We start from the raw sequence: 54,821 nt of genomic DNA on the forward strand, positions 1-54,821 counted from the left end.
AAACCGAGCAAAGCCCCCAGCCGATCACGCGCCTCGCTCAACTCCTCGGCAATGTCCGCCTCGGCGACATACCCGCCTCGACGCGCCTCTGCCGCCTGGTGCCGGGCGATCCGGGCGCGGACCGCACGGCTGGTGCGCCCGCACGCCGCTGTGTCCACGTGCAGGCCCGTCGTCCGCGGCCGCCGCGCGGCCCACGCCCGTCCGAGAGCCGCATCCGGGATTTCCAGCCCCTGGGCCGAGGTCTCACCAGGCATTCGCTCTCCTTCTTGTCGCCAACGCGGCGGTTCGCATCGATTCCGCTCGACCCCTGAAGTGGTTCCGCTCAGCCAAGCCGGGCCAGCTCCGCGGGGCTGAGGGAAATCGCGGCCGCCGCCGCGGACGCGCGAGCCGTCTCGGGACGGCTCGCGCCGGGGATCGGGATCATCCGCGGCGAGCGTTCGAGCAGCCAGGCGAGGCCGATCTGCTGCGGGCTCACCCCGCGAGCCCGTGCGATCTCGTGGAACGCGGCGAACGCCGGATCGGGGGTGGACAGAGGAGACGAGCCGTCGAGTGAGCTGCGGGCCAGCCCGCCGAGCGGGCTCCAGGGCAGGAACGCCAGTCCGAGAGAGGCGCAGAGCCGCAGTTCGGGTTCGGCGTCGCGCACCGCGGGTGAGTACTGGTTCTGAACCGAGACCAGCCGATCCCCCAGCAGCGCGTGCGCCTCCCGGATCCGGTCGCAGTCCACATTGGACACGCCGGCGGCGCGGATCTTGCCGGCCTCGAGCAGCTCGGCCAGTGCGCCGACCGATTCCGCCCACAGCACCCTCGGGTCCGGCTTGTGCAGCTGGTAGAGGTCTATCGCCTCGACATCCAGGCGGCGCAACGACGCGTCGCAGGCCCGTTTCAGGTGCGCGGGCGAGGCGTCGACCGTCCACGAACCGTCCCCCGGGCGGCCGCGGCCGCCCTTGGTGGCGATCACGATCCCGGTTGTGCGGCCGCGCAAGGCCGCCGCGATCAGTTCCTCGTTGTGGCCGATTTCGCCGCGGTGCCAGTGGTAGGAGTCGGCCGTGTCGATCAGCGTGACGCCAGCGTCGACCGCCGCGCGGATCGTGGCGATCGCGCGGTCGCGGTCCGGGCGGTTCTCGATGGACAGGGGCATGGCGCCGAGGCCGACGGCGCCGACCTCGAAGGGGCCCAGCGCGCGGGTGATCACGCCGCCTCCAGGGCTTCGCCGATGGCCGCGGGCAGCCAGTCGCCGGTGTGGGAAAAGGAAAAGCCCAGCGCCTCGGCCCGGTCGTTGGCCATCCCGTAGTAGCGGGCGAACGCGAACGGCGACTCGCCCTCGCCCACCTCGAAAATCGGCGGGGCGCCGGTCTGCGCGCCGATCCGGTCGCACAGCTCGGTGACGTCGAACTCGCCGTGCGAGCGGGCGTTGACTGGGCCGGTGAATGTCGCCTCCGCGGCCCAGCGCAGGAAACGGGCGAGCTCGGCGTGGTGGATGAACGAGGACCGGTGGTTGCGGGACCGGACCGGCACCGGGCGCCGGTGCCGCACGGCGTCGGCGTAGTACCGGAGCCGACCGGTGAAATCGGCACCGCCCAGCACGTGCCCCGCGCGGACCGCCACGAACGCGAATGGCGCCGTCGTCGCGAACACCGCCTCGGCCTGGCGCTTGCCTTCGGCGTAGTGGGCCTCGAGGTAGCCCGGCGTCGCCCACGGCAGCTCCGGCCGCGTCAGCTGGCGCAGCGGGTCGACCGCGGATTCCGGCAGCGGCGCGTCCGCGTCGTGCTCGTCGTAGACCTCGATCGTCGAGGTGAGGACGTACCGGGCGATGTGGCCGCGGAACGCCGCCACCGCCGCCGCGGCCTGGACCGGGGTGTAGCAGACCTGATCCACCACCACGTCGAAGGACTCGTTGCCCAGCGCCCCGGCCAGGCCCGCCCGATCGGTCGCCACCTGCCGGACCCCCGGCGGAGCCGGGACCGATCCCCGGTTCACCACCGTGACCTCCGCACCCGCGTCACGAAGGTCCAGCACCAGCCGACGGCCGAAGTAGCGGTTGCCGCCGATGACACAGATTTTGCGCATGCGGATACGATCGCCGACCTCGGCGGTAAGCAGAAGTGATCACTTGCTTAATGGGCTGTTAGGAACACTGATGATCGACGTCCAGCGCTTGCGCGTGCTTCAGGAGGTCGCACGGCACGGCAGCTTCAGCAAGGCCGCCGCCGCGCTGCGGTTCACCCCGTCCGCGGTGTCGCAGCAGATCGCCGCCTTGGAACGGTCGGTGGGTACCGAAGTCGTCCACCGCGGCCCCCGCGGCGTCCGCCTCACCAAGGCTGGCCTGCTGCTGGCCGAGACCGCCGAAACCGTGCTCGCCGAGCTCCGCGCCACCCGGGCCCGGCTGGCCGAACTCGCCGGGGGCAGCCGGACGCTGACCGTCGCCACGTTCACCACCGGTGGCCGCCGGCTGCTGCCCGCCGCCCTCACTGCGCTGACCGCGGCCCATCCCGACGTCGAGCCGGTCATCCTGGAACGGGAACCCGAGGACAGCATCCCCCTGATCCGGGCAGGCGAGGCCGACCTCGCCCTGGTCTACCGGTTCGACCGGGCCCTGCCGCTGCGCCCCGGCGACCGGGACCGGCTCGACTGGACCCCGCTGCACGCGGACCCGATGTCGCTCGTCGTGCACCGCGACCACCCCTTCGCCGGCCGCGACGGCGTCGATCTGACCGAGGCCGCGGGGGAACGCTGGGTCCTCGGCTGCACCAAGACCACCGAGTTCCTGCACCGCCACGCCGCCGAAGCCGGCTTCGAGCTGCACGTCTCGGGCAGCAGTACCGACTACTACTTCGCCCAGGCCATGGTCCGCGCCCACGTCGGCGTCTCCCTGATCCCCGAGCTCGCGCTCGACCCCGATCCCGACCTGACCGCCATCCCCATCCACCCCCCGCGCCCGACCCGCCACCTCGGCATCGTCACCCGCCACCACCCCAGCCCCGAAGCCGCCGCCCTCCGGACGGCGCTGCTGAAACAGGTGTGACCGGCCGTCGGCAACTCGAGCTCAAGCCCGTCACGGTGGTCTGCTGGCGAGGTGCGCGTCCGGGTCGCCCCGGCTGAGCCAGACGTTGGACCGAGCGGCAAGGAGCATGGATGGGTGCGGAAAACACCCTGTGACCACACTGACCGCGCGGGCAACTTCAGCGTACGAGAGTTAATGTGACGGCATACTCTTGATCGCGACCACAAGAGCGACGACAGATATGACCATTGCGGCCACGGCGACCACCAAAAAGAGTCCTCTGTAGTCGCGTGTTGGAAAGGGCCTGCCGGAGGTTCGCCGAAGCGGAGATGTCCGTTGCTATCGATGCAGTATCGCGCACACCCTGCTCAGCTTGAGCTGCGAGTAGTTCCATCATTTCCTCGACCAGACTTTTCCTGGCAGCCGTCTCGCGACGCTGCTCTGGAATCGCACGCAGGTCTGCATTGAAGTTCGGGACATTTCGTGACCGTAGCCTGCGGTTGCTTGAGCAAGATCAGTCGCGACCGCGCTTGCATCACGTCGATCCCGCATCAGGTACCGATCGAGCACCTTGACCTCTTCGACAGGTTCGCCATGCTTTCGTCACCTCGTAGGTGAGTCTCCATTGTGAATCAGCATCGGCGGAACCATTCCAGTGACTCATGTCGGCGCGACGGAATGCGGCGAGCATCCGATGGCCTCCGCCTGCGCTCTGGGCTGTTGATCCATATCGAGCTTCCACGAGCGAGGACAAGCCGAGCACCGGGAATAGCATTCCCCCGTCGGCGCTGAACCCGCCAGGGAAGTTACGAGTGAACCACCGGAGGCATTTTTTCTCAATCCTTTCGCTAGCACTGAGACGCTTGGCCATGGCGCCCGCTGGGCGTTCTGAGTGCCGCTCGCCCGTCCACACTGGACCGCGGTAGTGGTGTCCCAGACTTATTGTGCGTCGTGTGGTCCGCACCAGGCGGTCATCGGCACCTGACCGATCGCCAATCCCTCGGAGTCGAGAAGACGTCCCATCCGCTTGGCGGTGTGCACGCTCACTTGACGCTCCAGAACGGACCCCGCTGGGTGGCGGCGCGCGAGCCAGCCCTCCAGTGCTTGGAAGTCGTCCAGTGAGCGAGCCCAGACCTGCAACAGCAGGTTGCAGTCGCCGGTGACGGCCGCACACAGCCGGGTTTCCGGCAACGCGGCCAGGTCGCGAGCCACCGTGTCCAGATGGTCGGCCGGAACCCGGATGCGGTATGTGCCGGTGACGTGCCATCCCGCGTGTCGTTGGGCAATGTCGCAGCGGAAGTACAGTTCGCCATTGGCAAGCATGCGTGTCAATCTGCGACGCACCGCTGTCTCGCTGAGGCACTGATCCCGCGCGAGGTCGGCGCAACTGCGTCGGGCGTCGGCTCCCAGCGCCAGGGTGAGCATTCGATCGGTTTCGTGGTTGGTGCGGTGCCTGTGGCGCTTTACCGCTGACGGGCAGGCTCCGAGGCGCGAACGTTGCTCGGCGTCCAGTGCACGGACCAGCCATCCGCTGCCTTCTCGATAGATCCGGGTCCCCACGCTGAGGCGTACAGCGCGCACGCCCGTGAGCGTGCCGAGCCTGCGCGTCGCGAACGAACCCAGGGCCGCCAGATCCCTGGCCGCGACCCCCAGAAAGAGCTGGTGTCCTCCTGTGGTCTGCTCGACGCTGAACACGTAGGGCCAGCGACACAGGCGTTCAGTGAGGTCGTCGAGAGCGTCCGGTCGGACGGACACGTCCAGGTATCCGATGGTCGCCGCCGGGCCTGCCGGGTAAGCGGTCAACCAGGCCAGTCCACGTCCTGCTAGTCGGTGCCACCGCCGTGCCGTCGTGGTCGCATCGAGCCCGACAGCGGCCCCGATCCGTGTCCACGGCGCGCGCGGCTGAAGTTGGAGTGCCTCGACCAGCGCGAGGTCTACCTCGCTGAGATCGGCGGAATCCTGCGCGGCTGCCGGGCGCATGCCGGAATCCGGCGATCGGACTGATTCCCGTGACATAGCGAGCATTGTGACCGGACTGGGTGCCGGTGCGCCATAAGCAGAAGGGAGCGTGTGGTGCGGAAAACGACGCGGATCACCGTGGCACTGCTTTTCGTCGCGTGGACCATCGACTACGTGGACCGGCAGGTCATCAACCTGGCGCTGCCGTCGATCGGCGAGACCTTCGGTCTTTCGCACGGCGAACGCGGCTTGATCATCTCGGCGTTTTTCGCCGCGTATGCGCTTTTTCAGATCCCCGGCGGGATCCTGTCCGACCGGTTCGGGGGCGTCCGGATCGCGTGCCTCGCGGTGATGCTGTGGTCAGGGTTCACCGGCCTGACCGCCGCTGCGTGGTCATTCGGCGCGCTCCTGGCAGTACGCTGCTTCTTCGGTGCCGCGCAAGGCATGTTCCCGGGAGCGGCGCTGAACACGTTGGGCGCGCGGAGCGCGCCGGCCGAGCGCAACACCGCGAATGGCTGGGTGCAGAGTTCCAACGCCGTCGGAACTCTTCTCGCAGGTCTGCTGGCCTCGGCATTGCTGTCGTCGTGGGACTGGCGGGCCATGTTCGCCGCGGTCTCTGTCCTGGGTCTCGTGGCCCTGGTCGCGATCCGGCGCTGGATGCCTCCGCCGCTGCCAGAAGTGCAGACCGGCGCAGTGCGAAAGGCGCGCGGCGCCACGTCGACGCTGTTGCGTTCGCCGGTGATGTGGGGATTTGCGCTGATGTTCTTCGCCTACGACGTCGTTGTCTGGGGACTGAACTCGTGGTCCGCGTCGTACCTGGTGGAGCGCTACCGCGTGCCGATCAGCCAAGCCGGGCTCGCCGCGATCGGCCCGACGGTCGCGGCCGCGGTCTGCGCGATCGTCGGGGGCCGCCTGTCGGACCGGTTCCGAGGCAGGCCGCGTCGTATCATCGTCCCCGCGATGACGGCCGTAGCGGCGCTGCTCTTCCTGCTGCCGAGACTGCCTTCGGCCACGCTGTTCGTCGTCTGCGGCACGGCACTCAGCGCCGCCGCCGGGCTGTGCTACATCCCCTGCTTTTCGGTTCCGCTGCGCAGCCTTCCAGCGAATCTCAACGGCGTGGCCGCGGGGCTGATCCTCTTCGGCGGGCAGCTGTCAGGAATCATCACCCCGGCCGTCGTCGGTTACGTCGTCGACCGTTACTCCTACACTGCCGCGCTCACGATGCTGATAGTCGGCCCGGTGCTGGCCATCCTCGCCGTGTTGTGCGTACCGCAGACGACCAAGTCTTTCCTCGCCCGCTTCAGCACCGTCACGAGACTCCCGGAGCACACCGATGGACATGCAGACGCACCACGGCCTTGAGAAAGATTTGTCCGCGCACCTTCCGCACTGGCAGGAGGTCTACCGGGACATGCACGCCCACCCGGAGGTCGCGTTCAACGAATACCGCACTGCCGGCCTCGTGGCCCGCGAGCTGCGCGCGATGGGCGGCTGGGACGTCGTCGAGGGCGTTGGCGGCACTGGAGTCGTCGGCATTCTGCGCAGCGGCCCCGGCCCAGTAGTCCTGCTTCGAGCCGACATGGACGCGCTTCCGGTACAAGAGCACACCGGCCTCCCCTACGCGTCCACACAGCCCGGGCTCATGCATGCCTGCGGTCACGACATGCATGTGGCCTGCCTGCTCGGCGCCTGCCGACAACTCGCTCGAAACCCCGAGGCTTGGGGCGGCACCGTCGTGGCCGTTTTCCAGCCAGCGGAGGAAACAGGCAAAGGAGCGCGGGCGATGCTCGACGACGGCCTGCTGGACCGCTTCCCACGTCCCGACGTCTGTCTTGGCCAGCACGTCGGCCCGCTTCCCGCCGGAGTGGTCGTATCGCGCGAGGGAACTTTGATGGCCGCCGCCGACAGCTTGCGCGTGACGTTGCACGGCGCGGGCGGACATGCCTCGACACCGCACATGGCTGTGCACCCGGTCGTGCTCGCTGCCGCAGTGGTGATGCGCCTGCAAACCTTCACCGCGCAACAGGCCCCGCTGTCCCCGGCCACGGGACTTACCGTGGGCGCGCTGCGCTCAGGGACGGCCGCCAACATCATCCCCGACGACGCCGAACTGGTGCTGAGCCTCCGCACGTTCAGCGACCGCGCTCGTGCGGAGGCTTTGGCGACCATCGAGCAGATCGTCCATGCCGAGGCCACCGCGTCCAACGCGCCGAAGGCGCCGGAAATCGAGTTGTACGATCCGTTTCCGCTCACGATTAACACGCCTGGCGTGACCGCGCAGGTGCTGGAGGCCATTGCCGCGACCGGCGCTACAACGCATACGCTGCCGATGCCGCTGGCCGCCAGCGAGGACTTTGGCCAGTTCGCGGCCGCCGCCGGCTGCCCGTCCGTCTTCTGGCATTTCGGCGGTACTGATCCAGCGCGATTCAGTCCGGCCGATACCGAACTGCTGAAGCAGGAGAGACTCCCAGCGAACCTTCCGTCCAACCATTCGCCACGCTACGCCCCGTCACCTGAGCTGGCCGTGCCCGCGGGAATTCGCTTCCTCCTGGCGGCCGCCGCAGCGTGGTTCTAACAGCTTGATCTCATGCCGGGGACAGAAGTCGCACGCGACGTCGTGCCGGGATCGCGGACCCGGGGACGCCCCAGGGCCATCTCGCGGGACACGTCGACACGGAACGACAAGCAATCACGGGACCCCCTGAGCCTTGAACTTGGTCTTCGCAAGTGCGGTCCTGCAAGGTCCTGCTGCCCACTCTCCTCGGCTCCGTCGGCCACGCGCCCGGTCACTCAGGACCTCGTACGCCCCTCCGACCCGCCACCGAACGAATCCCCCACCGGCGAATCCCTCTCGAAGTACCGAACCGGAGCCCGGTCACGATGCCAACGAAAACCAGACACCGCCGCTGCCGCCCTTCGGAGACTGGGGAGGCCGCGCGTCCTTGCTGGGCATCAGATTTCGGTGACGGCACGGAGCGCCGTGGTCCGATACCTCACGCTGAGCACGCCGTCGGCGGCCAACGTGCCGAGCGTCCGGCGCACTTCCTCGAGCACGCGGGCGCGGCGGTTCGCGGGCATGGTCAGGACGTAGGACCGCGACGCGAGCTGGTCCACCAAAGACTCGACCGACACCGATCTGTGCTCGCAGAACTCGGCGCGCGCGGTGGGGCCGAACCATTGACGGTCAAGCACGATCTTGTCGTCGAACTCGTCGCCGGTCAGGCCCGCACTGCGCCGGACGTCCGCGAACACCTGCTGGACCGGATCAACGGAGTCGATCGGGTTCCACAGCAGAGTGACGCTGCCGCCCGGTGAGAGGACACGCGCGATCTCCTGATCGGCGTCCGGGCGTGCGAACCAATGAAAGGCCGCGCCGACCACGACGGCATCCACGGACGAGTCGGCCAATCCGGTGTGTTCCGCCGTGCCCACCCGGGTGACCACGCCTGGCAGCTTCGAACGCAGGCGCTCGAGCGAGTCAGCAGACGGATCGACCGCGATGACAGTGCCGGCCCGGCCCACCAGCGCGGCGGTCAGCTTTCCGGTACCCGACCCCAGGTCCAGCACCGTGCCAACCGGCTCGGGCAGTGCGTAGTCGAGCGCGTCACGCGGATATCCGGGCCGCACCCGGTCATAGAGGTCAAGCGCAGCGTTGAACGCTTGGGCCGCCTGCTCAGTCATGACACCTCCACGTCGGTGTTCCCGGACAGACGCCGTCGGCGCCGCTGATGAAGTGCGAGAGCGAACAGCATCGCACCGATCAGAACCCATGGCGTCCACAGCATCAGCCGCCAGCGGACGACCAACCAGTCGTCGGCGTTCAGGCGGGCCGAGGAGATGCCGCCCGCCTCGTACAGAAGATCCTGCCCCAGCGTCGGCACAGCGCGCACGACCAGCAGCACCGCTGCGGTCCATCCCGCCACCCCGCTGCCAACCCCGCCCAACGCGACGCGCCAGTCGAATGCTCCGGCGCGGCCGCACGAAACATCGGCTCTCCACTCATGGCATCGGCCCTTATCGAGGATGGCGTCCGATCTGCCAGCCGCCGAGGTCGACCGCCCCACAGCCGCCCGGACGGTCAGGTCGGGCCGTGCGAGATTGCCGCAGAACCCGCGACACCCGATGCCCATACCCAGGATCACCTTGTCATCGTAGTTGTCGTTCGCGCCTTCCGTGACGCGTTTCAGGGAAAAGTGGACTTGAATTCCCCTGCCGATGACGGGAATGCCGCGTGCCTCGGTGCCGCAGACTCGTCGACGAGGAAACGGGAATCGCCGGATGATTGAGGGTTTTCACCCTGTACTGGCTGGGCGAGAATGCCCGAATCAGCCGAACTGGCTGACACGGTAAGCGTGACCGCAAGGAGGCTGGTCCGGTGCCCGATAACTCGTCGTCGGCGATGACCCGCTTCGATCCCGGTGCGCTTGCACGGACGCAGCCTCCCGGCGGGCTGCACTACCTTGCTCATGCCGTCCAACCGGCAGTCCCGGTTCGCGCGAGGTGCAGATCGCGTTTTCCGGCCGGGTCGCTGGCCCCGCGATCGGCTGGAGGTTCTCACGACCGAGGTCGTAATCGCACTAGCGATGTCGTACGGATGCCGTATACGACATCGTCAGGGAGATTCTCTTTACCCGCAACGGATGATTACCGGATCGGCGTTCGGTCGTTTGCCCACGCGGCCCAGACCTCAACCACGACCGTGCGTGGCCTGACGGAAGATGATCGCGGCTCCGAGCGCGGAGGCGGCGGGCACGAACAGATCGCCGGACCCCGTTCGCTCGAGCGGGAACCCGTTGTTCCGCAAGAGTTCCTCGGTGCGTGCGATATTCCGCACGGCGACCGCGTAGGCGACGAAGGCAGGCAGGGCGGCCGCGTGTTCCCCAGGCAGGAACGTGGCGAGGTCGGATTCGGGCAGGATGACCAACCTGGCGCCGTCGAGGTCGAAGACCCGTGCCGGCCCGTCCGCTCGCGCCGGGCGACCGAGGTAGTCCTGGTACCGGGCTTCGGTTTCGACGAGATCGGCTCCGGCGACGCAAGAAACGACCTCGACCAAGTCGAAGGCGCCGTTGGGGTGGTCGGTCAGCCGTGCCGTCTGGGTCTGCGGGTCCAGGTCCGCGACGACGCCGACTCGTCCCTCCGGCACAGTCGCCGACCTCGCCGCCGGCTCGCCGCTGTCGATCTCCAGGAAACGGATCGGCTCGACCCGAGTCCCACCGCTGGCCTCGATCGGGCGCCCGACGGTGGTCACCCCGCCGTGGCCCACCCCGGCCGCACGCAATCGAGCGGCGACGGCGTCCACATCGGGAGCGGAGAACATGAGAATGTGCAGGCCTTCGAAACGGTCCAGGCGTTCGGCGACCATGTCGCCGGCGTTGACGATCCGGTCCCGGATTTCCGCCAGCGCCTCGGCAGGGGCCTGCAGCGGCACGATCTTGGCGTCACTGGGGATCCGGCTGTCCTCGCCCTCGCGCACGCAGGTCACGAGTTCGACGAAGTTGCGCGGGAACTCGGCATGGGTGTTCGCCGCTCCGACCGGCACGGGCGCGCTCCCGTCGCGCGGGGGCAGCGCGGGGTAGGCCGGGGCAGGCAAGCTGAAGCCGAGCCGTCGGTAGAGCGCGAGCGCCTCGATCATGTCGCTGACGATGTGGCCGACGTGGTGCAGGTGCCCGATGTCGTGGCTCATGCCGAGCACCGTAAGATAGCTCGACCAGCTGGTCAACCTAACTGCGGTCACGTACCGTCAGCCCGGTGAACACCGAGCGCGCTGACGGCAGGAGCCTGCGTTACCAGCACCGACGGCCGGAGTTACTGGACAACGTCGCCGACTACGCCCTGGCGCATGGCGTCAGCGGCCTGTCGATGCGGCCGCTGGCTAATGCGATCGGGGTCAGCCATGGGACGCTGCTGCACCATTTCGGTTCCAAGGAGAACCTGCTCACCGAGGTGATCGAGCTGCTGCGCCAACGACTGGCCGACGCTGCTGCCCTGGCCGGATCACCGCCCGGCCTGGCTAACTTGACCTGCTGGTGGCGGTCGACGACCACCGCGGACAAGCTCGCCTTCTATCGGCTGCTGTTCGAGGTGCACGCGCTGGCCGTGCGGGAGCCCGAGCGCTACGCGCGCTTTCTCCACCAGGTCGTCCACGACTCGCTGACGCTGATGGAAACCATCGTCGCGGCGGAAGGCTGCCCAGCTGAGCAGGTGCCCCTGGTGGCCTCGATGGTCGTCGCGCAGGCCAGGGGTCTGCAACTCGACCTGACCGCTACCGGCGACCGAGAGCGCGTCGACCGCAGTTTCGCGTTGTTCGTCGACATGATCACCCAGCTCAAGCAAAGCTGGCCCCGCCCCCAGCAGCCTTGACCAGCCCCCTGACCCGGTCGTCACCGCTGTCGCGCACGTTTCCGCTGAAGAGGCGACACGACACCGAGACCCGCGGGCGGGTCTGCGCGGCGGCAGGAAAGACGCCCACTGTGCGCCCATGAGTTGCTCTCCCTGCCGTCCACGTTGACCAGCGGGAGCAGCACCCTTCCTCGACGAACGCCCGGAGGACGGCAACCACAGGGCACTGCTTTGCCCGCCGGACCACCATGGCTGCCGGCGTGATCCGTACGCGGTGATAGGCAAGGCCTCATGGTCTGATCACGTCTTCGGTGGTTGTCGTCCCCGGTTCCCCGTCTTAACTTGACCTTTGTTCGAAGGTGAACGGAGACAAGTGCGATGACGCGTCATGCCGAGCGGCTCGGCGTCGGCCGGATCGTCGGCCTCGAGCGGGCCGGCTCGGGCGGCTACCTCGGCCAATGCCACAGCGGCAGGGTGCGCACCCGCGGCTACGGCGGTGCCGTCCTCGCGCACGCGCTGGCTGCCGCGGGGGACACGGCGGAGGCGGGGCGGGGTCCGCACTCGCTCCACGCGTACTTCCTGGCCTCCGTCGATCCGGCGGTTCCGGTCGGGTTCGAGGCGGCATCGCTGCGGGCGGGACGGAACTACTCGGTCGTGCGAGTCGAGGGGACCCAGAACGGACGGCACGTCTTCACCATGACCGCGTCGTTCAAGCAAGCCGAGCGCGATGCGTACCTACGGCACGTGAGCCTCCCTGCCGGTATCGCCGCGCCCGAGGACTCTCCCGACGGATTCGCCGGCCGAGAGTCGGATTGGCCGGTCAGGGGAACGCTCGAATACCGCGAGGCGGGGCCGCTGCCGGGTGCGCTGCCCGGCGAGCTGGCCCGGGCGAGCTGGTTGCGCACCTGCGAGAACCTCGGCTCCGATGCCGTCGCACAGGCATGCGGGCTCGCCTACCTGAGCGACGTCAGCCTCTCCCCGACCGCTTTCGGCTGGCTGGCCGGGCGAGCCCGTCCCGAGGGCGCGGTGCTGGCCTCGCTCGACCACGCCATGTGGTTCCACACCGACCTCCGCGAGCTGCGCAGCCACGAATGGCTGCTCTTCGTTCAGCGCAGCCGGATCGAGTCCGACGGGCGAACCTTCAACCGCGGCCCGTACACCAGACCCGCGAGCACCGGGGCCAGCAGCAGGAACCACGGCCCCAGCGCCGGGAACCACGAATGCGCCGCCCGCCCCGCGTCCGAATAGTCCGCGTGCCCGGAGAACACGTGCGTGAACGTGGTGATCAGCCACCGGAACACCACCGCGCCCAGCCCCGCGCCCGCCCCGATCAGCACCGCCAGCCCGACCAGCCCCGCGCGGCTCTCCCGCACCCACCGGCCCACCGGCGGCCGCACCGGAACCGGCAGCCCGCGTTTCCCCGCACCATCGCCCGTCACCACCGTTGCAGTATGCAACAATTGCGTACGGACAGCGTTGCGGGATTCCTCACATCCCCCGCGCGGCACCGGCCGCCCGGCGCGCCTCCGCGCGCTGCCGGTAAGTCAGGACCGCGCTGGTCAGCCCGAGAATCAGCAGCAGGACACCGCACACGACGTCGTTCGCGAACGCCCGCCCGGGATGCCCGGCCGCCGAGAACACGAACGCGGTCCCGACGAGCCACCGCCCCGTCCGCTGTGACCGGTGCGGCCAGGTGCGAATGCGTCACCGGTCGCGCAGGTATTGCTCGCACACCGCGACCCACACGTCCCAGTCGGACAGCACCGCCGCGACCGCGAGACCGCGCTCGGTCAGCGAGAACTCCGTGTCCCGCCGCGGCTTCGCGTCCCAGCTGCCCGCGTCCGACCCGGCCCAACACGCTCACCGCCATCACCGTCAACGTCGACGACGCCGAAACCCGCGAACTCCAACGGCAATGGGAACAACGCGGCACCAAGATCCCGCTCAAGGTCATCGAATCCCCCTACCGCGAAATCACCCGCCCCGCCGTTGTCTCCTACGTCAAAAACCACGCCCGCACCAGCCCCCGCGACGTCGTCTGCGTCTACATCCCCAAATACGTCGTCGGCCGCTGGTGGGAAAACATCCTCCACAACCAAAGCTCCCTGCGGCTCAAAGGACGACTCCTGTTCGAACCCGGCGTCATGGTCACCAGCGTCCCCTGGCAACTCCGCTCCAGCCGCCACCGCGACCTCCAACGCGTCCGCCCCCTGCCCGGCGACCTCCGCCGCGGCGTCACCACCCGCCGCAGCTCCTGACCCGTCGCGAGGCCTTCCTTCGGGTCAGAGGACGAAGTAGCGCAGCCACAGATACGGCGCGGCGACGAGCACGGTGATAAGGCGATTCCTGGTCTAGCTGTTCCCCGCGGGTTGCGTCTGCTTGCGTAAGCCCGCGGGGCGCTTGTCGTCGAGTCCCACAGCATGCCGCGGCCTACTGACCAGCTCCTCGACCCGACCGTCCAACAGCCAGCTCCAATCGCAACATCACATTCCGGTCGAATACCAGGTGCCTAGACCAGAGAAGCGACAGCCTTGACGCCCTTCGCCTGAAATGCCCAGCAATGCTGGTCGCGCATGCGGTCGACGCCAGAGCGGGTCGTCTCGAGTGGCCGCCGCATCCGGCCGGGGCCGGCGAAACCGTGTCTCTGCCGGGTCAGCGACGACACCGCCCCAGGGCTAAGGACCCCCTGCCCGCACGCGCGACCGTGCCGAACATGCTCTTGCCCGCGATAGCGCTCGGGCAGCATCGGATCGTGCCGGCGCGGCGTCAGCGCACGGCGGGCCCCACCGGCCCGAGGACCCCGGTCTCCGTCCGGGCCCCCTCCTTGAGCTCGATGAACAGGGCATGGCTGTCGGTGTCGCCGATGTTGTGCCCGGCATGCTGCTGCGCGGCCAGCCAGCCGACCTTCCCCGCGGTCAGCTCCAGGTCGTGCGCGCTGTCGTCGGCGGCGTACATCCGACGGCGGAACGAGCTGAGCACGACCAGCACGCTGTCGGGATGCGCGTGGCGAGTGGTGCGGTCGCCCGGCTTGTCGGTGTATTCGAGCACGCGGACCCGCTCGTTCTCGAACACCACCTGGTAATGCTCGGGGTTCGTGACCGCAGGGTCCAGAGCGGCGGCCGAATCACTGGTCATGACTACCTCACCGAACAGGTTCGAGGTCCGCCCGGCGGACGCCGGACGCTCGGCCCCGCCGCCCGGCGCGCGGCTCAACGGGGCCGTCGCACCAGGAGCAGATGCCGCGACCACGAATTTTATTGCACGCATGCCTGCATGTAAATGAGTAGACTGGAACCATGCCGCGCCGCTACTCCATGCACACCCGCCGCCGCGCCAGCGAACAGGCGCGGACCCGCATCTTCGACGCGACCCTGGACGCCCTGGTCGCCTCCGGCGGCCAGCCAGTCACCATGCAGGAAATCGCCGACCGAGCCGACATGGCCCCGCGCACCCTCTACAACCACTTCTCCAGCCGCGACACCCTCCTCACCGCGGCGTTCACCCACCACACCGCCCAGACCCGCGGAGCCATCGAAGCACTCGGCCTGCCCGACGCCCCGCCCGAACACCAGCTGCAGCACATCGTCGAGGCCTACTACACCCGCTACGCACAAATGGGCCCCCGCCTCACCGTCCTGCTCGCCCAACGCGACGCACCAGAACTCGACGAACAGATCCGCGCGATCCGCCGATGGCGACGCACCCTCCTGACCAACGTCATCGAACGCGCCCGCCGAGACGGCAAACTCGCGATCTCCGCCCCGGCAGCCCTGGCCCTGACCTACACCCTCACCAGCCACGCCGGCTGGCAAACCCTGCTCGACACCCTCGACGGCGACACCGCAGCAGCCGCCCGCACCGCAACCGAGACACTGACCTCCGCACTCTTCCACCACAAACCCAACACCCCCCGGCATTGACACCCACCGCCACCCGTCCGACCGGCGCGCACCGCGACTGCCCGACCGGCTCGCCGAATGAGCCCGCGATCGGCCGCCGCGCAAACAGAACCACCGAAAGGGCAACTCTTCTCCGCGCTCGATCGAGAGATCCCGCCGCGCAGCTGCCTCACCCGCTCAAGCCGAGCCAGGCGGGGTCTCCGCGCAACCCGCGCGGCATCGTGATCGGCGGCACGCCCGCTGCCGCCACCCGAGCGTCGCTTAACGCTGGTCGCACCCCTCTCGCACGCCGGGTGATGCCCGTCTCGATCACCTCTGCCTGCTGGGCGTCGCTGTGGTCGGCCAGGGACTGCTGGTGCTGGAACACACGCCGCACCGTTTGGTCAACACCGGCGACGACGCGGCCTTCCTTGTGTTCCACCTCGGTCCCCTCGCGCCGCGGCCCGAACTCGGCCACGTCGGCCTGGAGGGTCCCGTCGCCGGGCAGGAGGTGCAGTCGTGACCGGCAGGAGAGTGGCGGTCACCGGGGTCGGGGTGGTCGCGCCGGGCGGGAATGGGGCCAAGGCGTTGGGGCGCTGCTGGTGGACGGACGCACCGCGACCCGGCGCATCACGCGTTTCGATGCGTCGTCGTTCCCCTCCCAGATCGCGGCCGAGTGCGACTTCGACCCGGGCGAGCGGGGCCCGACGGCCCGCCAGACCGGGCGGATGGACCTCTACGTGCAGTACGCGCTGGTCGCGGCCAGAGAGGCAGTTGCCAGCTCGGTCTGGACACACGCTGTGCCCTGTGCGGACTTCGGCATCAGCCGCGACGCGCGCGTCGTCGGTGAGGAACCTCAAGGCGCCCGCTCGTCGCCGGGGAAAATCGAGGCCGCTGCCCGGGATTTCGCGGGTGGCTGCTTGGTTGTCGTGACGGGCGGGTGTGGTGGTTCGCCGAGGCGGCTGCTTGGCCCGCCGCCTCGGCCGTTTTCGCGGCGTTTTCGTTGTGCAGCAGGGTCAGGCGGCGAGGATTTCGAGCGCGGCGGCATGCACCCCGGGGGCGGCGGCCAGGTAGCTTTCCGAGGTGATCTCCCACGGTTTGCCCTGGAGGTCGGTGACCACTCCGCCGGCCTCCAGCACCAGGAGGACGCCGGCGGCGTGGGCCCGGACGTTGTCGAACTGCCAGTGCACGTCCATCCGGCCCGCTGCGACTTGGGCGAGCTGGTGGCTGACCGGCACCGAGATCCGGACGTAGAGCGCCGCCTTGGACATCGCGGCGAACGCAGCGCCCGTGCGGTCGGCCAAGGTGACGGTCGTGCCGGGCTGAGCCTGGCCGGTGCCGGTCAGCGCGCCGTCGAGGGACTGCTTGTCCGAGACCCGCACGGGCACGCCGTTGAGGAAGGCGCCGCCGCCCTCGGTGGCGGTGAACATCTCGTCCAGCAGCGGGAAGTACAGCACCGCGAGCACCGGACGGCCGTCCCGGACCAGGCTCACCCCGATGTTCCAATCGGTCATCCCGTGCACGGCGTTGAGGTTGCCGCCCACCGGGTCGATCAGCCACCACTCGCCCTCGGGCAGCGGGCCGGAACCGTGCTCGTCGTTGAGCCAGCGCGCCTCGGGAACGATCTCGGCCAGCGCGGGTTCCAGCACGTCGACGACCGTCAGGTCATTGGCGCGCAGATCGGCGAGCAGTTCGGGCAGCCCCGGCTGGCGGGTGGCGGTGGAGTAGCGCTTCAGCAGCCGGGCGCCCGCCTGGCGGACAGCGGCGGTCGTGGCACGCACCAAATCCTGAGTCATGTACAGCTCCTGGAAGTCGATAATCCAAAAAAAAGGGGGGCGACTTACGGCGTCCCCGCCCGCGAGACCGGCTCCCTCAGCGCGGAGTCCTCCCGGGCATCGCCGCAAGCGAGGCGGAGTCAGCGGGCGAGGGAGACCGCGAACGGGGTGAAGCCGTGGCGGCGCAGGATGTGCGGGACGACGAGGATCATCGCTTCGGTGGCACGGGCGGTGCCAACGTCGCCGAGGTCCTCGATCCAGGCGGGCTGCCAGCCGAGGTCGCCGAGGAGGCCGGCGACGGTTTCCTTGGCCTGCTCGTCGTTTCCGGACAGGTAAGCGGTGGGCGGGGTGCTCAGTGCCGCGGGGGCGGTCATGACCATGAACAGCATCGTGTTGAGGGTCTTGACGACCCGGGTGCCAGGCAGTGCTTCCTGGAGCTGTTCCGCGAGGCTGCTGCCGGGGTAGCACAGGTCCCCGGGCAGACCGTCGGCCGCGTCGACGGTGGCGTTGGAGACATCGATGAGGATCTTGTCCTCGAGTTCGTCCCGCAGGGCGGTGAGCCGCTGCAGCGCGCTGTCGCCGGGGGTCGCGTTGATCACGACGTCGGCGGTGCGGGCGGCGGCGGCGTGATCGGCGTAGCGGATCTCGGTTCCCTCCGCGGACGGCGTGCTGGGCGCCTCGTCGTTCTCCCGAACGCCGAGGGTGACCTGGTGGCCTGCCGCGGCGAGGGCGCGGGCGAGGCTGGTGCCGACGCGGCCAGCGCCCAGGATGCCAATGCTGGTCATGACGGAATGCTCCTTGTGCTCTCTTGGTTTTGGATGGTCTCGGTGGTTCTGGTGGGTGACGGTCAGGTCGAGGCCCGGGCGTCGAGCGGCTCGCGCAGGACAGAGAGGACCGTCGCGTCGTTCGCGCGAATCTCGCCGACGACCTCCGCCGGACCCTCACGCAGGGTGAGACCGGTGCTCTCCAGCCCCGCGGACCCGAGCCCGGCGTCGAGGGCGAAAGGCATGGTCGTGCTCATCACGTACTCCCTGGATTCCTTCGCGAGCAGGGCACCTGTGAGTGCTCTTTCCGGCCCCGCACCACCAACGTAAAGACGTCTTCCATTAACAGCAAGTGCATGGTCGACACTTGAATAGTTACCGCCATGCAATTGGATTCTGGTGCCGCTGCGCCTGGCCTTCATGCCCCCAGGCCCATCGGCGACCCGGTCGCAGCCGCCTCGGTGATCTCGACGCGATCTCGCCGGCCTCGGAACTCCACTGCGAAGTTCGCGCCCAGCGCCCCGGCCAGCGCCCCCGCGACCGCCGTGATGGCGGCGAACCGGGATCCGGGACCCGGCGTCGCCCGTGCGAGGTGCGCGCCGATCCCGATCAGCAGCGCCGCGCCCGGCACCACCACGACCGGAGCGGCGACGAACCATCCCGGCGCGAGCGCCCAGGCGAACAGCACGCCCAGGAACCAACCGGCCAGGCCGAGCGGCACCATCGTCCTGGTATAAGCCATGCGCCCATAAAGTTACTGCTATGCAACTGGATTTGAACCTGCTCACCGCGCTCGACGCGCTGCTGGAAGAGGGCAGCGTGGCCGGGGCCGCGGCGCGCCTGCACGTCACCGCGCCCGCGATGAGCCGCTCGCTGGGGCGGATCCGCAAAGTCACCGGCGACGAGATCCTGGTCCGCTCCGGACGCCAGATGATTCCGACCGCGCGCGCGGTGGCCATGCGAGCCGAGGTCCAGACCCTGGTGCGGCAGGCTCACCAGTTGCTGTCGCCTCATGCGGAACTCGACCTGGCCACGCTGGAGCGGGTGTTCACCGTCCGCTGGCACGACGCCCTCACCACCGCCTGCGGCACGGAACTGATCGCCGCGGTGCACCGGCAGGCCCCCGGTGTACGGCTGCGTCTCACCGCCGAACCCGGCGACGACACCCCCGAACTGCGCCGCGGCGAAGTCGACCTGGCGTCCGGCACGGAGCCTCCGTCGCTGCCCGACATCCGCCACCACCTCGTCGGCCACGACCGGCTCGCCGTCGCCGTCCGCCCTGATCACCCGCTGGCAGGACAGCCCGTGACCATCGAGCGATACGCAGCGGCTGATCACCTCACGGTCTCCCGGCGCGGCCGCCTGCGGGACCAGATCGACGACGCGCTGACCGCGCTCGGCCACGAACGCCGCGTCATCGCCTCGGCCCCCACCTCGGCCACCGCGCTGCAACTCGTCACGGAGACCGACGTCGTGGTCACGTTGCCCGATGCGGCCACCCGCGCCGCCCGCGACCAGCTCGGCCTGATCACTCTGCCGCTGCCGCTCGAACTCCCCGAAGTGCCCCTCCATCTGCTCTGGCACCGGCGACACCACAACGACCCCGCCCACCGCTGGCTGCGGGAAACAGCCATTCGCACCCTGCACAGCCTTTTCACCCCGTAATCCGCAACCGACCGGCGGAGCGAGCCGCGGATCATGCACAGAGCTGTAAGCTGACGAACGCGGTCGCACGCTGGAATGCGGGGTCCCCGCAAAGGGATCGCTGATCCGGCTTGCCGAGCCTGCCAGATACGCAAGGCCCCGTCCGAGCTAGCCGCGAAGCCGCCCACGGCAACCAGCTCGGCGGTCCCGCGAAGGCGGCCAAGGCGGTGCTCAAGGTCATCTCTAACCTGAACCCCTGGCCCATCTCCTGTTGGGCTCCGACGCGCAGCGCTTCTCGCGAATGGGCGCAAGGCGGTGGACGACGAGAGCGCCCAGTGAGCCAAGCTGACCCGCTCCACGGACCTCGCCGACGGCGCGCAGATCGCCGGCTGACGCCGGAGGCAGCGACCATCATCGGTCACCACCCTGCCGCACAATGCTGCCTAGCCGGGTGCCGTCCGCATGAGCCCGTCCGTCATCCAGCAGCGAGTACGCACCGAGCGTGATCGCTGGCCCGAGCCGGGTTCAGCGCTCCGGGGCGGCGGGTGGCGCGACAACTGAGGTGAAGGCGGCGGCCAACGACGCACCAAGGGTCGCCGGATCGCCGAGATAGCCGTTCACCATCGCTCCGTCGCGCAGGATCATCAACTGTCTGGCGACCATCTGCGAGTCCTTGATCCCGGCATCCGCGGCGATGTCGGCGAACTCGGCGAGCATCCAGCACCGGTGTGCATCCACGGCGCTTCTGACCGGATCGTCGGGATCGGAGAACTCCGCTGCTGCGTTAATGAACGCACACCCCCGAAAGCCGGGCTTGCAGCTCACCGCCCCGATATCGGTGGCCAATGCGCGCAGTGAGCCGACCGGGTCGTCCTTGCGACGCACTCCCTCCATCCAGGCCCGTTCAGCGGCTGCCTGTTCCTCAAGATAGGCCACCACGAGCACACTCTTGGTGCGGAAGTGACGATAGAACGTCACCTTGGTGATCCCGACCTGCTCGATGATGCGGTCCGCGCTTGTCGCACGGACCCCGTCGGCATAGAACAACTCGCTAGCGACCTCGAGGATGCGCGCCCGCGTCGCAGCTCCGGATCTGCCTCGCGTCGCGGCCCCCCGAGCTGCCGGCGATGCATCCCGCGATCCGGCATCGCTGGCCAGCTTGTTGTCGTTCATGTTCTCCTCCGGTCCGCCAGCTCCGGCTGCCGGTCCCGCTCCGTCAACCTGGGAGCATAAGCTACTTGCGGGAGTCCGGGCTGCAGCCTCACGTCCTCATGTAGACGTACCAGTAACCCTTGTAGCGCCGACGCGATGTTGGCGACGATCGTCTTTACATCGGGTCAGTGCGCGTCGAGCGACCCGCAGAGCTGATTGAACGCCGCCATATGGGCCTCCCCAGCTCGCCGCTTGTGCGCACAAGAGCGCCCAATGCGGCGGCGTATCCGGAGCACGGGGGCGGCCGGACGCAGCCGGCGGGTACGGACCTGCAGGCAGTCGCCGATCACCACGGCGCCGCCGGGCTCGCCCTTGGAGCCGGAGAGGACTTCGGGCGTCCCGCCATACCTTGATCGCGTTCGGCTTGACCGGCACCACCGGATACCCGGCTTCCAGCATGGGACCGACCAGCCGCGCGTCGGAACAACCGATCGCGATGCCTATCGGCATGGGCTCACCCGCCCAACGTCGCGTGATCGCGTTCCGGGAGCACATCGCGCCCACTTGTCTAGGGCTCGTGTCAGCAACCTTCGCCCGACCTATTCCCGTCGGGCCGAACACGATCAAATCACCGGGGGTCCGGCTCACGGACGGACCGACAGCCCACAGCGAGTCTGCCCACAGAACTCGCTTTTGTGGCGGGAACCGCTGTCGACTACGCTAAGGTAGACGTACTAGTAAGTATCGGTCGTTCGCCGACACCGCTCGACGGGATCGCGCGCTGGAATCAACTCCGCCCCGGTCCCTTCGCCACGGCTGCTCACACGGCAGGACGACGCCCTCATGCCAGGAAGGACCAAGAATGGCATCTCCCTCCGGTGTCTCCGAAGAGTTCGCCGCTGCACTCCGCGCGTCGGCTGAAGAGACTGAGAAGCGCAATCGCCTCACCCCCGTAAGCATCGATGCGCTCCGGCGCACTGGCGCCTTCGCACTGCGGACACCGCGCCCTAGCGGCGCAGATGCCACCCCGCTCGAGGTTGCCGAGCGCCTCACGGCGCTCGGACGCTCATGCCCGTCCGCCGCGTGGGTCGCCGGCACCTGTGCGACTACGAAGAGTCTTTTCGCGAAGAACTTCGGCGAGGATGCGCCCGAGGAGGCATTCAGCAACCCTGATGCCTTGGCCTGCGGCTCGGGCGTCCCCAGCGGTACGGCAACCCGAGTCGGCGACAACGTCCACATCAACGGCCGGTGGGCCAACATCTCCGGTTGCGAGGACGCCGACTGGGCCTCGGTCGCAGTGATGGCGGACGGCATCTACAGCTGGGCCTTTCTCCCGCTGGACCGGTTGAGGATCGAGCAGACCTGGGAAATGGCGGGCATGCGCGGGACCGGGAGCCACACTGCGGTCGCCGACGACGTCGTCCTACCGGCCCGTTGGGTCGTGTCCGGACAGGCGCCCGCGCGGGCTGATCAACTCGCCAGCGGACTCACGGTCCTCGCTCCGGTAGTCGGCGCGACGCTCGGCGCACTCGACGTGATCGGGAACATGTTCGCCTCCGACCGCACGCCGTTCATGTCGAACTACAGCCGGATGGCCGACTCCGACGGCGCACGACACTGGCTCGCTGAGGCAGACCGGCTCACCCATCGAGCCGAGAGGACGATGCTTGCGGTGGCGACTGCCATCTCGGGGGACACCGCGGTCGGCGACGCCGCGGCGACCCGAGCCGCCGCCGATCTCGCCGACGCCGCCCGCGACTGCCGCGCCGCCGTGGACCTCATGCTCGATCTGCACGGCGCGTCCGGCTTCCGCACCACCAACGCACTGCAGCGCCTCTGGCGCGACGTCTCCGTCGGCAGCCGACACCCGCTGCTGAACCCCTACCTCGCAGTCGAACGCCTAGGCGTCATGACCACGACAACCAATCACCGGACCGACCACAGCAAGGCACCATGATCCGCATCCCACGCGTGCCCGACGAGCGAAGCGATCCGTACGTACTACACAGTGCGCCCGGACGGTCTCCAGATCTCACCGACGCGGTCCTCCCGCATCCGGCGACGACCGCCCGGCAGGACGCGGCACCTAGCAGGTGTTTGCACGCAGGAACTCGCTGGCCCGAAGACGATCCGCGTCACGGAGAGGCTGGCGTAGCCAGGTGATCCTCGACGTCCGATGCCGACGATAATTCGTCGCCCTCCGAAGCTCTCAACCGGCGCGAACCCTGTCGCCTGCCACGAGTATGGGACCGCCGTTTTCCACGAGTCAGGGACTATCTCGGGCCGACGGTCGCGGGCCGTGTGTTGATGGTGGTCCAGGAGGTGGAAAAGGCCAACTCTGGCTGTCGTCGTCCCGGTCGGGGAGGGTGGCGATGGTGGGCTTCTGTCGTTGCCGTTAGCTCTCGACTTCGATGACGAGCTCGAACGCGGCGGACTGGAACGGGTCGATCGCGGACTGGGCCAGCAGCGGGTCGGCCGTCATGGCGAGGATCTCGGGCGGTTCCCGGTTGGAGGTGATGATGGTGGAGGCTTCCCGGTGACGTTCCACGATCAGCTGGTAGAAGTCGTTGGTCTGCAACGCATCCAGCGGATGCGGGGCAAGGTCGTCGAGGATGAACAGCTCGGCCCGGTGCGACCCCGACCGGCCCCATGACGAGGACGTTGCAGGAGTCGGCGAGGAACCGCAGCGAAGTCAGCTCGGCCCACAGTTGCCGGTCGTAGGTCACCTTCGTCGACTCGTCCCAGACGTCCAGGTGCTTCCCCGGTTCCAGGTGCGCGGTCTTCGCGCGGACCAGCGCTGACTGGCGATCGCGGCGGGCGACCTCGTCGGCGAGCAGCATCTCGAGGAAGTCGTGATGCGGCAGGTGTTCGCCGCGGGCCAGCGCGAGACGTTCGGGCAGGGTGTCGAGCAACCGGCCGAGCTTCAGGCGCCGCAGCAGTGCCTTGAGTTCCGCAGTGACCTCGATGGGTTTGGCGGTCGTGTTCCGGGCCGTGGCGGCGCGGCTGGCTGAGCTCATGAGGGCCTCCTGACGGTGAGGTCCTTGCTGTCACGGCCAAAACGGCTCGCATTGCCCAGCGGAACCGCTGGCGCTGTGACGGGCTGGCCGTCGAGGCCGCGGGTAAGCATGCGGTCGATCGGGCCGACGTTGATCGCCTCGGCCTCCAGGGCGCGCCCGCAGGCTTCGTCGACCGCGTCGGCTCCGTGCCGGCGGACCAGACCGAGCAGTCGATAAACCTGCCGCATTTTGGTCCAGGGCAACGGATTTTCCAGCAGGGCGGTGGCGTAGGCGGCGATGTTCTCACCGTGCGCTGCGGCGCGGCGGTGCAACGCGTCGAGGCCTCGCATGGCGTAGGCGGTCACCTCGCCGGGCAGGTCCGCCGGGTCGGTCCGCCGCCGCCCGGGCTGCTGATGCGGATGCACTTTGACCAACTGGCCGTGCCGGTAGAGCTTGACCGTCGTGCCGCAGGCGCGGGCCAGGATCCGTTGCCCGACAAGGTCACCCGGGCCAGAGCAGAGAGCCGGAGCGACCTCGATGTGCAGATCCGGCGCTACTTTCAGCCGCGTGCAGGACGGGATCACGAACCCGCCGACCGGCACCGGCAGCAACACCGGACGTTCCTCGGCCTCGAATACTTCACCTGGCCGCTGCTGGGTGGTGCCGTGGATGCGTGTCCCGGCGACCTCGGCGCACCAGGCGACCGCACGTTCACGGCAGTCGTCGATGTCGCGGAATTCTTCTCCGGCAAAGAAATTCGATCGGGCATACTAACCGCTCGACAAGTGGCTTGTCCCGCGGATGCCGGACCCTCGCCGGGTCGACCGCGAACCCGCGGTACTGGGCGTACTCGCGGAACGCGTCGTTCAAGCGCGGATCGACCGCGTCGGCCTGATCCACGATCGTCTTCAGGTTGTCCGGCACCACAATCGCGAACACGCCGCCGAAGAACAGCCACGCGGCCTCGAACCCGGCGACGACCTCGTCGAGGGTCTGCCGCAGCGTCGGATAGACGAACATGTGCCGCGAGTAGACCGCGGTGAAGATCAGCCCCTGCACGACCCGCCGCCGGCCGGTCGCCGGGTCCGGGACCAGCCCGAGCCGCCCCCACCGGCGATCATCCGGGCAGGGTCCGCCTCGCGGAACGCCGATCCGCACCCGCTTGCTCCTGAACACGTTGCACCGCAACGCTATCGACGAATATTCCTTAATGGACTTTTCCTGATTCGCGTCCCGTCGACGAATCACCGGGACGTCGTCGATTCCTTTCAGTTCTTCATCAGTGCCGCATTCGGCGCGACGTCGTCATGCTTGAAAACCAACGTAAGGACACTCATGCGTTTTTCTCCGCAACGACGTCGACCTCGGCTACGTGGCCGAGCTGGTTGAGCGCGACCTCGCGCTGCGGGCACCTGTGGATGCCTTGGCGCATATGACGATCGGCGACGACGACCACTGGTACGGTGGCGGAAACGCGCGTGAGCACCTCGACGACGGAGAACCCCGCCACGGCGACGCGTCCAGACTCCCGCCGTTCATCACGCGGGGCCCTGCTCGATGTCCTCGCCTACCCCGGGGTCGACGCGCTGCCGAAGTCCGACCCGGTGGCCGCGGGAGGAGCCACGGGCGATCGCGCCACCAGAGCACCCCGTGCGGCCGGGCGAGATCGTGCTCGTCAGGACCGGTTGCCTCAGCGGGTTGCCGACCCCGAAACGCTCGCCGAGCACGCCACGGCCGGGCCGGACACCAGCTCCGCGCGACGGCTGCTCGAGAACGCGATCTACCGCTGCCAGTCGATCTACCTCGAACAGCTGGCCCGCGACCACGTTACGAGTTCCTGTTCGTGGCACTGCCGGTCAAGGTCGACGGCGCGACCGGATCGATGCTCGACCCGGTGGCCATCGTCTGACCCCGGTCCGCGATGGGCTCAATGCGGGGTGCTCGCGCGGAGTTGGTGCAGCCGCAGTCCGAGTTGCAGTTCCAGATCGTGTTCCTGGCGCCAGTCGAAGCCGAGAACGCTGCTCGCGCGGTCCAGTCTCTTGAGCAACGTGTTGACGTGCACGTGCAGGGCCCGGGCCGTGGCCGCGACGTTCGCGCGGTGCAGGTAGTAGGCGCTGACAGTGTCGACCAATCTGGTGCCGCGCCGCTGGTCGTGGTCCAGCAGCGGACCGACGGTGCCGGCGATGAAACGGTCGAGCTCACCGGCCCGTTCGGCGTCGAACACCATCGCGTACAAGGCATACCGGCCGGTGGTGGCACCGAGATCGGTGTGCCCGAGCGCCCTCATCACCGCACCACAACGGCTGGCCAGCGAGAAGACGCGCGACCAGTCGTGGTCGACCGCCTGCTCACCAACCACCGTGACCGGCCCGCCCAGCCTGCGGCGCAGCTTGCGATGGACCTCCTCAACGGTCTTCTCGCCGGTTTCGCCGCCGCTGGGCAGGATCATCGTCGCTCTGCCGAGATGTTCGCCGGCCAGGCCCGCGCACTCCCGCGCGATGTCGTGCAGCTGACGCGAAAGGTCGGTGGACGACAATGCCGGTGACTCCGCGACGACGACCAGATCCAGGCTGTCCACGTCGATGTTGCGGGCCCGGGCCCTGGCCCGCTGGGCGGGGCTGATCCCGGGGCTGCCCACCATCAGCTCGGTCAGCAGCTCGCCGCTCAACCGTTCGCTGGCCTCGGCGACCGCCCGCTCCTTGAGGATCAGCAAGCCCAGAATGTGCGTGGCTCGTTCCAGCGTGCGCAGGTCCATATCGTCCGGAGCACCGTGGCGGCTCCACGCCAGTGCGCCCAGATAACTGTCGCCCGCCCGGATCGAAGTCACGCTGGAGGCGACCCCGTCGTCGTCGATCGAGGTCGTGCAGCGGCCCGAACGACGAGCTGTCTCAATCGCCTCGTCGCTCGCCGGGCGAGTCCGGCACGGACTGGACGCCGAGTCGGTCCGGGCCACCGCGACGCAAGTCTGGTCGAGAACCGTGACGCTGCCGCCGAGGTGGTCGGCCAGCAGTTGCGCGACGTCCTCCGGGGTCCCGCCTTCGAGCACCGCACCGGTCAGCGCTTCGTGGACCGCCTGCGCGCGCTCCATCACCGCCATGTGTTCTTCGATCTTCCGGTACGCGGTTTGCAGTTCCCGCAAGGCATTCCGGCTCGCCTCGTAGAGACGCGCGTTGTCGATGGCGACCGCGGCGTGATCGGCGAAGGCACTGAGCAACGCGATCTCGTCAGCGTGGAAGGACCGCTCGGAACGGTCCGCCGCGAACAGCGCGCCCACCGCTTCGTCGCGGATCACCAGCGGCACCCCGAGCAACGCGACCAGCTTCTCCGGGCCGGCTATCCGGTCGAAGTTGGGATCGTGGTCGATCAGCGTCGCGGCGGAGTAGTTGCGCACCCAATGCGGACTCCGGGTGGCGAGCACCTTGCCGCCGAGCCCGACGGTGGACGGGATCGAGGCCGCGAGGAAAGCCTCGGAAATGGTGCCCTCTGTCGCCCTCGCCGACAGCCTGCCGTCCGGGCCGACCAGCGAGAGGTAGGTGAAGTCGGTGCCGATCAGATCGTGCGCGTGATGGACGATCGACCGCAGCACCTCGTCCAGGCTGCCCAGCGCGGTGAGTGATTTCGCGGTGGCATACAGGGACGCCAGTTCACGTTGCCGGCGCGTCTGCGACCGCGCCTCGTCGCCCGGGCCGATGGCCACTCTGCCATCCCTCCTGCGTCGACATGGTGGAATCTTCCACCGAATCACGGCCAAATGTGGATGATGCATACCTCAGACACACACTAGCGCCGACATAACATGACCGCCATCACAATTTCCCGTGCTACCAGCGAAGGCGGCATGTATGGCAGCCCAGCTCGCCCAGCCAGAAGGACAATCCGGCCAGCTCAGCGGCGGCCAGCCTATGATCCGGAAGCGAGCGTTCCGCAGGCTGATGGCCGCGGGACTGATCGGAAGCTCCATCGAGTGGTACGACTTCTTCCTCTACGGCACCGCGGCCGCCTTGGTCTTCCCCAAGGTCTTCTTCCCGCACTCCTCGGCGCTGACCGGGACGCTGCTGGCGTTCAGCACGTTCTGGGCAGGGTTCGTGGCACGCCCGGTCGGCGGGGTGCTCGCGGGGCACCTCGGTGACAAATACGGCCGGAAACCGGTGGTGGTCGCCTGCCTGGCCGTCATGGGGGCCTCGACCTTCCTGATCGGCTGTCTGCCGAGCGCGGCCGCCGTCGGCGCGCTGGCGCCGACACTCCTGGTCGTCCTGCGGTTCATCCAGGGACTCGCCACCGGTGGGCAGTGGGGTGGCATCGTCCTGCTGCTCACCGAGTCCACCGGCGCCAAACGACGCGGTTTCGCCGGAACCTTCGGCCAGACCAGCGTTCCGGTCGCGGTGATCATCTCCAATCTGATCTTCGTGGTCGCCAGCGGGCTGATGCCGAACTCCGCCTTCCTCAGCTGGGGCTGGCGAATCCCGTTCCTGGTCAGCATCCTGATGTTCGGCGTGGTCATCTACATCCAGGCCAAGGTGGAGGACACGCCGGAATTCCGTGAGCTGCAACGGGAAGCGGCCCAGCAGCGGACCGCGGTGGTCCGGGCCCCGCTCGCGCAGGTGGTCCGCGACAAGTGGGGCACGATCCTGCTCGGCTGCGGGCTGCTGTCGGCGACCAACAGCCTTTTCTACGTCAGCATCTCCGGTCTTTTGAGCTATGGCACCAGTTCTCTCGGACTCCCGCGCAACCCGCTGCTCGCAGTGGTGCTCGGCGCCTCGGTCGCGATGGTGGCGGTCATCCCGTGGTCGGGCCACATCTCCGACAAGGTGGGGCGGCGTCCGCTGATCCTGATCGGCGGCCTCGGCGTCGCCGCGTGGGCGTTCCCGTACTTCGGACTGGTGGGCACCGGGTCACTGCCGCTGATCTTCGTCGCGGTGGTCGTGGGTTTCGTGTTCCAGTGCCTCACCTACGGCCCGATCGCGAGCTTCCTCGGCGAGCTTTTCGCGCCCGCCGTCCGCTATTCCGGCGCGTCTCTGGCCTACCAGCTGTCCGCGATCATCGTCAGCGGCGGCACGCCGTTCCTGATGACCGCGCTCATCGCGGGCACCGGCAGCACGATGCCCGTCGCGGGTTTCATCCTGCTGATGGGGCTGATCACCTTCGCCAGCGCGTGGTTCCTGCCCGAGACGAATCCGGCCTCCGTTCGCCAGGACCCGAACGTCGTTCCCGGCACCCAGCTCTACTGACTAGCCCGCTCCCGGCACTCCCGGTACTCGCACGACTCGAAGGAGAGACCAGCGTGCGCAGAAAAACGGCTCGACGAATCACCGCGGCGACAGCGATCGTTCTGTTGCCCGCGGCCGGAATCCTCACCACCGCCCCCGCCGGCGCGACCACGGCGCCCGGATGCGCCGGGCTCGATCAGATGAAGATCCCCGCCTCGGTGATGAGCCTGCCCACCAGCGGCGGCCAGGTCACCTCGACTGCTGTCATGACCAGTGTGGTCAGCGGCAAGATCGTCCAGTACTGCCAGGTCGACGCCGACATCTTCCCGGTCGACCACACCGCGCCCGCCATCAAGATGCGGGTCGCGCTTCCGTACGGCTGGAACCGCAGGGCGATGATGTTCGGCGGAGGCGGCTACGACGGCTCCATTCCCGATGTGACGGAAAACGTCCCGTTCGGGCCGACGAACGAGCCTGCGCCGCTAGCCCGCGGATACGCGACGTTCGCGAGCGACTCCGGTCACGAGCAGAGTCCGACCGCGCTGCCGTCGCTGGACGGCTCTTTCGGCATGAACGACGAGGCGTTGACCAATTTCGCCGCCGGCGACGCGCTCAAGAAAACGCGCGATGCGAGCCTGTTCCTGCTCCGCAACGCTTACCAGGAGCAACCGGACGAGGTCTACTTTGCGGGCGGCTCGACCGGCGGCCGGGAAGCCCTCGACGTCGCGCAACGGTGGCCGACCGCCTTCAACGGCGTGATCTCCGCCTATCCGGCGTGGAACAACCTCGCGGAAATACTGGACCTCGGCTACCTCGCGCAGATCCTTTCCCAGCCGGACGCTTTTCCCGGTCCGGACAAGCAAACGCTGCTGTACAACAGCGTCATCAGCGCCTGCGACGGACTGGACGGGGTCAAGGACAACGTGGTCTCGAACCCCGACGCCTGTCATTTCGACCCGCGGGTGTTGCGCTGTCCGGACGGCGCCGACACCGGCCCGGGTTGTCTGTCCGACGCGCAGATCGCCGCGGTGACCGCCATGTCCTCGCCGTTCCGGTGGCCATACCCGGTGGCCAGCGGGGAAACCCAGTATCCGGGCTTCCCGTTCCTTTCCGGGTCGGACATGCGGACACCGTTCCTCGGCTTCGGCACCACCGCGCCTGCGAATCCGATGCCGCAGACCAGCGGCTACGGACTGCAGTACTGGGACCAATGGGTCAAGTATTTCCTGACCAGGGACCCGAACTACAACTCGCTGGCGGTCGATCCCCGGAATCCCGGTGAATGGCTCAGCCGGATCAGTTACCTGTCCACGATCGAGGATCGCAACAACGCCGACCTTCGCCCGTTCTTCCGGGCAGGCGGCAAGCTGGTCCTGCTGCACGGTGCCGCGGACGAACTGGTCTCCCCTCGTTCGACGAACGACTACTACACCCGGGTGCGCACCATCGTCGGCGCGCAGGAGACCGATGCGTCACTGCGGTATTACGTGGTGCCAGGGGCGAACCACGCGAACTTCGGCACGCCGGCGTTCGCCGCGAGCTGGGACTCGCTCACCGCACTGGAGAACTGGGTCGAAAAAGGACAGTCGCCGTCGAACCCGGTCGTGGCCGACGCGAACCACAACCGCACTCGCCCGCTGTGCGCGTATCCGGAATGGCCCCGGTATCGCGCCGGGGACCCGAACAGCGCGTCGAGTTTCGTCTGCGCCCGTTGACCGTCGTTTCCTCCGGAGAGAAAGCACACCGCGAATGCTCGGTTTGATGCAAGATCGCCCGCTGTCCCTGCCGCACGTCTTCCGGCGGGTGGAGCGCTACTTCGGACACAAGACCGTGGTGTCCGGCCGCGTCGGCGGAGAGATGACGATGACCTGGGCTGAGGTGTGCGCACGGGCGCGTCGCCTGGCCGCCGGGCTCGAGAAGCTCGGCGTCTCAGGCGACGCCCGCGTCGGCACGTTCGCATGGAACAGCCATCGCCATGTCGAGTTGTATCTCGCGGTGCCCTGCACGGGACGGGTGCTGCACACGATCAACCACCGGCTGTTCGGGGAGCAGATCACTTACATCGTCAACGACGCCGCCGACGAGGTGCTCTTCGTCGACCGGTCCATCCTCCCGGTCGTCTGGCCGCTGGCGGACACCTTCGGCACTGTGCGCGCCGTAGTGGTGATGGACGACGGCGGCGACGCCGAAATCCCGGACGATCCCCGCATCGTCGACTACGAGGAACTGCTCGCCCGCGCCGGGGACAGCGGCCGGGATTTCAGTGTCGAGGACGAGAACACCGCGGCCGCGCTGTGCTACACCTCCGGCACCACCGGCAATCCCAAAGGCGTGCTCTACAGCCACCGTTCGGTGGTGATGCACGCCAGCCTGCTGCTGATGGTCGACACCTTCGGCATCAGCGAACGGGACGTGGTCATGCCGATCGTGCCGATGTTCCACGTCAACGCCTGGGGTTTGCCCTATGCCGCGATGCTGTGCGGGTCGGACCTCGTACTGCCTGGTCCGGCGATGAGCTCGCCGGAACTGGCCGGCATGCTGGCGGGCCACCGGGTCACCTTCGCGGCGGCGGTCGCCACGGTCTGGCGTGGCCTGCTGCCTTTGCTGGAGCGGCACGACTTTTCCGCCGTGCGCCAGATCGTCTCCGGTGGCGGCGCGGTGGACGAGGCGCTGACCATCGCGTATGAGAAGGCCATCGACGTGCCGCTGACCAACGCATGGGGCATGACCGAAACCAGCCCGGTGGTGAGCAGCTCCCGGATCGCTACCGCGCACGATGAGTACACCCCCGAACAACGACGAGAACTCCTCGCCACGCCTGGCCCGGCGATTCCGCTGACGGAGGTGCGCATCGTCGGCGACGACGGACACGAGGCACCGTGGGACGGCCGCACCCCCGGTGAGCTGCAAGCCAGCGGCCCCACCGTCGCGGCGGGATATTTCGGCGCGAGCGCCGCTCCGGACGCCTTCACCGAGGACGGCTGGCTGCGCACCGGCGATGTGGCCACAGTGGACCGTTACGGCTACGTGCGCATCGTGGACCGCACCAAGGATCTGGTGAAATCGGGCGGCGAATGGATTTCGTCGGTGGAGCTGGAAAACGCGATCATGGCACATCCCGGGGTGGCCGAGGCCGCGATCATCGGAGTCGCCGATCCGAAGTGGGGCGAACGCCCGGTGGCCTGCGTGGTGCCCGTGCCCGGTGCCACGCTCACCGCGGACGCCGTCCGCGAGCACCTACGCCGGCGCGTCGCCTCCTGGTGGTTGCCGGACCAGGTGTTCTTCCTCGACGAGATACCGAAAACCGCGACGGGTAAGTTCTCCAAACAACGCCTGCGCTCGTTGTACGCGCGGCGAGTGTTACGCGGCCCGGCTGTCCCGCGTCAACAGACTTCGTAGCATCCTTCCAGTCGTGCGCGGCCGTTCTCCGGAATCCCGCCCAGCGCACGGTCGAGACCCCGTGCGAGCGCATGCGTGGCGGGCTTCCGCAGCGGAACGTCCGGATCTTGCACGATCCGCACCAGTTCGACGGTTCCCGCCGGTGGCGGCGTCCAGTCGAGCGGGGGCGAAGTGGACGACCTGAGGGTATGGGCGCGCCGCGAACTCAGCGGAGGCCGGACAGCTTGTCCAGGTTGGTGGTCGAGCAGATGCCCGCGATCCGGTCACCGTCTTGGGTCGGCTCCAGCACGACCGCGCTGACCGGGCTGACTCCGGAGAACACCAAGGCGCACGGATCGCCCGCCACCCACCGGTAGCGGATCTCCAATCCGGCGGCCGGGCGTTCGACCATGACCGTGGTGAACACCGCGGCCACGGCGTCGCGACCGTGCACGGGACGCAGGCTCACCGCCGGGCCCAGGCCGCCGCTGTCGCTCCACAGCGTGCCGTCCGGGGCCAGTATTTCCAGCAGGGCGGGCAGATCGCCACCGAGCACGGCGGCCGCGAACCGTTCGGTGACCTCGGCGTGCAGGCCGGGGTCGACCTGATGCCGGGGTTGGCGTGTGTGGAGGTGACGACGCGCACGGGTGGCCAGCTGCCGTACCGCGGCCGGGGAACGGCCGAGAATCTCACCTATTTCGGTGTGGGCGAAGCCGAACACCTCGAGCAGCACGAAGGCCGCGCGCTCCAGCGGACTCAGGGTTTCCAGGACGACGACGAGCACGGCCGTGGACAGCGTCTCCTGCGCTCGATCGCATCGGCGGCATCGCCGGTCGCCGTCAGGACCGGCTCGGGCAACCAGGGTCCGACGTAGCTTTCGCGGCGGCGATCCACCTCCGCCCGCCGCGCCAGTGTCTGGTTCACGGCCGCGTCCTCTCGTCATCCGTCACAGCCATAGCGGACCGCGTTGCAGTACTAAGAGCCGACTATCCGTTCGCATACCCGCGGAACAGGGCTCGCAGAATTGCAGTAAGCCGGGGGCCGACGTCAACGACCGCGTGCGCGAGTTCGGGATCAGTCTCGTAAAGCTCGCGCAGCTGGGTTCCAGGCGCGGCCATCTGCCACATTGCGCCAGCCATCGACGTCGCCGCGGCGACTGCGTCCCACGCCTGTTCCGAACTGACACCGACGATACGCCGGAGTGCTGCTGCGACGGTTCCCGCCGCATCGATGGCTGCGATCTTGAAATCCTTGGCCACCGCCATCGACACGCCCCGCTCGAGATTGAGCGGCACGTGCGCGAGGAGGTCGCAAAACAGAGGCCGCTCCACCAGACTCGACGCGAGCACAATCGCGACTCGTTCGTCGCGGGCAGCACCGGCGCAGTCGATCGCGTCCAGCTCGGCCGTCACCTGCCCGGCCCAGTCGGCCCACTCAGACTTGGCGAGCCGAAGGAAGATCTCTTCGCGAGTCTCGAAGTACCGCAACATCGTCGACTTGTGCATCCCGACGCCCGCAGCGACGTCAGTGAGGGTGACTTCCCGGACACCGCGGTCAAGAGCCTGAGTCCGCGCCGAACGCAGGATTGCCTCTTCGCGGACCTGTTTGGCCTTCTGGGAACGCGCGCGTTCGAACTGCGGTGTCGCCATGTGCACACGATAGTGCAACACAGTTGCGAAACTAGTGCAACCGTGTTGCACTAAGGTCAACGGGTGCCCGCTCGACGATGTCGCCGTCGCCCGTACCGAGCGCGTCCGGAAGCCCCTGCGAAGACATCGCGCTGACCGGCTGGCGCGAGGCTGCCCCGGCTGAGACAAGGAACTTCGTGACCGCGCGGACTGTCGTCATCACTGGTACTTCGAGCGGCTTCGGTCGCATCGCCGTGGACCATTTCGCCAAGGCCGGATGGAAGGTCGTCGCGACCGTCCGCAAAACCGCGGACCTCGAAACCCATGCCGAACTGGACAACCAGGTCAACGATGAGCATTCGAGAGACGGGGCAGCCGTACTTACTTGACCGTTACCGCGCATTCACTCCTGCGCGGCCAGCTTTCTCTTAGTTAATACTCCAGCTGTAGTTCGTGATCTTGCTGGAGGGGTCGTGTGAGACGGGTGCGGCCGCCACGTGATCATGGTGTTTGTGAGGACAACTCAAGATCATGTGGCGGCCGCGGCTGCCAGCGTAGACCCTGCGCGATGGCAGTCGTTGCTGGGTGAGATGTTCGTGCGGATCGGGCGGCGGTTCGTGCGGGTGGAGTCGCGTCGGCGGGCCGGGCGGTTCGTGCAGGGTCTGTTGTCCGGGCTGGCGCGGGTGAACTGCTGGACCATTGCTGAGCAGGTCGGAGACCGGACCCCGGACGGGATGCAGAACCTGCTCTCGCGCGCGACATGGGACGCGGACGGGGTCCGCGACGACCTGCGCGAGGTCGTGGTCGAGCACCTGGGTGTCGAGGACGCGATGCTGGTCATCGACGAGACCGGTGACCTGAAGAAGGGCGTCGAGTCGGTCGGGGTGCAGCGGCAATACACCGGCACCGCGGGACGGATCGAGAACTCGCAGATGTCGGTGTTCCTGGTGTATTCCACCCCGGCCGGGCACACGTTCATCGACCGCGAGCTCTACCTGCCCGAAAGCTGGGCAGAGGACCAGGCCCGGCGGGACCGGGCCGGAGTGCCCGCGCAGACCCTGTTCACCACGAAATCCCGGCTGGCCTTGGCGATGATCGCTCGTGCGCTGGAGGCGGGAGTCCGGGTGGGGTGGGTGACCGGGGACGAGGCCTACGGCAAAGACGCCGCCGGCCTGCGCGATCCGCTCGAGGCCCGCGAACAGGCCTATGTGCTGGCCGTGGCCTGCGACCACCGCGTTCCCGGTCCGGGCGAGGAGAGCGTGCGGGCCGACGAGCGCGCCGCCGCGCTGCCGAAGCGGGCCTGGCAGAAGCTCTCCGCCGGGGCCGGCGCGAAAGGCCGCCGTTACTACCTGTGGGCCCGGCTGCGGCTGCATCCGGCAGGCAAGACCGGATACCACTGGATCTTGATGCGCCGTAACCGGCGGACCGGGGAAACGGCGTTCTACCGCTGCTACAGCCCCCGCCGGGTCGCGCTGGCCGACCTCGCGCGCGTCGCCGGGCGGCGCTGGACGATCGAGGAGACCTTCCAGACCGGCAAAGAACTCACCGGCCTCGACGAACACCAGGTCCGCACTTGGACCTCCTGGTACCGCTGGACCACCCTGGTCATGTTCGCGCACGCCTTCCTCGCCATCGCCGCGGCTCAGGCTCGCAGCACACCGTCGGCCGAGGACCTGATCCCGTTGACACGCAACGAGATCAGGCACCTCTACGCCCAGCTCATCCTGCAACCAGCACGCAAGATCATCGACATCCTGGCCTGGTCCGCCTGGCGCCGACGACACCAACACCGCTCCCGCCAAAGCCACTACCAGCAGCGACACCAACAACCAGCACCCGATCACGAACTACAGCTGGAGTATTAACGAGGATGGCTATGAGCGTCCGGGGCAACGGCCGATCGCGCGCTCCCCAGCCATGAGCAGGACCAGCAAACGCTCCATCCGCCCGGCGAAGTCGACGTGCACCGCAGCCGCCGGAAGATGCGCGCTCGCCTCGACGACCGCCGGCCCCGGGTTCGCCAAAGGCCAAAGACCCGCGACGAACGTCGACGCCAGCGACGCGACCTCGAGCGCCTCGGTCTTCGCGAGACCCGGCACAGCGGCGGCGATCAGTTCGGCGAGCGCCGTGTGCCGCTCGACGATCCGCAGCTTGAATCGCATCACCAATTCGGCCGACACGTTCCGCTCCAGCACGGCGGCGAGACAGCTCCACATCTCGCACAGAGCGGGGCGTGCAGCCAATGAGCCCGCCCACAGCTCAGCCACCCGGGACGCCGCGGCGGCACCGTCTCTACCGCCGGGGAGCTCGGCGACAGCGGACCGCAACGCCGCAAGCCAGTCGCCGTAGGCAGCGTCGAAAAGCTCAAGGAAGATCGCTTCTCGGGATTCGAAGTAGCGCAGCACGTTCGACGAGGCGAGACCCACACGGCAAGCGATTTCGCGCAGCGTGATCTCGGCGATCGCTCGCTCGGCGAGCAGCTCCTCCGCCACAGCCAGGATCGCCCTGCGGCGCTGGTCCCGCTGCTCGGGCCGCCGCGCCCGGCGGAAGTCCGGTGCGGCGGGCTGCCCGACATCGCGGGAACCGTTCTCGACGACCACGGTCTCCCCTCCTCCCTCGTCCGGCCCAAGTTAACAGAACGCATCTCTCTTGTTAGTGCAACGTCGTTGTGTTAACTTAACAGTACGACATTCTGTTATCAAGCACGGAGGCGGCGAGATGCCGGACTACCAGCATTTGTTCATCGGCGGCCGCTGGCAGCGCCCGGCCGGATCGGCGCTGATCGAGGTGCGCTCCCCGCACGACAGACGCCTGGTCGGCACGGTTCCGGAGGCGACTCGAGGAGACATCGACCGCGCGGTGGCATCCGCACGCGCCGCGTTCGACTCCGGCAGCTGGGCGGATCGGAGCCCGGCGGACCGACAGGAGGTCATCCGCCGCTTCGACGAACTGCACCACGCGCGGGCAGACGAGTTCTCGGGCCTGATCACCGACGAGAACGGGTCGCCGAGCTGGTTCACCTCGATGCTGCAACGGTCCCTGACCGATCAGACCGGCTCCTACCTCCGCGCCGCGGAGCAGTTCGGCTGGGAGGAACGCCGGGCCTTGTCCGAGGCGACCGACCTCGTGCTGCGCCGAGAAGCGATCGGAGTGGTCGCCGCGATCATCCCGTGGAACGCGCCGCACCAGTCCGCGCTCGCGAAGATCGTGCCCGCGCTCCTGGCCGGGAACAGCGTCATCCTGAAATCGGCCCCGGAAACCGCGTTGGACGGCATGGTCCTGGGCGATCTGCTGACCGAAGCCGGGTTGCCGGAGGGCGTCTTCAGCGTGCTGCCGGCCGGCCGCGAGGTCAGCGAGTACCTGGTGTCGCACGCCGGAGTGGACAAGGTCGCGTTCACCGGGTCGACGGCTGCCGGACGGCGCATCGCCTCGGTGGCGGGCGAGCAGCTGAAGCGGGTCAGCCTGGAACTGGGCGGGAAGTCCGCCTCGATCGTCCTGCCCGACGCCGACCTCGCGCAGACCGTGAACGGCCTGAAGTTCGCGTCACTGGCCAACAACGGCGAGGCCTGCGTGGCCCACACGCGCATCGTGCTTCCCCGCTCGCGCTACGACGAGTTCGTCGACGCGCTTGCCGAGATGGTCTCGACCCTGCCCGTCGGCGACCCGCGCGATCCAGCGACTTTCATCGGCCCGATGGTGCGAGCCGATCAGCAGCGGCGGGTCCGCGACTACATCGGCATCGGCGCCGCGGAGGGTGCTCGCATCGTGGTCGGAGGCACCGAAGCGCCGAACACACCGGCGCTAAGCAAGGGCTACTACGTGCAGCCGACCCTGTTCGCCGACGTCGACAACTCGATGCGCATCGCCCGCGAAGAGATTTTCGGCCCAGTCCTCGCCGCCATCCCCTACGACCACGAAGACGACGCAGTGAAGATCGCCAACGACTCGGACTACGGGCTCAGCGGCGGCGTGTGGACCTCGGATCGCGAGCACGGCCTCGCGGTTTCCCGGCGGATCCGCACCGGCACGTTTAGCGTGAACGGCGCGTCCCGCGGTTTCGAGGCTCCGTTCGGCGGCTACAAGGCAAGCGGCATCGGCCGAGAGTACGGCGCCGCGGGGCTCGCCGTGTTCACCGAACAGAAAGCCGTCGCACTCTGAGTCACGCCGCCCGTTGCACCCGGACAGCGAGCTCGGTAATAGTCGAAGTTATCGCACTTAGTTAGGCTTGAACCCAGGTTGCGCACGTAGGAGCTCAATGGAGTTGTACGGATCATCCGCAGTGGTAACGGCGGGGCGTCCGGGCTCGGCGAGGCGACCGTGCGCTGGCTGAGACCGAGTACGTCCACGCCGACATCACCAGCGAGACCGACGTGATCGAGGCGGTCGAGGCCGCCGCTGCCCTGGCACCGCTGCGCGCAGTGGTGAGCTGCGCTGGCGGTCTCGGCGGCCGGACGGTCGGCCGGCACGTACGAATCCGCCCATTCCCTGGAATCGTACAAAAACTACGTCATGCTGAACCTGGTCGGGACGTTCAACGTCGTGCGGCTGGCTGCGACCGCGATGTCCCGCAACGAGCCGGACCGCGACGGCGGACGCGGCGCGATCGTCATGACGGCCAGCGTCGCCGCGTTCGACGGGCAGATCGGCCAGGCGGGCTGCGGCTCGGCCGAAGCGGGCATCGTGGGACTGACCCTGCCGGTCGCCGGGACCTGACGCCGGTCGGCATCCGCATCAACACCATCGCGCCGCGAACGCGGTCACCGCACGCATCATGCCGCAGATGGCCTATACCCGCGCCGGGGACTACGAGGCCGCCCTCCGGTGGCACACAATCTGCATGGAATCGACCGAGCGAACCGGTGACGCGTGGTTCCAGTCCTGCTCGCTGTGGCAGGCAGGTCTCACGCACCTGCGGCGAGGCGACGCACCGACCGCGGTCGGCGGTCCGGGGTAGCCCGCTGCCCACATGCCGAGTGCGCCGGTGGCGGTGCCGGGAATGTGGGCTGCGTGGGAGAACACCAGCCTGCCGCCGGGGTGAGCCGTTGCAGGACTGCTGGGAGCAGCGCGGTCGGGTCGGTAAACCACGCCGCTCCCCAGATCGAGTAGATCGCGTCCCTCCGCTGGTCGGTGGTGGTGAGGAAATCGAGCACGTCCGCCTGCTCGAAGTGGGCGTTGGGGAGGTGAGCCCAGCGGCTACGGGCGGCGTCGACCTGGACTGGAGAGAGGTCGACGCCGGTGGCGACGACGCCCTTGGTTGCCAGTGCCGCGACGGCGTTGCCCCGGCCAGGACCGAGGTCCAGCGTGGTGAGCGGGTCGCCGAGCAGTTCGTCGCCGGGCCCGTGGCCGTCGTATTGGCACCAGCCGAAGGCGTTCGTCAGCGCGTCCTCGGGGGTTTCGTCCGGGACTCCGCGGCCGTAGCGGTCCCAGTATCCGGCTGGGTCGGCGATGCTGGACATGGACGGGCAACGTACCCCGCCCGTGGATCATGGCCGGTCGGGTCGGCCCAACCCACCGTAAACGCGTACACGGCCCGCTACTCCTTGAGCTACGGCCCGCCGCAAAGTAGCGGCCCGCTCGCGGCGACGGCGACGTGCATCAGTTCGGCTTCGTCGTCGCGCAGGACCGCGATTGCGTCCTCAGGTGTCGTGGCGCTGCGGTCGCGGATGCGGTGGGCGAGTTGGTTGCTCACGCCAGGGCGTCGCGGATTGCCTGCAGACGGCCGGCGCGATCGTGGCGGGCGCGTAGGGCGTCGTCCATCGTGACTTGCACGAATTGGACCTCGGTGTGCGGTGCCATCTGGCCAAGGAGGTCCATGTCGGCGCTGATCACCGTGCCGAGCGTCATGTAGCCGCCTGCCGAGACGGCGTCGCGGTGCAGGACGATCGGTTGGGTGCCGCCGGGGACCTGGATGGAGCCGATCGGGTACGGCGCGTCGACGATGTTCGACGGGTCGCTGCCGGCCCCGAATGGCGGTGTGCGGTCGACGTACTGCAGCGGCGAACCGCCGTTGAACCGGTAACCGATCCGGTCGGACTCGGAGGCGACCTTCCAGGTGTCGGCGAAGAACCCGGCCAGCGAATCGGGCTTGACCAGGTGGTCGTACAACCCGGTGACCACGCGCAGCTCGTAGGACTTGGCGAGCCTGCTGCGCAGGTTCGCCTCGAGGGTGCGGCCCGTGACGACAGTGCCGGGGGTGCCGATGTCGAGGACGTCACCGGGTCGTAGTGGCCGTCCGTTGTGCCCGCCGAGGCCGCCGAGCGCGTACGTCGACCGGCTGCCGAGCCTTTCCGGCACGTCGATGCCGCCTGCGACGGCGATGTACGCTCGGGCGCCAGCCGTGGCAAAGCCGCAGGCCAGCACTTTTCCGGCGGGAAGGGAGATGGCGGTGTTGGTCGGCTGTGGCTCGCCGTCGACGGTGACCGGAATCTCGGCGCCGGTCACTGCGATGTGAGTGTCCACTGTCGACACGAGTTCGGGGCCTATCAACGCGCATTCGAGCGCGGCCGCCGTCTCCGGGTTGCCGACGAGCAAGTTGGCGGACCGGTACGCGATCTGGTCCATGGCGCCGGCGGGCGGGATGCCCAGGTGGTAGTTGCCGGTGCGGCCGTGGTCCTGGACGCTGCACAGCAATCCGGGTTTGCGGATTTCAACGGCCATTGAGTGCCTCCACGAGCGTGGTCGGATAGCCGGTCTGGTCGGCGGTGTAGGCGTCCAGTTCGAACCGCACGTCGGCGGTGCGTAACTGGAAGGCGCCCTGGTCGACCTGGGCAACGAGCTCGTCGTACTCGGCCCGGTCGACGGGACGGAATTTCACGATGTCCCCCGCTCGGAAGAAGATCATCGAGTTCCGTAGATGCGGCTGGCGCTGCTCGACGTCGTAGATCGGGATCGGGGTGACGCCGAACATCTGGTACCCGCCGGCACCGCGCACCGAGTAGATGCAGGCGAAACACCCACCGTGGCCGACGGTCAGGCGCGGAGTGTCGGTGCGCGGTGTCAGATATTTGGGCACCTGGAGCTGCCGCCGGCGCTCGACCATCTGGTACATGAACGGCAGCCCGGCGACGAAACCCACCGTCGAGACGAACCAGGGCGTTGACGAGTGCGCTTCGATAAAGGCGTCCACACCGGACAGATCGTTGATCCGGGCGGCGTACTCGATGTCGGTCGAGTCGGGGTCCTGGTGTCGCTCGCGAAAGCGCATGAGGACCTCGTGCGTCCACGGGTCGTTGTAGAGCACCGGGATCTCGACGATGCGGGTGTCCAGGACCTTGTCGACGTCGCCGAACGCCGCTTCGATGTCCTCGAGCTCGCGTTGGACGTCGCGGGCGGCGATGACATCGGGATCGAAGCGGACCTGCAGCGACGCGTTCGCCGGGCAGTTCTCGGTGATCCCGTCGATCTTGCGGACGGCCAGCTCCTGGGACACCAGGATGCTGGTGAAGAACGCCTCGAGCGTCATCTCCTCGGAGTACTCGACGAACAGGTGCTCGTCGCCGCCTGGTGTGTAGCGGGTCATGCGCGTGCTCCTTCTGGACTGAATTCGCTTTCCAACCAGGTCGTGTGCACGTCGCCTGCCTGCACGTCCGGGTGTGCCAGCAGCTCGCGCAGGTACTCGACGGTGGTCGCCGGCCCTTCGATGTCCACTTCGGACAGTGCACGGTCGAGCCGGGCGAGTGCCTGCCGCCGGTCGGCCCCGGAGACGATCAGCTTGCCGATGAGCGAGTCGTAGAACGGGGGGATCGACGAGCCGGGGCGGACCATGGTGTCCACGCGCACGCCCGGCCCCTGCGGCCAGGTGACCGCGTCGACTCGTCCGGGCGATGGCAGGAAGCCGCGTCCGGGGTCCTCGGCGTTGATCCGGACCTCGATGGCGTGACCCCGGTGTCCGATGTGTTCCTGGGACCAGGGCAGCGGGTCGCCCGCGGCGATGGCAAGCATCGCGGCGATCAGGTCGACGCCGCAGATCTCCTCGGTGATCGGGTGTTCGACCTGGATCCGGGTATTCATCTCGATGAAGAAGAACTCCCTGGTCGTCGGGTCGTAGAGGTACTCGACGGTGCCCGCGCCGCGGTAGCCGACGTGTTTGGTCAGCGCGACGGCCGAGGCCACCAACTCTGAGCGGGTGTTGTCGTCGAGGACGACCGCAGGTGCCTCCTCCCACAGCTTCTGGCGACGGCGTTGCAGGGAGCAGTCGCGTTCGAAGAAGTGCACGGCGTCGGTGCCGTCACCGAGCACCTGGACTTCGATGTGCCGGGCGTGCTCGACGAAACGTTCCAGGTAGACACCGCCGTTGCCGAACGCTGCTTCGGCCTCCCGGCTCGCCTCCGCGACTCCGGTCCGCAGCGTCCCGGCGTCGTGGGCGATCCGGATGCCGCGTCCGCCGCCGCCTGCCGCCGCCTTGATGAGGACGGGGTAGCCGATCGATTGGGCGACTTGCACAGCGGCGTCGGCGTCCGGGACGAGACCGTTGCTGCCGGGCACCACCGGGACGCCTGCTTCGCGGGCGGTGGCGATGGCGCGGGCCTTGTCGCCCATCCGCGCGATCGTGTCCGGATCGGGTCCGACCCAGGTCAGGCCGGCGTCGACGACCTTGCGCGCGAACTCGGCGTTCTCGGACAGGAAGCCGTATCCGGGGTGCACGGCGTCGGCGTGCGTCTTGGCGGCGGCGGCCAGCACCGCGTCGTGGTTGAGGTAGCTCTTGCGCGCGTGGGCGGGGCCGAGGCAGACGACCTCGTCGGCGAGGTCGACGGCCAGAGAGTCCGCGTCTGCCTCGCTGTGCGCGACGATGGACGTGATGCCCAGGTCGCGGGCGGCCCGGACGGTGCGGACGGCGATCTCCCCGCGGCTGATGATCAGCAACCGGTTGATGCTCACGAGGCAGCCACCTCGATCTTGACCAGCACGTCGCCCGCGTTCACGGCGTCCTCGTGCTCGACGGCGAGTTCGACGACGGTGCCCGCGACGCCGGCCGTGACAGGGTTGAACATTTTCATGACCTCGATCAGCCCGACCGTGTCGCCTTCGGCGACCTGGGAGCCGACCTCGACGTACGCGGGCGCCGACGGTGACTCCTTGGCGTAATAGATTCCCGGTATCGGTGCGGTCACTTCGTGGATCTGGGACATGACGGCCTTCTTCAGACTACGGTGGGCTGGACGGCGGGTTCGAGGGTGGAAGTCGTGAACCATTGCGACCGGGCTCGCGGCAGCAATGCCGCGTACAGGCCGGCGGAGATGACGACGGTGGCCAGCGGGGCCCAGTCGGCGCCGAATCCGGTCAGCGTCATGACTAGCCCGAGGCCGGCGCCCACGACCCAGGCGCCAAGACCGGCCGGGTTGACAGCCGGGACTCGGTCGTGATCGACCTCGTCGCCGACCAGCCGCTTGTACGTGCCGGACAGGATGTGGACCATCGCGACGGCGACCCAGGCGGTGACGAAGATGCCCTGGTAGTTGAGGGCCAGGAGCAGGTAGCTGAAGACGTCGGTCAGGCTCATCATGATTAGCACTACCGTCCCGACGACCACGGCCCAGATGCCCTTGGCGAGCTTGATTCGCGCCGCCCGGTCGAAGAACGCCTGCATGTTGACGGTGGCCAGGTAGTAGTTGGCGCTGTTGATCCGGGTCTGCGTGACCCAGATGAACAGGAGCGCCGGAACGCCGCCGAGCACGACGATCAGCTGATCGACCACACCCGTCTCGGACACGGTGGCCACACCGCCCGCGTTGATCAGGAAGATCCCGACCAGACCGGACAGCAGCAGCGTGACCAGGTAGAACGGCATTCCGAAGTTGAACCAGCGGTGGTATCCGGCGTGCTTGCGCGCGCCGAAGCGGGCGAAGTCGACGGTGAACATCATCAGCACCCACACGCCCATGTACCCGACGTAGGCGTGCAGCCAGCCCCAGCTCGGGGCGCCGCCCTTCGGGACGAAGGTGGCCCAGTCGCCGGACCAGCCGTACTTGACGATCGTGAAGGTCACCGCTGCCCCGAGCCCGAGCAGGTAGAACGGCAGGAGCACGCCGTTGAGCTTGTCCAGGAAGTTCTGCACGCTGCCCAACACCAGCGGAACGCTGTACACCACAACGATGACCGCGGCGACGAAGTAGCTCAAGCCGGTGACCTTGTTCGCCGCCGTCGCGATGACCGACCCCTCGAAGATCGCGTAGTACATCGCCGTCAGCGAGAAGATCGCGGTGGCCACCAGCGCGCCGACCTTGCCGAACAGCACCCGCGAAATCAGCGCGACGCTCAATCCGGTCTTGATGGCGTACCGGGACAACACCCCGTTGATCAGGCCGTACGTGATGACACTGAGCACCATCGCGATGATCGTGTTGACCGAGCCGTACGCGACGGAGAGCGACGCGCCGAGGAAGATGTAGAACAGCGCGCTGCACACGCCCCACCAGGACATGGTCAGCGAGAACCGACCGGCTCTGGCGGTGTCGGGGATGGCATGGGTGGCGGTATCGACGCCTTCATCGGTGGACATCCTGCCTGGCATGACTCTCCTTTGTGAACCTATGCGGCCGGCGCCGGGGTCGGATCCGCGAACGATGAGACTTTGATGCCTTCTTCTGCGAGCGCACGTCGTGTGGCGACTATGAGGTCGTAGGCGCCGCGGGTGTCGCTGTGGATGCAGATGGATTCGAACGTCACCGGAACCGTGTTGCCGGTGACCGTGTGCACGACGCCCTTCCGGCAGGCCAGGCGGACCTTCTCGGCCGTCTCGGCGGGAGAGAGTGCGCCGACGTCCCTGGTGAACACAATCCGACCGTCGTCGCCGTAGTGCCGGTCGGCGTAGAACTCCCGGACGATGGGCTGCCCGTGCGACTTCGCGGCAGCTTCCAGCGCCGTGCCCGCCATGCACAGCACCGGCAGCTCCGGCGATGTCTTCCGTAGAGCCGTGACCAGGGCGTCCGAGAACTCGTCGTCTTCGGCGGCGTGCATGTACAGCGCGCCGTGGAGCTTGACGTGTTGCAGGCTGCGGCCGCGTCGTGCGGCGAATTCGCGGACGGCGCCGATCTGGTACAGGCAGTCGTTGACGAGCTCGTCGGCGGCGGCGGCGATGTGCCGCCTGCCGAAACCGACCAGGTCGCCGAAACCGGGATGTACGCCGATCCCAACCCCGTGCTCGATGGCCCTGTCGACGGCGACCGCGATGGAACTCGGGTCTCCCGCATGGAAACCCGCCGCGATGTTCGCCGAGCTGACCAGGGAAAACATCGAGGAGTCGACGTCGCCGCCGAACGTCCAGGCGCCGAAGCCCTCACCCATGTCGCAGTTGACGTCCACGGTGGTGATCACGAGTGCCTCACCTCGATTCGTTGTTGATGGACCGACGTTAAGCAGGGCACAATCCATAGGGAAGAACAAAACTTCGATGCCGCACTATCAGAAGATCAGATACCTATCCGAAAGGTCGCCATGCTGTCGGTCAATCAGCTGCGGTACTTCGTCGCCGTGGCGGAGGCGGGGCAGATCAGCGGGGCCGCCCGCGAACTCATGGTCTCCCAGTCGGCGGTGACGACGGCCGTCCAGGACCTCGAGCGCCATTTGCGGGAGGCCGTGTTCACCCGCGGCTCGCGGGGCGTCACGCTGACGCGCACCGGTGCGGCGCTGCTGCCCAAGGCGCGCGACATCCTGCAGATGCTCACCGAGGCGTCGCAGGTCACCGCGGTGCACGACGAGGTCGAAGGCACCGTGCGGGTCGGCGTGACCTACACCGTCATGGGGTACTTCGTCCCGGAACACCTCCATCGGATCCAGGCCCGTTTTCCCCGGCTGCGCATCAGGTGGGAGGAGCTGGATCGACCGCTGCTGCAGGAACGCGTGTCCAGCGGCGACCTCGATTTCGGGTTGCTGTTGACGTCCAATGTGGACGATCCGGCGCTCGCATCCGAGACCTTCGTTCACTCGCGACGACGCCTATGGCTGGCGCCGCGTCATCCGCTGGCCGACCAAGAAGAGATCCGCCTGAGCGATCTCTCCAACCACCCCTACGCGCTGCTGACCGTCGACGAAGCCGCACGCACCGCGGCGAGCTACTGGGGTCCACAATGGACAGATCTCGCTCCTGCGATCATGCTGGCGACCTCATCGATCGAGGCGATCCGCAGCATCGTCGCCAACGGCGACGCCGTCACCGTCCTGTCCGACATGGTGTACCGACCGTGGTCCCTGGAAGGCAAACGTATCGACACCCGTGTCCTCGACGACCACGTCCCTGACATGAGTGTCGGCCTCGTCTGGGAACGCGGTACCAGGTTCACTCCGGCCATGGCCGCCCTGCACGAGTACTTCCACCACGCATTCTTCTTGCCGACCCAGGTCTGATCGGCTACGACCCCGCACACCGGGCGAATCGTGTTCGACGCCGGGACCCGCGCAACGCTTCCCGACGAGAACGACCGGCTCGGGCTCCGCCGGATCATGGTCGTCGCCACCCCCGATCAAGCCGACCAGGCCCGCGACATCGCCGACCCGCTCGGCGCGGGCCTATCCCGTGATCCCGCTTGACTGCGTCCCAGTGCTGCCGCGCGACCAAGCGGAAGGTGTTGCGGACCAAGTGGACGATGCACGTCTGAACAACGGTTTGCGGCCATACGTTCGCGACAGTCCCGGGGAGGCCTTTGAGCCCGTCGCAGACGAGGAAGAACACGTCGAGGACGCACGGTTCTTCAGGTCGACCAGTACGCTCATCCAGAACTTCGCGCCTTCGCCGCCGACGCCCATCCACAGGCCCCAGGACGTCCTTCCGCCCGTCCACGGTGACGCCGATGGCCGCGTACACCGGCCGGTTGGCGACCTGGCCGTCGCGCACCTTGACGTGGATAGCGTCGATGAACACCGCCGCGTAGATCGCGTCGAGTGGACGGATCCGCAGGGCGTCCGCTAATTTCGATCCTGGCTCGGGCAGGTAGGTGACCAGCATCTGGTCGGGCGCACCAGGCGTCGGGTGGAGGTTCCGCTCGCCGCAGAGCTCACCGCGTGAAGGGACCCGTCAGCTCCTCGGCCACCTCCCAGAGCCGCCGTTCCCGTTCGGCGTCGTACGACTCCGCGGACGAGCGGGCCTCGCTAGTGCGGTCCACGTAGGACCCCGATCCCGCGGCGGTGCGTCCGAGGACGACGTCGGCGAGCTGCTGCCCGGCTTCCTGCTGCGTAGAGGCGATCGGAGTCAGGGTCGCCAGCGGCATGACCGCGCGCATGACGAACCGCACCGCCGCTCCCGCTTCGCGGCTGAGTCCGGTGCCGGGCACGAAACCCGGGTTGTAGGCGATCACATCGATTCCCGGCGGCAGCCGCCGCGCGTATTCGTGGACGAGGTGGACCGCGGCCAGTTTGCTGGTCGCATAAGCGATTCCACCTGCCGTCGTGCTCTCGGGCCTCGGGAACGCCGAGGTCCGCGCCATCCGCGCCGGGTCCTGCCACGACGGTCCGGGCATCATGCCCTTGTTGTGCCGGAAGTCGCCGAAGTGCGCGTCGCTGACCGTGATCACGATGCGCGACGGCGCCTCGAACCGGTCCTGCAGGCGCCGGACGAGGGCGTGGTTGGCCAGCACGTTGACGGCGAACGTCGCCTCGAACCCATCCGGGCTCTGCGTGACGTCGTCGGTGTACAGCAGGCCTGCGTTGCCGACCAGCCCGCGCAACGGCGGCAGGGTGCCTCCGTCGATCCTGTGCGCCACCTCGTCGGCGGCCCCGCGCACGCTGCCGAGCGACAGCAGGTCTGCCGGGATCGACGTCACAGCGTGCCCGTCGCGGCTGAGCTCCTCTGCCAGGCCCGCGCCCGCTCCACCCCGGGCCAGGAGCACGAGGTGGGTCTGCGGGCTGCCGGCGAGGATGCGCTCGGCGGCGACGCGGCCGAGCCCTCGCGTCGCGCCAGTCATGATTACCGTGTGTGACATGGCGGTCCTACGCGACCTTGACCGACCCGGCGTCGACCGCCCAGTTCGCGCCGGTCGCGCTCGGCATGGCGGGCGAGGCGAGCAGCAGCACGGCGCGGGCGATCTCGTCCGGCTCGATCAGGCGCCCGGTGGTCATGCCGAGGCCTGCGGGGAGGTCCCGCACGAGGTCGGCGCGCTCAACCCCGATCACCCGCGCCACCTGGGACATGTACCCGTCCTCACCCTCGATCGCGTAGGTCCTCGTCAGCGCGGGTGACACGGTGTTGGCCCGCACCCCCTGCGCGGCGACCCGCTCGGCCAGCTCACGCGAGAACCGCGTCAGCGCCGCCTTGGCCACCGCGTACGGCATCGGGGTGCTGCCGGGAGCACCGACGCGTCGAGCGCTGTCCGACCCGATGGTGACGATCGCACCTCGGGCCTCGGTCAGCGCCGGCAGGGCGGCCCGCGTGACCCGCACGGGAGCGTTGAGATTCAGGTCGAAGGCGTACTGCCAGACGCCGTCACCGCCGTCGAGGACGTCGCCGAGCGAGCCCTCGGGCAGGTCGCCGCCGCCGACGTTGTTGACGAGGACGTCGAGCCGCGGGTCGGCAGCGAGCACCGCCTCCACCATGCGAGCGGGCCCGTCCGGCTCAGACAGGTCGGCCGCCACGAAGGTGGCACCGGACTCGTCGAGCTCGGGGGTGCTGCGCCGCGACACCGCGGTGACCGAGGCCCCTTCGGCGAGGAAAGCCCGGACGACCGCGAGGCCGATGCCCTTACTGGCGCCGGTCACGAGCACGCGCTTGCCGGCCAGTTGCAGATCCATGATGTCCAACTCCGTGTGGGTGCGAGGACGAGGAGCGACCACGTTCGTATGACGTTGTCACATGAATGACATTACGGATTTGATGTGACAACGTCAAGCGAGTGGTCTGACGTTGTCATCTGTAAAATGCGCGCATGGTCAGCCGAGCCGAATCCGCCGCCGCCACTCGCCGCGCCCTGCTCGACTCGGCCACCGCACTGCTCGATGAGGGCGGCCCTGACGCGGTGACCCTGCGGGACGTGGGTGCACGGGCAGGCGTGAGCCGCGGTGCCCCCTACGGGCACTTCGCGGACAAGGAAACCCTGCTCTCCGCCATCGCGACCGAAGGCTGGGAGCGGCTCAGCGACGAGATCGCGGCGCAGACCGGCAGCCCGTCAAAGAGGCTACGGGGCGCCTTGGCTGCGCTCGTGGAGGTCGGCCGCCGCCACCCGCACCGCTACCGGCAGATGTTCGGTCCGCCGGCCGGCGAGGAGCCTGAGAGGGTCATCGACGCCTCGTGCCGGGCCCAGGAGGAGTTTTTGGCGATCGTGTCGGAGCTAGTGGACGAGCCCGACCTCCACCGCTTCGGAGGCTTGCTCTTCACCGGGGTCAGCGGCATCATCGCCGCGGAGCTGAGCGGCCACTTCGCCACCGGAAAGTGGCAGACCTCCGCCGACGAGCTGGTCGACACGCTCGTTACGCTCGTCGCGAGCGGGAACAGGTCCTAGTCACCTCAGCCGTGGCGCTACCCGCAGGCGATCTCGCCCGGCCCCTGCCCATTCCGAGTGGCGAACGTGCCGCATCCGAGGACGACGGTCACCACCCGTTCGTGACGCAGAGCTGTGATCGCCTTGGCCGCACTCGCCTTCGCGACGCCGTAGATCTCCGCCGATTTTCGCCCGCCGGCCAGCTTCGATCCTGCAGGTAGAGCACCAGATTCGATGTCGCGCCGGATGTCGTCGGCGATCTGCGCCCAGACGTACTCCGGCCCGTCGTGATCGATGCGGCCAGAGCGGTCATCCAGGACATGCAGTCGCACTGTGCGAGTTCCATCCTGCAATTACGCCTCAGTACCCATGGGTTCCTGGAGGTACCTATGGTGCGGCACTCGGGCCCCGTTCATCCATTTTTCCCTACTAGATTTACTTACCCGCTGCTCTCATGAAAAGCATCTTTCGACTAACTATATATCTAATATAACGTGCATTGACAACCTTCGGCACCCGGACATCTGACATCTCGAGAACACGAATCGGCTACGGGCAAATAAGCCGTGTCTCGGCCTGACCGCCGCGTTCACAAAAGCGAAACTCCCGGAGGTCTACCTTGCTTTCGACGGATCGGCTCCCCTGCCTCACAGACCTGTCTCCTGGCCCAGCATCGTTGTCGCGGTCGTGTGCCTCGGTAACGGCCGATCGACCGTGCTCGGTCAGCGCAGCAGGTAGTGCAGCGCTCGTTCGGCGCGGTCCGGATCTGGGGGTTCGCCGGTGATTGCGTCGGTGTAGACGAAGGATTCGGCGACGCGGACGCATAGATAGGCGAGATCGTGCACCCCGAGGTCGCCGGTGTTGAGCGCGCCTGCGTCCTGCTCAATGGTCATGAGTTCCTCGACCAGCGCGACCAGCCGCAGCTGGAAGGACTGCTCACTGCGAGTCAGCACCCGCAGCGCGGTTTCGGTCTCGTTCTTGAGGAAATAGCGCATTCCGGCATGCCCGAGTGTCTGCCGGACAAAGGTGGAGACGGCGTTGGCGATCCGTGTGCCACCCGATCCGGCAGCGGCGGCGTACGCGTTACGCATGGTCCGTTCGCCCAGTCCCCACACCACTTCGGCGAGAATGGTGTCGCGATTGCCGAGCCACCGGTAGATGGTCACGCGGTTGACGCCGAGCACCGCGGCGAGGTCGTTCACCTCCACCCGCTGGCCGGCGTTGAACGTCTTGAGCGCCACGCGCAGCGCGGCGTCGCGTCCGCTCGAGCTCACTTCGGGCAGCTCGCGGTGACATAGCAGGCCAGTGGGGGTTCGGCTGGCACTCGAGGCGCCTCGACCGTCAGCTGTGCAGCGACTTGCGCGGACAGTGTCACGAAGGTGGCCGGCCCGGAAACCGGGTTCACGCCGGGCATCAGCAGCTGCTTGCACACCGACGAGCCGACTCGCGACGGCACGGCGGGGCCAGGGTGGGTTAACGCGTCGAGGGCAAGCGCCGACGTGACCGGGTCCATCGTGCCGATGAGCAGATGTTCCGGCGCCGCAAGCGGGCAGACGTCCTGCACGGCGATGTTCGCGACGGTACCGCCGCCGCCGTGCAGCGACGAGGTGCCGTTGTCGTCGAGGTTGGGCTGCACGAACTCGTCGGTCCGGGAGTAGATCTCCGTGTAGCTGATCCCGGGGAACGTTTCCTCCCCGGAGTTGAGCGCCTGAACGAATCGCGAGTCCGCACGCTGTTGCCACAGCGCTGGCGCGCAGTTCGGGACACACAACGCGGGCACGAGCACCGAACCGTGATTAGTGGCGGCCATCCCGATCACGTCATCGACCATGCCGCGGGTGTCTGGCCAGAACCGCAGCGACCAGCGCATGATCATGCCGCCCTGGCTGTGCCCCATCACGGCAATCCGACGGCCGGCGAGCTTGTGCATCTCGCGGATCCCGTAGGTGACGTACTGCGCGCGCACCTGCATGTCCCCCATGTTGTAGGGGTCAGCGGGCGAATCCGAGGTGCAGTAAGGGACACCGAGCTTCCGAAACAGCGGCTCGTAGTTGAACCCGAAGTTCTGGTCGCTGTCCACCGTTGTGGCCGGCGTGAGCAGCACGGGTTCGCGGGTGGCATTGCGGACATCGGCGGTGCATCGCAGGCTTTTCGCCAACTCGGCCGCGGGGACCGTCAACGCGGGCCCCGGCTGATCGACGGGCGCGTAGCCGGTCGTCTGCGCGCCAGCGACGCCTCCACCCACGACGACCGTCAGCAGAACAGCTGCGGCGCAGGCGAAAAGGCTGCGTAGCGGTGAGCGCATAAGGGTCCTCTCGGCGGGCGCCGCCCCGTCGCGACGCTAATGCAACTAAAACACGATATGTTGCACCACGCAAGCCGCGCCCCCCGTCAGAGACCTGACGCAGACTGGCCCATATCTGCCGAGCCTCGCCGGCGAGGCAGTCCAAGGACAGCCTTCGAGTTCATGGCCGAGCATCCCGACCTCGCACTGCGGTACCAGGGTGCCTGGGCGGCCGAACTGGTTGCCATGGTCGGCAAGTTCGCCTTCAGTCCGCTCGCCGGCAGGCCCGGTACACTGGCTCGACTTCGCACCGTTGGGTGCTGTGCTCGACCCGTGCCGCCACGCCTGGGCTGTCGTCGGAGTCGCCTTGTGACAGGATCCCTGCAACGACATCTTTGCAACATTCAGCAGTCAGGATCCAGCGGACTCCGTGTTCCCGAACTCCATCCGGATTTGCTCAAGCAGCAGCTGCCCTGCCTCTCGGATCTGGTCAAGATCGATCAGTTCGAGAAGGTCGGTTTCTCCCTCGTCGAGCATCCTTTGCAGGTATCCGTTTGCCCACAAGATTCGATGGCAGTAGTTATCCGCCCTGGCCATGACGGGCTGCGAACTTATTACTCTCGTTGCCTGCCGAAGATCTTTGGCTTGCTGAACGATCTTCATGCTCGCCGTGCTTGGATACAGGTCGATCAGCCGGGTCCCCGCTCCGATAGCCTTTTCCAGCAGCCAGCGGTAATGAGCGTTGGTGTCATCAACCAACCGGGGTACCGCGGCGTACAGCTCGAAGCGAGCCGAGAAGAGCAGCTTGTCGCGCTCCACGTGACGGGCGTGTGCGTGCTCGGCCTTTTGCCGGCTGAGCGCTTGCCGGTTGGCCAGGATTGTGGTCCCGAAGTTGGCGATCAACCCGACGATCCCTCCACCGACAGCTGAAAAGATGACGACCCACAGTGGCTGCATCGATGCAACCTACCGGCGCAGCGAGCTGCACACGAGAAGCAATCGCCACGTTCCACGTCATCTTCACGACTGCCGGGTCGATCGTCGAATGCGACGTCGACGCGATGGATGCCGTCGAAGCGGCGCAGGCCGACCGCGCCGACGCGCCACACGACGGCGCGATCACGCACCTGCTTGTCCGCCTTCTCCGCGGCGACCACCTGGAAACGAGGTGAGAAATCCATGCCCGGTCCCGTGCCGAAGCGCTCCGAAGAGCTGATGGCGCACTCCACCAAGGCCCAGCTGGCCGCCGCCTGGAATCACTTGCTGACCCCCGAGCGACGGAACACCTCGCCCGCCGCTCGGTCAGCTCGCGCCGCGTGAACCGCAGGAGCGTTCAGGGCCAGGGCATGCCCCGACGCCCTGCGTGCACCGGCCGGGATCGGTGGCTGCTTCCCGCCATCTGGCGGTCACTGATCCCCTCACCCTTCGCCGATCCTCCCCCGCGCTGATATGAGGCTGTACGCCGAACCGTCCCGTTCCGCAGCACGAGCTTGGCCAACCTGGCGACCTGGGCACGTTGTGCCGCCACATCGACATCCAGCGGATCGTTCTCCACATCGAGGTTCAGCGGCTGAACCTCAGCGGGCATAGCCCGACCCCGGGGACGACACGCCCTCTTCACCGAGGCGCGCAGCTCGACAGCGTCAATGAACTCAGCTCGGTCCCGCCGGCCGAAGCCGACGGCCTCAGCGACCAGCACCGCCCTCTCGCGCACCCATCCGCAGTTCTGTTGCCGCGCAAGAAGGAGCGAATCGTAGATGTCGATGATTTCCCGGACCGGCACACCGCCAGCGTGAAGCCGGTCGGTCATCGCTCTCCGGATCGGCTCGACATAGCGCCACAACCGCCGAACTCGCACGTTCTCCAGTCTTCTGCGCACATCCTCGACGAACCCCACGGCTTCGCCGAAACACGAACCAGCCGCGATCAGGAGTCCGCCGGCACTCTGCACCACGAGGCCACGCCCAGCGCTGCCACCGGTCAGGTCCGGCCCTCCCGTGACGGCGACCAGGCTCGCCACGACTCCCGCAGTGCAGACCAGGCAGCCAGCAATCGTCAGAGCGCCCGCCTTGCACACCCGCCACGGTGCTTGTCGCACGACCATCCGGATCCGCACCGTGAACGCCGCGAACGCAACACCCGGGACAGCACCGCCGATCCACGCAATGGCCGCCAGCAGCTCAGTCCCTGCGCGCGGGCGCGGTCCGCCGAACGCAAGCCAGGCGAGCGCGCAGGTGCCAACGGCGACGACCGCCAGGGCGTACCTCAGCCGCAACCAAGCCCATCCGCTGAGTTCAAGGAGGCCGACCGACCCGATCACGGTTCCCAGCGAGCACGCCCCCCGCACGAAAATCGCCAAGTTCGGCACACCGGTCGCCTCGGTCGTCACCGTGGCGGTCGCTGGTGCCCTGAGCGCCAGCGACACACCGAACAAGACCAGCATCGTCCCGAGATGCAGCTTCCCTCGCGCATGACAGTGCCGAGCAAACACGATCAGCGTCCGGACGCCTTCCGCAGTGACTAACAAAGCCGCCGTCAACGCAACCCATCCGTGCTGTTCAGGCATTCGCATCGCGCAGGTCCGCCGCGGCGGCGAACGTCTTGCCCAATGCCGCGCACGCGCGGTTCTCACCGGAGCGGTTTCTGTCCAGAGCGTGCGCATCGACTCGCTCGGCTAGTTGATAGGCGAACTCCTCCGCCATAAACTCGTCGGCTTCGCAGCGGCGCGGGTCCGCAACCGGCAAGCACGGGCCGGCCACCTCAGCGTCCTCAAGAAGGATGTGTCCGAGTTCGTGAAAGTGGATGTGCCGGGCATGTCCGCGCTCGACGTCGCGGATCACGACGATGTAGTCCGCGGTCTCGGTTCTCAGCAGCATGCCGGTGGGCATGGTCCCCTTCAGATCGCCGCGCATCAATCGGATGGGCTTGTCGCGGAGTCTGTTGAGTCGGTCGACCAAGGCGTTCATGCTGAACGGCCGCGGGATCGGAATTCCGCTGACGATTCTCGCAACGTCCGCAATGACGTTTGGTTCCAGGCTGGACTCTTCCGCTCGCTTCGCGCGCATTCCCCGTCCTTCTGAAGTCGGCCCGGACGGCCGATTTCCCCTTCGCGGCGAGGCTTGGGGCGGCGGCCTGCTCCTGGCCTCCGACCCAAGCCGCGACTGCCGCCCGTCACGCTCGACGAAATCGCCGCACTGGCAGGCATCACAACTCGTCAACTCCGCGCCTACTACACCTCCGTCGCAGCCATCGAAGCGGACCTGGACGCCGAAGAAAGGTCCTGACATGAAATGGCCCTCGCTCCACGGCGCGGAATCGGCGCAGCCCTCGGCGAGCTCGTACCTGTAGCCGGCGAACACCCCACCGGCCAACGATCCATCTCGATCGCACACCGAGCCACCGGAATGGACCT

General features: G+C 68.0%; 61 protein-coding genes and 3 pseudogenes (2 of these 64 running past the window's edge). 24 read left to right on the forward strand and 40 right to left on the reverse strand.

Annotated elements, in window-relative coordinates; all coding sequences use genetic code 11:
• From ATK30_RS00745 to ATK30_RS00755, 3 genes are all read right to left on the reverse strand, one after another.
• Positions 1-254: the 5' portion of an aminotransferase class V-fold PLP-dependent enzyme gene (locus ATK30_RS00745; protein WP_101433792.1), read on the reverse strand. It extends 928 nt beyond the left edge of the window; only the first 254 of its 1,182 coding nucleotides appear in the window; the start codon lies at positions 252-254; the stop codon falls past the left edge of the window.
• A 68-nt stretch (positions 255-322) separates the two neighbouring features.
• The gene (locus ATK30_RS00750; protein ID WP_101433793.1) at positions 323-1,192 is read right to left on the reverse strand and encodes an aldo/keto reductase; all 870 of its coding nucleotides are present in this window, start codon (positions 1,190-1,192) and stop codon (positions 323-325) included.
• Entirely contained in the window at positions 1,189-2,067 is an 879-nt protein-coding gene (locus tag ATK30_RS00755) for a Rossmann-fold NAD(P)-binding domain-containing protein (protein ID WP_101433794.1), read from the reverse strand. Before ATK30_RS00755 ends, ATK30_RS00750 begins: the two co-directional genes overlap by 4 nt.
• Before the next feature lie 70 nt (positions 2,068-2,137).
• On the opposite strand from ATK30_RS00755, the gene ATK30_RS00760 reads away from it, so the two are divergent.
• Entirely contained in the window at positions 2,138-3,022 is an 885-nt protein-coding gene (locus tag ATK30_RS00760; protein ID WP_101433795.1) for a LysR family transcriptional regulator, read from the forward strand.
• A 918-nt stretch (positions 3,023-3,940) separates the two neighbouring features.
• Here the strand turns inward: ATK30_RS00760 and ATK30_RS00765 are convergent.
• Positions 3,941-4,981, reverse strand: a complete 1,041-nt coding sequence (locus ATK30_RS00765) for an Lrp/AsnC family transcriptional regulator (protein WP_101433796.1) — start codon at positions 4,979-4,981, stop codon at positions 3,941-3,943.
• Positions 4,982-5,074: 93 nt separating this feature from the next.
• Here ATK30_RS00765 and ATK30_RS00770 point away from each other — a divergent pair, with 93 nt between their 5' ends.
• The gene (locus ATK30_RS00770) at positions 5,075-6,322 is read left to right on the forward strand and encodes an MFS transporter (protein WP_101433962.1); all 1,248 of its coding nucleotides are present in this window, start codon (positions 5,075-5,077) and stop codon (positions 6,320-6,322) included.
• Positions 6,294-7,535: an amidohydrolase gene (locus ATK30_RS00775; RefSeq protein WP_101433797.1), complete on the forward strand. Its 1,242-nt coding sequence runs from the start codon at positions 6,294-6,296 to the stop codon at positions 7,533-7,535. Before ATK30_RS00770 ends, ATK30_RS00775 begins: the two co-directional genes overlap by 29 nt.
• A gap of 377 nt (positions 7,536-7,912) precedes the next feature.
• Here ATK30_RS00775 and ATK30_RS00780 read toward each other — a convergent pair whose 3' ends face one another.
• The 3 genes from ATK30_RS00780 to ATK30_RS00785 form a co-directional block, all read right to left on the reverse strand.
• The gene (locus tag ATK30_RS00780) at positions 7,913-8,641 is read right to left on the reverse strand and encodes a class I SAM-dependent methyltransferase (protein WP_158242419.1); all 729 of its coding nucleotides are present in this window, start codon (positions 8,639-8,641) and stop codon (positions 7,913-7,915) included.
• A complete protein-coding gene (locus tag ATK30_RS44925) occupies positions 8,638-9,102 on the reverse strand; it encodes a hypothetical protein (RefSeq protein ID WP_158242420.1) in 465 nt (154 codons plus the stop codon). Before ATK30_RS44925 ends, ATK30_RS00780 begins: the two co-directional genes overlap by 4 nt.
• A 545-nt stretch (positions 9,103-9,647) precedes the next feature.
• Entirely contained in the window at positions 9,648-10,643 is a 996-nt protein-coding gene (locus tag ATK30_RS00785; RefSeq protein WP_101433799.1) for a VOC family protein, read from the reverse strand.
• A gap of 65 nt (positions 10,644-10,708) precedes the next feature.
• Here ATK30_RS00785 and ATK30_RS00790 point away from each other — a divergent pair, with 65 nt between their 5' ends.
• Entirely contained in the window at positions 10,709-11,320 is a 612-nt protein-coding gene (locus tag ATK30_RS00790; RefSeq protein WP_101433800.1) for a TetR/AcrR family transcriptional regulator, read from the forward strand.
• Positions 11,321-11,677: 357 nt separating this feature from the next.
• Positions 11,678-12,547: an acyl-CoA thioesterase gene (locus ATK30_RS00795; protein WP_101433801.1), complete on the forward strand. Its 870-nt coding sequence runs from the start codon at positions 11,678-11,680 to the stop codon at positions 12,545-12,547.
• Between the two features lie 240 nt (positions 12,548-12,787).
• Here ATK30_RS00795 and ATK30_RS44930 read toward each other — a convergent pair whose 3' ends face one another.
• Positions 12,788-12,940 carry a hypothetical protein gene (locus tag ATK30_RS44930; RefSeq protein ID WP_158242421.1) on the reverse strand — a complete coding sequence of 51 codons (153 nt, stop codon included), beginning with the start codon at positions 12,938-12,940 and terminating at the stop codon, positions 12,788-12,790.
• A 197-nt stretch (positions 12,941-13,137) separates the two neighbouring features.
• Between ATK30_RS44930 and ATK30_RS47620 the strand changes: the two are divergent.
• Positions 13,138-13,557 (forward strand): annotated as a pseudogene (locus tag ATK30_RS47620) (DNA-binding protein); the annotation flags it as partial.
• 508 nt (positions 13,558-14,065) lie between these two features.
• On the opposite strand, the gene ATK30_RS00810 reads toward ATK30_RS47620, so the two are convergent.
• Positions 14,066-14,566: a cupin domain-containing protein gene (locus tag ATK30_RS00810; protein WP_244194453.1), complete on the reverse strand. Its 501-nt coding sequence runs from the start codon at positions 14,564-14,566 to the stop codon at positions 14,066-14,068.
• 29 nt (positions 14,567-14,595) lie between these two features.
• On the opposite strand from ATK30_RS00810, the gene ATK30_RS00815 reads away from it, so the two are divergent.
• Together ATK30_RS00815 and ATK30_RS00825 are read left to right on the forward strand one after the other, a co-directional pair.
• The gene (locus ATK30_RS00815) at positions 14,596-15,219 is read left to right on the forward strand and encodes a TetR/AcrR family transcriptional regulator (RefSeq protein WP_101433803.1); all 624 of its coding nucleotides are present in this window, start codon (positions 14,596-14,598) and stop codon (positions 15,217-15,219) included.
• 334 nt (positions 15,220-15,553) lie between these two features.
• Positions 15,554-15,700 (forward strand): cupin domain-containing protein, encoded by a 147-nt coding sequence (locus ATK30_RS00825; protein WP_416332575.1) that lies wholly within the window; start codon positions 15,554-15,556, stop codon positions 15,698-15,700.
• A 493-nt stretch (positions 15,701-16,193) separates the two neighbouring features.
• Here ATK30_RS00825 and ATK30_RS00830 read toward each other — a convergent pair whose 3' ends face one another.
• The 4 genes from ATK30_RS00830 to ATK30_RS00840 form a co-directional block, all read right to left on the reverse strand.
• Positions 16,194-16,973, reverse strand: coding sequence for an inositol monophosphatase family protein (locus tag ATK30_RS00830; RefSeq protein WP_101433805.1), 780 nt, complete (start codon positions 16,971-16,973; stop codon positions 16,194-16,196).
• A 119-nt stretch (positions 16,974-17,092) separates the two neighbouring features.
• Positions 17,093-17,737, reverse strand: a complete 645-nt coding sequence (locus tag ATK30_RS00835; protein ID WP_101433806.1) for an NADPH-dependent F420 reductase — start codon at positions 17,735-17,737, stop codon at positions 17,093-17,095.
• Positions 17,738-17,799: 62 nt separating this feature from the next.
• A complete protein-coding gene (locus ATK30_RS44935; protein ID WP_158242422.1) occupies positions 17,800-17,973 on the reverse strand; it encodes a hypothetical protein in 174 nt (57 codons plus the stop codon).
• 161 nt (positions 17,974-18,134) lie between these two features.
• Entirely contained in the window at positions 18,135-18,458 is a 324-nt protein-coding gene (locus tag ATK30_RS00840) for a hypothetical protein (RefSeq protein ID WP_143271328.1), read from the reverse strand.
• A 20-nt stretch (positions 18,459-18,478) separates the two neighbouring features.
• Here ATK30_RS00840 and ATK30_RS00845 point away from each other — a divergent pair, with 20 nt between their 5' ends.
• A complete protein-coding gene (locus ATK30_RS00845) occupies positions 18,479-19,381 on the forward strand; it encodes a LysR family transcriptional regulator (protein WP_101433808.1) in 903 nt (300 codons plus the stop codon).
• 504 nt (positions 19,382-19,885) lie between these two features.
• Here the strand turns inward: ATK30_RS00845 and ATK30_RS00850 are convergent.
• Positions 19,886-20,533: a TetR/AcrR family transcriptional regulator gene (locus tag ATK30_RS00850; protein ID WP_101433809.1), complete on the reverse strand. Its 648-nt coding sequence runs from the start codon at positions 20,531-20,533 to the stop codon at positions 19,886-19,888.
• An 841-nt stretch (positions 20,534-21,374) separates the two neighbouring features.
• Here ATK30_RS00850 and ATK30_RS00855 point away from each other — a divergent pair.
• Entirely contained in the window at positions 21,375-22,469 is a 1,095-nt protein-coding gene (locus ATK30_RS00855) for an acyl-CoA dehydrogenase family protein (RefSeq protein WP_101433810.1), read from the forward strand.
• A 438-nt stretch (positions 22,470-22,907) separates the two neighbouring features.
• On the opposite strand, the gene ATK30_RS46790 is transcribed toward ATK30_RS00855, so the two are convergent.
• Together ATK30_RS46790 and ATK30_RS47205 are read right to left on the reverse strand one after the other, a co-directional pair.
• Complete coding sequence (locus tag ATK30_RS46790) at positions 22,908-23,090, reverse strand: hypothetical protein (RefSeq protein ID WP_279629975.1); 183 nt, start codon at positions 23,088-23,090, stop codon at positions 22,908-22,910.
• A 115-nt stretch (positions 23,091-23,205) separates the two neighbouring features.
• Positions 23,206-23,424, reverse strand: a pseudogene (locus ATK30_RS47205) (ATP-binding protein); the annotation flags it as partial.
• On the opposite strand from ATK30_RS47205, the gene ATK30_RS45520 reads away from it, so the two are divergent.
• The gene (locus ATK30_RS45520) at positions 23,368-23,523 is read left to right on the forward strand and encodes a hypothetical protein (protein ID WP_208637216.1); all 156 of its coding nucleotides are present in this window, start codon (positions 23,368-23,370) and stop codon (positions 23,521-23,523) included. The pseudogene ATK30_RS47205 and the gene ATK30_RS45520 sit on opposite strands and share 57 nt — an antisense overlap.
• Positions 23,524-23,525: 2 nt before the next feature.
• On the opposite strand, the gene ATK30_RS00865 is transcribed toward ATK30_RS45520, so the two are convergent.
• From ATK30_RS00865 to ATK30_RS00880, 4 genes are all read right to left on the reverse strand, one after another.
• A complete protein-coding gene (locus ATK30_RS00865; protein ID WP_101433811.1) occupies positions 23,526-24,122 on the reverse strand; it encodes a hypothetical protein in 597 nt (198 codons plus the stop codon).
• Positions 24,123-24,219: 97 nt separating this feature from the next.
• Complete coding sequence (locus tag ATK30_RS00870; RefSeq protein ID WP_143271329.1) at positions 24,220-24,666, reverse strand: DDE-type integrase/transposase/recombinase; 447 nt, start codon at positions 24,664-24,666, stop codon at positions 24,220-24,222.
• 175 nt (positions 24,667-24,841) lie between these two features.
• A complete protein-coding gene (locus ATK30_RS44940; RefSeq protein ID WP_158242423.1) occupies positions 24,842-25,018 on the reverse strand; it encodes a hypothetical protein in 177 nt (58 codons plus the stop codon).
• 417 nt (positions 25,019-25,435) lie between these two features.
• Positions 25,436-27,205, reverse strand: coding sequence for a helix-turn-helix domain-containing protein (locus ATK30_RS00880; RefSeq protein ID WP_244194454.1), 1,770 nt, complete (start codon positions 27,203-27,205; stop codon positions 25,436-25,438).
• 205 nt (positions 27,206-27,410) lie between these two features.
• Between ATK30_RS00880 and ATK30_RS00885 the strand changes: the two genes are divergently transcribed.
• From ATK30_RS00885 to ATK30_RS00895, 3 genes are all read left to right on the forward strand, one after another.
• Positions 27,411-28,736 carry an MFS transporter gene (locus ATK30_RS00885; protein WP_244194455.1) on the forward strand — a complete coding sequence of 442 codons (1,326 nt, stop codon included), beginning with the start codon at positions 27,411-27,413 and terminating at the stop codon, positions 28,734-28,736.
• 200 nt (positions 28,737-28,936) lie between these two features.
• Positions 28,937-30,430, forward strand: a complete 1,494-nt coding sequence (locus ATK30_RS00890; RefSeq protein WP_463672398.1) for a tannase/feruloyl esterase family alpha/beta hydrolase — start codon at positions 28,937-28,939, stop codon at positions 30,428-30,430.
• A gap of 46 nt (positions 30,431-30,476) precedes the next feature.
• Positions 30,477-32,114 (forward strand): long-chain fatty acid--CoA ligase, encoded by a 1,638-nt coding sequence (locus tag ATK30_RS00895; RefSeq protein WP_244194456.1) that lies wholly within the window; start codon positions 30,477-30,479, stop codon positions 32,112-32,114.
• On the opposite strand, the gene ATK30_RS47210 is transcribed toward ATK30_RS00895, so the two are convergent.
• The 3 genes from ATK30_RS47210 to ATK30_RS00910 form a co-directional block, all read right to left on the reverse strand.
• Complete coding sequence (locus tag ATK30_RS47210) at positions 32,099-32,362, reverse strand: hypothetical protein (protein WP_101433818.1); 264 nt, start codon at positions 32,360-32,362, stop codon at positions 32,099-32,101. The two genes, ATK30_RS00895 and ATK30_RS47210, sit on opposite strands and share 16 nt — an antisense overlap.
• Positions 32,320-32,877 (reverse strand): sigma factor-like helix-turn-helix DNA-binding protein, encoded by a 558-nt coding sequence (locus tag ATK30_RS00905; protein ID WP_208637217.1) that lies wholly within the window; start codon positions 32,875-32,877, stop codon positions 32,320-32,322. The genes ATK30_RS47210 and ATK30_RS00905 overlap by 43 nt, the downstream gene beginning before the upstream one ends.
• Before the next feature lie 202 nt (positions 32,878-33,079).
• Positions 33,080-33,742 carry a TetR/AcrR family transcriptional regulator gene (locus ATK30_RS00910; RefSeq protein WP_101433819.1) on the reverse strand — a complete coding sequence of 221 codons (663 nt, stop codon included), beginning with the start codon at positions 33,740-33,742 and terminating at the stop codon, positions 33,080-33,082.
• 176 nt (positions 33,743-33,918) lie between these two features.
• On the opposite strand from ATK30_RS00910, the gene ATK30_RS00915 reads away from it, so the two are divergent.
• Positions 33,919-34,110: an SDR family NAD(P)-dependent oxidoreductase gene (locus ATK30_RS00915; RefSeq protein ID WP_208637218.1), complete on the forward strand. Its 192-nt coding sequence runs from the start codon at positions 33,919-33,921 to the stop codon at positions 34,108-34,110.
• Positions 34,111-34,311: 201 nt separating this feature from the next.
• Positions 34,312-35,586 (forward strand): IS701 family transposase, encoded by a 1,275-nt coding sequence (locus ATK30_RS00920; RefSeq protein ID WP_101433821.1) that lies wholly within the window; start codon positions 34,312-34,314, stop codon positions 35,584-35,586.
• A 9-nt stretch (positions 35,587-35,595) separates the two neighbouring features.
• Here ATK30_RS00920 and ATK30_RS00925 read toward each other — a convergent pair whose 3' ends face one another.
• The gene (locus ATK30_RS00925) at positions 35,596-36,321 is read right to left on the reverse strand and encodes a TetR/AcrR family transcriptional regulator (RefSeq protein ID WP_101433822.1); all 726 of its coding nucleotides are present in this window, start codon (positions 36,319-36,321) and stop codon (positions 35,596-35,598) included.
• Positions 36,322-36,439: 118 nt separating this feature from the next.
• Between ATK30_RS00925 and ATK30_RS00930 the strand changes: the two genes are divergently transcribed.
• A complete protein-coding gene (locus ATK30_RS00930; protein WP_101433823.1) occupies positions 36,440-37,879 on the forward strand; it encodes an aldehyde dehydrogenase in 1,440 nt (479 codons plus the stop codon).
• Positions 37,880-38,206: 327 nt separating this feature from the next.
• Positions 38,207-38,434 carry an SDR family NAD(P)-dependent oxidoreductase gene (locus ATK30_RS00935; RefSeq protein WP_244194470.1) on the forward strand — a complete coding sequence of 76 codons (228 nt, stop codon included), beginning with the start codon at positions 38,207-38,209 and terminating at the stop codon, positions 38,432-38,434.
• Positions 38,435-38,622: 188 nt separating this feature from the next.
• Here ATK30_RS00935 and ATK30_RS00940 read toward each other — a convergent pair whose 3' ends face one another.
• The 7 genes from ATK30_RS00940 to ATK30_RS00970 form a co-directional block, all read right to left on the reverse strand.
• Entirely contained in the window at positions 38,623-39,177 is a 555-nt protein-coding gene (locus ATK30_RS00940; RefSeq protein ID WP_208637219.1) for a class I SAM-dependent methyltransferase, read from the reverse strand.
• A 229-nt stretch (positions 39,178-39,406) separates the two neighbouring features.
• Positions 39,407-40,378 (reverse strand): 5-oxoprolinase subunit C family protein, encoded by a 972-nt coding sequence (locus tag ATK30_RS00945; protein WP_101433824.1) that lies wholly within the window; start codon positions 40,376-40,378, stop codon positions 39,407-39,409.
• Positions 40,368-41,240 carry a 5-oxoprolinase subunit B family protein gene (locus ATK30_RS00950; protein WP_101433825.1) on the reverse strand — a complete coding sequence of 291 codons (873 nt, stop codon included), beginning with the start codon at positions 41,238-41,240 and terminating at the stop codon, positions 40,368-40,370. The genes ATK30_RS00945 and ATK30_RS00950 overlap by 11 nt, the downstream gene beginning before the upstream one ends.
• Positions 41,237-42,598 (reverse strand): acetyl-CoA carboxylase biotin carboxylase subunit, encoded by a 1,362-nt coding sequence (locus ATK30_RS00955; RefSeq protein ID WP_101433826.1) that lies wholly within the window; start codon positions 42,596-42,598, stop codon positions 41,237-41,239. The genes ATK30_RS00950 and ATK30_RS00955 overlap by 4 nt, the downstream gene beginning before the upstream one ends.
• Positions 42,595-42,849, reverse strand: a complete 255-nt coding sequence (locus ATK30_RS00960; RefSeq protein WP_101433827.1) for an acetyl-CoA carboxylase — start codon at positions 42,847-42,849, stop codon at positions 42,595-42,597. The genes ATK30_RS00955 and ATK30_RS00960 overlap by 4 nt, the downstream gene beginning before the upstream one ends.
• Positions 42,850-42,860: 11 nt before the next feature.
• On the reverse strand, positions 42,861-44,231 hold the full coding sequence (locus ATK30_RS00965; protein WP_101433828.1) for a purine-cytosine permease family protein: 1,371 nt from the start codon (positions 44,229-44,231) through the stop codon (positions 42,861-42,863).
• A 17-nt stretch (positions 44,232-44,248) separates the two neighbouring features.
• Complete coding sequence (locus ATK30_RS00970) at positions 44,249-45,034, reverse strand: 5-oxoprolinase subunit PxpA (RefSeq protein WP_208637220.1); 786 nt, start codon at positions 45,032-45,034, stop codon at positions 44,249-44,251.
• A gap of 120 nt (positions 45,035-45,154) precedes the next feature.
• Between ATK30_RS00970 and ATK30_RS00975 the strand changes: the two genes are divergently transcribed.
• A complete protein-coding gene (locus ATK30_RS00975) occupies positions 45,155-46,063 on the forward strand; it encodes a LysR family transcriptional regulator (RefSeq protein WP_101433830.1) in 909 nt (302 codons plus the stop codon).
• Positions 46,064-46,093: 30 nt separating this feature from the next.
• The gene (locus ATK30_RS45915; protein WP_244194471.1) at positions 46,094-46,246 is read left to right on the forward strand and encodes a hypothetical protein; all 153 of its coding nucleotides are present in this window, start codon (positions 46,094-46,096) and stop codon (positions 46,244-46,246) included.
• A gap of 52 nt (positions 46,247-46,298) precedes the next feature.
• Here the strand turns inward: ATK30_RS45915 and ATK30_RS00980 are convergent.
• From ATK30_RS00980 to ATK30_RS00990, 3 genes and pseudogenes are all read right to left on the reverse strand, one after another.
• Positions 46,299-46,661: pseudogene (locus tag ATK30_RS00980) on the reverse strand (transposase); the annotation flags it as partial.
• Between the two features lie 49 nt (positions 46,662-46,710).
• Positions 46,711-47,634 carry an SDR family NAD(P)-dependent oxidoreductase gene (locus ATK30_RS00985; RefSeq protein ID WP_101433832.1) on the reverse strand — a complete coding sequence of 308 codons (924 nt, stop codon included), beginning with the start codon at positions 47,632-47,634 and terminating at the stop codon, positions 46,711-46,713.
• 7 nt (positions 47,635-47,641) lie between these two features.
• On the reverse strand, positions 47,642-48,439 hold the full coding sequence (locus ATK30_RS00990; RefSeq protein WP_101433833.1) for an SDR family oxidoreductase: 798 nt from the start codon (positions 48,437-48,439) through the stop codon (positions 47,642-47,644).
• Between the two features lie 134 nt (positions 48,440-48,573).
• On the opposite strand from ATK30_RS00990, the gene ATK30_RS00995 reads away from it, so the two are divergent.
• On the forward strand, positions 48,574-49,146 hold the full coding sequence (locus ATK30_RS00995; RefSeq protein WP_101433834.1) for a TetR/AcrR family transcriptional regulator: 573 nt from the start codon (positions 48,574-48,576) through the stop codon (positions 49,144-49,146).
• 17 nt (positions 49,147-49,163) lie between these two features.
• Here ATK30_RS00995 and ATK30_RS01000 read toward each other — a convergent pair whose 3' ends face one another.
• The 4 genes from ATK30_RS01000 to ATK30_RS01015 form a co-directional block, all read right to left on the reverse strand.
• Positions 49,164-49,457, reverse strand: coding sequence for a GntR family transcriptional regulator (locus ATK30_RS01000; RefSeq protein WP_158242424.1), 294 nt, complete (start codon positions 49,455-49,457; stop codon positions 49,164-49,166).
• Positions 49,458-49,847: 390 nt separating this feature from the next.
• Positions 49,848-50,399: a QsdR family transcriptional regulator gene (locus tag ATK30_RS01005; RefSeq protein ID WP_101433836.1), complete on the reverse strand. Its 552-nt coding sequence runs from the start codon at positions 50,397-50,399 to the stop codon at positions 49,848-49,850.
• Complete coding sequence (locus ATK30_RS01010; RefSeq protein ID WP_101433837.1) at positions 50,396-51,430, reverse strand: lipase family alpha/beta hydrolase; 1,035 nt, start codon at positions 51,428-51,430, stop codon at positions 50,396-50,398. Before ATK30_RS01010 ends, ATK30_RS01005 begins: the two co-directional genes overlap by 4 nt.
• 390 nt (positions 51,431-51,820) lie before the next feature.
• Positions 51,821-52,366: a hypothetical protein gene (locus tag ATK30_RS01015; RefSeq protein ID WP_101433838.1), complete on the reverse strand. Its 546-nt coding sequence runs from the start codon at positions 52,364-52,366 to the stop codon at positions 51,821-51,823.
• Positions 52,367-52,368: 2 nt separating this feature from the next.
• Between ATK30_RS01015 and ATK30_RS01020 the strand changes: the two genes are divergently transcribed.
• Both ATK30_RS01020 and ATK30_RS44945 read left to right on the forward strand, forming a co-directional pair.
• On the forward strand, positions 52,369-52,581 hold the full coding sequence (locus ATK30_RS01020; RefSeq protein ID WP_101433839.1) for a hypothetical protein: 213 nt from the start codon (positions 52,369-52,371) through the stop codon (positions 52,579-52,581).
• A 7-nt stretch (positions 52,582-52,588) separates the two neighbouring features.
• The gene (locus tag ATK30_RS44945) at positions 52,589-52,729 is read left to right on the forward strand and encodes a hypothetical protein (protein WP_158242425.1); all 141 of its coding nucleotides are present in this window, start codon (positions 52,589-52,591) and stop codon (positions 52,727-52,729) included.
• 13 nt (positions 52,730-52,742) lie between these two features.
• Here the strand turns inward: ATK30_RS44945 and ATK30_RS01025 are convergent, their stop codons facing one another.
• Together ATK30_RS01025 and ATK30_RS01030 are read right to left on the reverse strand one after the other, a co-directional pair.
• Positions 52,743-53,948, reverse strand: coding sequence for a hypothetical protein (locus tag ATK30_RS01025; RefSeq protein ID WP_158242426.1), 1,206 nt, complete (start codon positions 53,946-53,948; stop codon positions 52,743-52,745).
• Between the two features lie 19 nt (positions 53,949-53,967).
• Positions 53,968-54,474 carry a hypothetical protein gene (locus ATK30_RS01030; protein ID WP_101433841.1) on the reverse strand — a complete coding sequence of 169 codons (507 nt, stop codon included), beginning with the start codon at positions 54,472-54,474 and terminating at the stop codon, positions 53,968-53,970.
• A gap of 339 nt (positions 54,475-54,813) precedes the next feature.
• On the opposite strand from ATK30_RS01030, the gene ATK30_RS01035 reads away from it, so the two are divergent.
• Positions 54,814-54,821: the start of a 3-oxoacyl-[acyl-carrier-protein] synthase III C-terminal domain-containing protein gene (locus tag ATK30_RS01035; RefSeq protein ID WP_158242427.1), read on the forward strand. 949 nt of this gene lie beyond the right edge of the window; 8 of the gene's 957 nt are visible here — the first part of the coding sequence; it begins with the start codon at positions 54,814-54,816; its stop codon lies beyond the right edge, outside the window.

This window comes from Amycolatopsis echigonensis (genome assembly GCF_002846615.1).
In the GTDB taxonomy this organism is placed as follows: domain Bacteria; phylum Actinomycetota; class Actinomycetes; order Mycobacteriales; family Pseudonocardiaceae; genus Amycolatopsis; species Amycolatopsis echigonensis.

Bases quoted from the DNA above. Each gene is read 5' to 3' on its own strand.
- ATK30_RS00755 (WP_101433794.1), bottom strand. From the start codon at position 2,067: ATGCGCAAAATCTGTGTCATCGGCGGCAACCGCTACTTCGGCCGTCGG.
- ATK30_RS00760 (WP_101433795.1), top strand. From the start codon at position 2,138: ATGATCGACGTCCAGCGCTTGCGCGTGCTTCAGGAGGTCGCACGGCAC.
- ATK30_RS00765 (WP_101433796.1), bottom strand. From the start codon at position 4,981: ATGCGCCCGGCAGCCGCGCAGGATTCCGCCGATCTCAGCGAGGTAGAC.
- ATK30_RS00775 (WP_101433797.1), top strand. From the start codon at position 6,294: ATGGACATGCAGACGCACCACGGCCTTGAGAAAGATTTGTCCGCGCAC.
- ATK30_RS00780 (WP_158242419.1), bottom strand. From the start codon at position 8,641: ATGACTGAGCAGGCGGCCCAAGCGTTCAACGCTGCGCTTGACCTCTAT.
- ATK30_RS00785 (WP_101433799.1), bottom strand. From the start codon at position 10,643: ATGAGCCACGACATCGGGCACCTGCACCACGTCGGCCACATCGTCAGC.
- ATK30_RS00795 (WP_101433801.1), top strand. From the start codon at position 11,678: ATGACGCGTCATGCCGAGCGGCTCGGCGTCGGCCGGATCGTCGGCCTC.
- ATK30_RS00810 (WP_244194453.1), bottom strand. From the start codon at position 14,566: ATGCGTGCAATAAAATTCGTGGTCGCGGCATCTGCTCCTGGTGCGACG.
- ATK30_RS00815 (WP_101433803.1), top strand. From the start codon at position 14,596: ATGCCGCGCCGCTACTCCATGCACACCCGCCGCCGCGCCAGCGAACAG.
- ATK30_RS00830 (WP_101433805.1), bottom strand. From the start codon at position 16,973: ATGACTCAGGATTTGGTGCGTGCCACGACCGCCGCTGTCCGCCAGGCG.
- ATK30_RS00835 (WP_101433806.1), bottom strand. From the start codon at position 17,737: ATGACCAGCATTGGCATCCTGGGCGCTGGCCGCGTCGGCACCAGCCTC.
- ATK30_RS44935 (WP_158242422.1), bottom strand. From the start codon at position 17,973: ATGAGCACGACCATGCCTTTCGCCCTCGACGCCGGGCTCGGGTCCGCG.
- ATK30_RS00840 (WP_143271328.1), bottom strand. From the start codon at position 18,458: ATGGCTTATACCAGGACGATGGTGCCGCTCGGCCTGGCCGGTTGGTTC.
- ATK30_RS00845 (WP_101433808.1), top strand. From the start codon at position 18,479: ATGCAACTGGATTTGAACCTGCTCACCGCGCTCGACGCGCTGCTGGAA.
- ATK30_RS00850 (WP_101433809.1), bottom strand. From the start codon at position 20,533: ATGAACGACAACAAGCTGGCCAGCGATGCCGGATCGCGGGATGCATCG.
- ATK30_RS00855 (WP_101433810.1), top strand. From the start codon at position 21,375: ATGGCATCTCCCTCCGGTGTCTCCGAAGAGTTCGCCGCTGCACTCCGC.
- ATK30_RS45520 (WP_208637216.1), top strand. From the start codon at position 23,368: ATGCGGCAGGTGTTCGCCGCGGGCCAGCGCGAGACGTTCGGGCAGGGT.
- ATK30_RS00885 (WP_244194455.1), top strand. From the start codon at position 27,411: ATGATCCGGAAGCGAGCGTTCCGCAGGCTGATGGCCGCGGGACTGATC.
- ATK30_RS00890 (WP_463672398.1), top strand. From the start codon at position 28,937: ATGAGCCTGCCCACCAGCGGCGGCCAGGTCACCTCGACTGCTGTCATG.
- ATK30_RS00895 (WP_244194456.1), top strand. From the start codon at position 30,477: ATGCAAGATCGCCCGCTGTCCCTGCCGCACGTCTTCCGGCGGGTGGAG.
- ATK30_RS00910 (WP_101433819.1), bottom strand. From the start codon at position 33,742: ATGGCGACACCGCAGTTCGAACGCGCGCGTTCCCAGAAGGCCAAACAG.
- ATK30_RS00920 (WP_101433821.1), top strand. From the start codon at position 34,312: ATGTTCGTGCGGATCGGGCGGCGGTTCGTGCGGGTGGAGTCGCGTCGG.
- ATK30_RS00930 (WP_101433823.1), top strand. From the start codon at position 36,440: ATGCCGGACTACCAGCATTTGTTCATCGGCGGCCGCTGGCAGCGCCCG.
- ATK30_RS00940 (WP_208637219.1), bottom strand. From the start codon at position 39,177: ATGTCCAGCATCGCCGACCCAGCCGGATACTGGGACCGCTACGGCCGC.
- ATK30_RS00945 (WP_101433824.1), bottom strand. From the start codon at position 40,378: ATGGCCGTTGAAATCCGCAAACCCGGATTGCTGTGCAGCGTCCAGGAC.
- ATK30_RS00950 (WP_101433825.1), bottom strand. From the start codon at position 41,240: ATGACCCGCTACACACCAGGCGGCGACGAGCACCTGTTCGTCGAGTAC.
- ATK30_RS00960 (WP_101433827.1), bottom strand. From the start codon at position 42,849: ATGTCCCAGATCCACGAAGTGACCGCACCGATACCGGGAATCTATTAC.
- ATK30_RS00965 (WP_101433828.1), bottom strand. From the start codon at position 44,231: ATGCCAGGCAGGATGTCCACCGATGAAGGCGTCGATACCGCCACCCAT.
- ATK30_RS00975 (WP_101433830.1), top strand. From the start codon at position 45,155: ATGCTGTCGGTCAATCAGCTGCGGTACTTCGTCGCCGTGGCGGAGGCG.
- ATK30_RS00985 (WP_101433832.1), bottom strand. From the start codon at position 47,634: ATGTCACACACGGTAATCATGACTGGCGCGACGCGAGGGCTCGGCCGC.
- ATK30_RS00990 (WP_101433833.1), bottom strand. From the start codon at position 48,439: ATGGATCTGCAACTGGCCGGCAAGCGCGTGCTCGTGACCGGCGCCAGT.
- ATK30_RS00995 (WP_101433834.1), top strand. From the start codon at position 48,574: ATGGTCAGCCGAGCCGAATCCGCCGCCGCCACTCGCCGCGCCCTGCTC.
- ATK30_RS01010 (WP_101433837.1), bottom strand. From the start codon at position 51,430: ATGCGCTCACCGCTACGCAGCCTTTTCGCCTGCGCCGCAGCTGTTCTG.
- ATK30_RS01015 (WP_101433838.1), bottom strand. From the start codon at position 52,366: ATGCAGCCACTGTGGGTCGTCATCTTTTCAGCTGTCGGTGGAGGGATC.
- ATK30_RS01020 (WP_101433839.1), top strand. From the start codon at position 52,369: ATGCAACCTACCGGCGCAGCGAGCTGCACACGAGAAGCAATCGCCACG.
- ATK30_RS44945 (WP_158242425.1), top strand. From the start codon at position 52,589: ATGCCCGGTCCCGTGCCGAAGCGCTCCGAAGAGCTGATGGCGCACTCC.
- ATK30_RS01030 (WP_101433841.1), bottom strand. From the start codon at position 54,474: ATGCGCGCGAAGCGAGCGGAAGAGTCCAGCCTGGAACCAAACGTCATT.